40 protein-coding genes are annotated in these 44,831 nt (G+C 62.6%); 14 read left to right on the plus strand and 26 right to left on the minus strand.

Going from position 1 to position 44,831, the window contains the following annotated elements; translation table 11 throughout:
- Nucleotides 1–720: 720 nt before the first annotated feature.
- From AC6UAL_RS06630 to AC6UAL_RS06655, 6 genes are all read right to left on the minus strand, one after another.
- Nucleotides 721–1,650 (minus strand): M28 family peptidase, encoded by a 930-nt coding sequence (locus AC6UAL_RS06630; protein WP_500682589.1) that lies wholly within the window; start codon nt 1,648–1,650, stop codon nt 721–723.
- Nucleotides 1,651–1,661: 11 nt separating this feature from the next.
- Entirely contained in the window at nt 1,662–2,570 is a 909-nt protein-coding gene (locus AC6UAL_RS06635) for a ParB/RepB/Spo0J family partition protein (RefSeq protein ID WP_500682590.1), read from the minus strand.
- A gap of 27 nt (nt 2,571–2,597) precedes the next feature.
- Nucleotides 2,598–3,920, minus strand: a complete 1,323-nt coding sequence (locus AC6UAL_RS06640; protein WP_500682591.1) for a hypothetical protein — start codon at nt 3,918–3,920, stop codon at nt 2,598–2,600.
- Between the two features lie 136 nt (nt 3,921–4,056).
- Nucleotides 4,057–4,950 carry a phytoene/squalene synthase family protein gene (locus tag AC6UAL_RS06645; RefSeq protein ID WP_500682592.1) on the minus strand — a complete coding sequence of 298 codons (894 nt, stop codon included), beginning with the start codon at nt 4,948–4,950 and terminating at the stop codon, nt 4,057–4,059.
- Between the two features lie 49 nt (nt 4,951–4,999).
- Entirely contained in the window at nt 5,000–6,298 is a 1,299-nt protein-coding gene (gene lepB / locus AC6UAL_RS06650; protein ID WP_500682593.1) for a signal peptidase I, read from the minus strand.
- A 157-nt stretch (nt 6,299–6,455) separates the two neighbouring features.
- Nucleotides 6,456–7,355 carry an undecaprenyl-diphosphate phosphatase gene (locus AC6UAL_RS06655; protein ID WP_500682594.1) on the minus strand — a complete coding sequence of 300 codons (900 nt, stop codon included), beginning with the start codon at nt 7,353–7,355 and terminating at the stop codon, nt 6,456–6,458.
- 155 nt (nt 7,356–7,510) lie between these two features.
- On the opposite strand from AC6UAL_RS06655, the gene AC6UAL_RS06660 reads away from it, so the two are divergent.
- Genes AC6UAL_RS06660 through AC6UAL_RS06680 form a run of 5 tightly spaced genes read left to right on the plus strand, consistent with a single transcriptional unit; the run spans nt 7,511 to nt 12,003 of the window.
- Nucleotides 7,511–8,200 carry a pilus assembly FimT family protein gene (locus tag AC6UAL_RS06660; protein ID WP_500682595.1) on the plus strand — a complete coding sequence of 230 codons (690 nt, stop codon included), beginning with the start codon at nt 7,511–7,513 and terminating at the stop codon, nt 8,198–8,200.
- Between the two features lie 3 nt (nt 8,201–8,203).
- Nucleotides 8,204–8,950, plus strand: coding sequence for a type II secretion system protein (locus tag AC6UAL_RS06665; RefSeq protein WP_500682596.1), 747 nt, complete (start codon nt 8,204–8,206; stop codon nt 8,948–8,950).
- A 24-nt stretch (nt 8,951–8,974) separates the two neighbouring features.
- Entirely contained in the window at nt 8,975–9,970 is a 996-nt protein-coding gene (locus tag AC6UAL_RS06670) for a PilW family protein (RefSeq protein ID WP_500682597.1), read from the plus strand.
- Nucleotides 9,971–9,986: 16 nt separating this feature from the next.
- A complete protein-coding gene (locus AC6UAL_RS06675) occupies nt 9,987–10,730 on the plus strand; it encodes a lipoate--protein ligase family protein (protein ID WP_500682598.1) in 744 nt (247 codons plus the stop codon).
- A gap of 16 nt (nt 10,731–10,746) precedes the next feature.
- Complete coding sequence (locus AC6UAL_RS06680; RefSeq protein WP_500682599.1) at nt 10,747–12,003, plus strand: NUDIX domain-containing protein; 1,257 nt, start codon at nt 10,747–10,749, stop codon at nt 12,001–12,003.
- A 249-nt stretch (nt 12,004–12,252) separates the two neighbouring features.
- Here AC6UAL_RS06680 and AC6UAL_RS06685 read toward each other — a convergent pair whose 3' ends face one another.
- The 12 genes from AC6UAL_RS06685 to AC6UAL_RS06740 form a co-directional block, all read right to left on the minus strand.
- A complete protein-coding gene (locus AC6UAL_RS06685) occupies nt 12,253–15,594 on the minus strand; it encodes an efflux RND transporter permease subunit (protein WP_500682600.1) in 3,342 nt (1,113 codons plus the stop codon).
- A gap of 36 nt (nt 15,595–15,630) precedes the next feature.
- Nucleotides 15,631–17,787, minus strand: a complete 2,157-nt coding sequence (locus AC6UAL_RS06690; RefSeq protein ID WP_500682601.1) for an efflux RND transporter periplasmic adaptor subunit — start codon at nt 17,785–17,787, stop codon at nt 15,631–15,633.
- Between the two features lie 206 nt (nt 17,788–17,993).
- The gene (locus AC6UAL_RS06695; RefSeq protein ID WP_500682602.1) at nt 17,994–18,452 is read right to left on the minus strand and encodes a flavodoxin domain-containing protein; all 459 of its coding nucleotides are present in this window, start codon (nt 18,450–18,452) and stop codon (nt 17,994–17,996) included.
- A gap of 48 nt (nt 18,453–18,500) precedes the next feature.
- A complete protein-coding gene (locus AC6UAL_RS06700) occupies nt 18,501–19,487 on the minus strand; it encodes a dihydroneopterin aldolase (RefSeq protein WP_500682603.1) in 987 nt (328 codons plus the stop codon).
- A gap of 25 nt (nt 19,488–19,512) precedes the next feature.
- Entirely contained in the window at nt 19,513–20,529 is a 1,017-nt protein-coding gene (locus AC6UAL_RS06705; protein WP_500682604.1) for a hypothetical protein, read from the minus strand.
- 111 nt (nt 20,530–20,640) lie between these two features.
- Complete coding sequence (nadB, locus tag AC6UAL_RS06710; RefSeq protein WP_500682605.1) at nt 20,641–22,239, minus strand: L-aspartate oxidase; 1,599 nt, start codon at nt 22,237–22,239, stop codon at nt 20,641–20,643.
- A gap of 70 nt (nt 22,240–22,309) precedes the next feature.
- Nucleotides 22,310–23,152: an aldo/keto reductase gene (locus AC6UAL_RS06715; protein WP_500682606.1), complete on the minus strand. Its 843-nt coding sequence runs from the start codon at nt 23,150–23,152 to the stop codon at nt 22,310–22,312.
- Nucleotides 23,153–23,350: 198 nt separating this feature from the next.
- Entirely contained in the window at nt 23,351–25,294 is a 1,944-nt protein-coding gene (yidC, locus tag AC6UAL_RS06720) for a membrane protein insertase YidC (RefSeq protein WP_500682607.1), read from the minus strand.
- A gap of 30 nt (nt 25,295–25,324) precedes the next feature.
- The gene (gene yidD / locus AC6UAL_RS06725; protein ID WP_500682608.1) at nt 25,325–25,570 is read right to left on the minus strand and encodes a membrane protein insertion efficiency factor YidD; all 246 of its coding nucleotides are present in this window, start codon (nt 25,568–25,570) and stop codon (nt 25,325–25,327) included.
- On the minus strand, nt 25,564–25,929 hold the full coding sequence (gene rnpA / locus AC6UAL_RS06730; protein ID WP_500682609.1) for a ribonuclease P protein component: 366 nt from the start codon (nt 25,927–25,929) through the stop codon (nt 25,564–25,566). Before rnpA ends, yidD begins: the two co-directional genes overlap by 7 nt.
- Nucleotides 25,930–26,007: 78 nt before the next feature.
- A complete protein-coding gene (gene rpmH, locus AC6UAL_RS06735) occupies nt 26,008–26,190 on the minus strand; it encodes a 50S ribosomal protein L34 (protein ID WP_500682610.1) in 183 nt (60 codons plus the stop codon).
- Nucleotides 26,191–26,317: 127 nt separating this feature from the next.
- Entirely contained in the window at nt 26,318–27,634 is a 1,317-nt protein-coding gene (locus AC6UAL_RS06740) for a bifunctional UDP-3-O-[3-hydroxymyristoyl] N-acetylglucosamine deacetylase/3-hydroxyacyl-ACP dehydratase (RefSeq protein ID WP_500682611.1), read from the minus strand.
- A 230-nt stretch (nt 27,635–27,864) separates the two neighbouring features.
- Between AC6UAL_RS06740 and AC6UAL_RS06745 the strand changes: the two genes are divergently transcribed.
- The 3 genes from AC6UAL_RS06745 to AC6UAL_RS06755 all read left to right on the plus strand — a co-directional run bounded on the left by AC6UAL_RS06745 (nt 27,865) and on the right by AC6UAL_RS06755 (nt 30,840).
- On the plus strand, nt 27,865–29,160 hold the full coding sequence (locus tag AC6UAL_RS06745) for an ArsB/NhaD family transporter (protein WP_500682612.1): 1,296 nt from the start codon (nt 27,865–27,867) through the stop codon (nt 29,158–29,160).
- A gap of 226 nt (nt 29,161–29,386) precedes the next feature.
- Nucleotides 29,387–30,169 carry an acyl-ACP--UDP-N-acetylglucosamine O-acyltransferase gene (gene lpxA / locus AC6UAL_RS06750; protein WP_500682613.1) on the plus strand — a complete coding sequence of 261 codons (783 nt, stop codon included), beginning with the start codon at nt 29,387–29,389 and terminating at the stop codon, nt 30,167–30,169.
- Nucleotides 30,169–30,840 carry an HAD family hydrolase gene (locus tag AC6UAL_RS06755; RefSeq protein WP_500682614.1) on the plus strand — a complete coding sequence of 224 codons (672 nt, stop codon included), beginning with the start codon at nt 30,169–30,171 and terminating at the stop codon, nt 30,838–30,840. The genes lpxA and AC6UAL_RS06755 overlap by 1 nt, the downstream gene beginning before the upstream one ends.
- 51 nt (nt 30,841–30,891) lie before the next feature.
- Here the strand turns inward: AC6UAL_RS06755 and AC6UAL_RS06760 are convergent, their stop codons facing one another.
- Nucleotides 30,892–31,479: a manganese efflux pump MntP gene (locus AC6UAL_RS06760; protein ID WP_500682615.1), complete on the minus strand. Its 588-nt coding sequence runs from the start codon at nt 31,477–31,479 to the stop codon at nt 30,892–30,894.
- Between the two features lie 117 nt (nt 31,480–31,596).
- Nucleotides 31,597–32,136, minus strand: coding sequence for a ferritin family protein (locus AC6UAL_RS06765; protein ID WP_500682616.1), 540 nt, complete (start codon nt 32,134–32,136; stop codon nt 31,597–31,599).
- Nucleotides 32,137–32,378: 242 nt separating this feature from the next.
- Between AC6UAL_RS06765 and nrdR the strand changes: the two genes are divergently transcribed.
- Together nrdR and AC6UAL_RS06775 are read left to right on the plus strand one after the other, a co-directional pair.
- Complete coding sequence (gene nrdR, locus AC6UAL_RS06770; RefSeq protein ID WP_500682617.1) at nt 32,379–32,870, plus strand: transcriptional regulator NrdR; 492 nt, start codon at nt 32,379–32,381, stop codon at nt 32,868–32,870.
- Nucleotides 32,867–33,379: a hypothetical protein gene (locus AC6UAL_RS06775; RefSeq protein ID WP_500682618.1), complete on the plus strand. Its 513-nt coding sequence runs from the start codon at nt 32,867–32,869 to the stop codon at nt 33,377–33,379. The genes nrdR and AC6UAL_RS06775 overlap by 4 nt, the downstream gene beginning before the upstream one ends.
- Nucleotides 33,380–33,772: 393 nt before the next feature.
- Here the strand turns inward: AC6UAL_RS06775 and AC6UAL_RS06780 are convergent, their stop codons facing one another.
- Entirely contained in the window at nt 33,773–35,149 is a 1,377-nt protein-coding gene (locus tag AC6UAL_RS06780; RefSeq protein ID WP_500682619.1) for a tetratricopeptide repeat protein, read from the minus strand.
- A gap of 133 nt (nt 35,150–35,282) precedes the next feature.
- Between AC6UAL_RS06780 and AC6UAL_RS06785 the strand changes: the two genes are divergently transcribed.
- The 4 genes from AC6UAL_RS06785 to AC6UAL_RS06800 all read left to right on the plus strand — a co-directional run bounded on the left by AC6UAL_RS06785 (nt 35,283) and on the right by AC6UAL_RS06800 (nt 38,775).
- Entirely contained in the window at nt 35,283–35,984 is a 702-nt protein-coding gene (locus AC6UAL_RS06785) for a pseudouridine synthase (protein WP_500682620.1), read from the plus strand.
- Nucleotides 35,971–37,038, plus strand: coding sequence for an RluA family pseudouridine synthase (locus AC6UAL_RS06790; RefSeq protein WP_500682621.1), 1,068 nt, complete (start codon nt 35,971–35,973; stop codon nt 37,036–37,038). The genes AC6UAL_RS06785 and AC6UAL_RS06790 overlap by 14 nt, the downstream gene beginning before the upstream one ends.
- A gap of 40 nt (nt 37,039–37,078) precedes the next feature.
- Nucleotides 37,079–37,645 carry an orotate phosphoribosyltransferase gene (pyrE, locus tag AC6UAL_RS06795; protein ID WP_500682622.1) on the plus strand — a complete coding sequence of 189 codons (567 nt, stop codon included), beginning with the start codon at nt 37,079–37,081 and terminating at the stop codon, nt 37,643–37,645.
- 68 nt (nt 37,646–37,713) lie between these two features.
- On the plus strand, nt 37,714–38,775 hold the full coding sequence (locus AC6UAL_RS06800; protein ID WP_500682623.1) for a glycoside hydrolase family 3 N-terminal domain-containing protein: 1,062 nt from the start codon (nt 37,714–37,716) through the stop codon (nt 38,773–38,775).
- Between the two features lie 54 nt (nt 38,776–38,829).
- Here AC6UAL_RS06800 and recF read toward each other — a convergent pair whose 3' ends face one another.
- From recF to AC6UAL_RS06825, 5 genes are all read right to left on the minus strand, one after another.
- Nucleotides 38,830–39,882: a DNA replication/repair protein RecF gene (gene recF, locus AC6UAL_RS06805; protein WP_500682624.1), complete on the minus strand. Its 1,053-nt coding sequence runs from the start codon at nt 39,880–39,882 to the stop codon at nt 38,830–38,832.
- A gap of 3 nt (nt 39,883–39,885) precedes the next feature.
- Nucleotides 39,886–40,518, minus strand: a complete 633-nt coding sequence (locus AC6UAL_RS06810; protein WP_500682625.1) for a lysophospholipid acyltransferase family protein — start codon at nt 40,516–40,518, stop codon at nt 39,886–39,888.
- A 73-nt stretch (nt 40,519–40,591) separates the two neighbouring features.
- Nucleotides 40,592–42,097 carry a (d)CMP kinase gene (gene cmk / locus AC6UAL_RS06815; RefSeq protein WP_500682626.1) on the minus strand — a complete coding sequence of 502 codons (1,506 nt, stop codon included), beginning with the start codon at nt 42,095–42,097 and terminating at the stop codon, nt 40,592–40,594.
- Nucleotides 42,098–42,131: 34 nt separating this feature from the next.
- Nucleotides 42,132–42,761 carry a M23 family metallopeptidase gene (locus AC6UAL_RS06820; protein ID WP_500682627.1) on the minus strand — a complete coding sequence of 210 codons (630 nt, stop codon included), beginning with the start codon at nt 42,759–42,761 and terminating at the stop codon, nt 42,132–42,134.
- A 260-nt stretch (nt 42,762–43,021) separates the two neighbouring features.
- On the minus strand, nt 43,022–44,566 hold the full coding sequence (locus AC6UAL_RS06825) for a glycosyltransferase family protein (RefSeq protein ID WP_500682628.1): 1,545 nt from the start codon (nt 44,564–44,566) through the stop codon (nt 43,022–43,024).
- Nucleotides 44,567–44,831: the final 265 nt, after the last annotated feature.

Raw genomic sequence — 44,831 nt, forward strand, 5'->3', positions numbered from 1 at the left:
GGTCGCGCGGCGGTGGAGTCGGCGCAGGTGGGTGTGTTTGGCGTGGAGTTGGGCGCGGGTGTGTCGGTGCCGCTGGGTGAGGGCTGCGGTTCCGTGTTCGCGGATGTGAGCGCGGAGTTTTACCGCGAGTACAGTTCGGTGGATGCGTCGGTGGGTTACCGCTTGCGCTTCTGAGGGCTGTGAGTGGGTGCGGGTTCCGCTTCCCGCTTGTTTCCCGGGGGAGGGAGGGGGTGTTCCCTTTCTCCCTCGGTTTTTTTGTGGGGGGCTGCCGGGGCGTGGGGCTGCGCGCTTCGCGCGCGTGTGCGCTTCGCGCAGGTGTTTGGTGCTGGCGCACGCAGCCATCCGCCCGTGTGCGCGCTTGCTGCGCGCTCCCGCCGCAGCCGTTCGCTGCGCTCACGGCTCCCCGAGGGTAGGGGCTGCGCGCCCCTCCCTCGGACTCCCACCCGCGGCAAGCTGAGCTTGCAGGCTGTCTTTTTTGTGCTCTCGCATGCAGCCGCACGCCGTGTGCGCGCTTGCTGCGCGCTCCTGCCGCAGCCGTTCGCTTCGCTCACGGCCCCCGAGGGAGTGGCTGCGCGCCCCTCCCTCGGACTCCTACCCGCGGCAAGCTGAGCTTGCAGGCTGTCTTTTGTGCGCGCTTCGCGCAGGTTTTTTTGTGCTGGCGCACGGAGCCACCCGCCTGGCTGTGCCGACGCACGCAGCCGCACGCCGTGGCGCGCTGCTTCAGGGGATGAGTTGGCGGATGAGTTGCAGAACGATGAGTCCGGTTTCGTGCAGGGAGTCCGGGCAGATGCGCTCGAGGTTGTCTCGTTCGGTGTGCCACCAGCCGCCTTGCTGGAAGCGGGCGATGAGGTTGAGGGTGGCGACTCCCGCGTCTGCATAGGGACGGTGGTCGTCGAGGTAGCTGGTCGGTGCGATGCTCCAGCGGCGGTTGTCGAGGTTGAGGGTGCGTACGGCTAGTTCGTATTGCATGAGCATGCTTTCAGGGGTGTCGCCCAGGGGGACGCCGATTTCTTTGTCGCGCCCGCCGACCATGTCGAGGTTGATTTGCCAGCGGGGAAGGTTGTTTGCCCGGCGCGCGACGTCGTGTTTGGAGCCATAGAGGCCGTCGCTGTCGCTCATGCGGGGGGCGATGGATTCTTCGCCGTCAAAGAAGAGGAGTTCGATTTGGCCGCAGCGCCCGGGTTGTTGCTGCGGGAGGCAGCGGGCGATTTCAAGGAGGGCGGCGGCGGCGCTGGCTCCGTCGTCGGCTCCGATGAAGTTGGGGATGCCGCGTTTGGTGTCGATGTGGCAGCTGAGCAGTAGGGGACGGGTGCGGTTTGGTTCGTTGCCGTGTGTGGCGCGCAGGTTGGTGAATGGGAGTCCGTTCGGGCCGCTGAAGTGGTGTCGCTCGGTTTGCCAGCCTGCTTTTTGCAGTTGCTGTTCAAGGTAGCTGAGTTGCTGTTCGTAGGCGGGGCTGCCGCTGGTTCTCGGGCCGAGGGCGCAGAGGGCGCGGCAGTGTTCGTAGGCGCGCTGCCCGGAGTAGTCGCTTTCGCTCAGGCTGCTCGGGATGGGGGCAGGGGGCCGGCTTTTGTCGTTGCAGTGGCTCAGAAGGGTGAGCGCAAGCAGGGGGACGAGGTGCCGGGTGAGGTGCCGGGTGAGGTGGCGGTGCATGGTGTGCCGGGTCAGCTGAGGTGGGCGGAGCTGATGCCGCAGAGTTGCAGGATGCGTTCGAGTTCGTCTTTGCCGCTGTAGGGGATTTCGATGATGCCGTTGCTTTTGCCTTTGAGGGCGATGTTGACGCGGGTGCCGAATTCGCGCGAGAGTTCGTTGCAGATTTGACGGTAGGCTTCGGGAAGCTGGGTGTCTTTGGGCTGCGGGGCGGGTTCGGGGTTGAGGATTTTGCGTACGAGTTGCTCGGTTTGCCTTACGGTGAGGCTGTGGCTGACGACGCGTTGGGCGGCGCTGATTTGCCGGGCGGGGTCTTTGAGTTGGAGTAGGACTTTGGCGTGCCCGACGGTGATTTTGCTTTCTTCAAGGAGTTCTCTGACGTCTTCTTCGAGTTCGAGCAGTCGCACCATGTTGGCGATGAGGGCTCGCGATTTGCCGACGTGGCGCGCGATGGTTTCCTGCTTCATGTTGAAGCGGGTGAGTAGGACGCGGTATTGCTCGGCTTCTTCGAGGGGGCTGAGGTCTTCTCGCTGGAGGTTTTCGATGAGGGTGAGTTCCGCAACTTCTTGGTCGCTGGCTTGGTGGATGACGACGGAGACGTCTTCGATGCCGAGGCTTTTGATGGCTCGGAGGCGTCGTTCGCCGGCGATGAGTTCGTATTTGCCGTTGACGATGCGGACGATGAGGGGTTGGATGAGTCCGCGTTCGCGTATGGAGTCTGCAAGTTCGCGAATTTGTTCGTCGCTGAATTTGCGGCGGGGTTGAAAGGGGGAGGCTTGGATGTCGTTGGCTTTTGCCTGGATGATGCGCTCGCCGCTTTCTTCAGCCGGGGCTCCGCTTGTTTCGGGGCTTGGCTGGGCTTTGTGCTCGGGTTTGCGTGAGATGAGGGCGCTGAGGCCTTTTCCTAAGACGGGTTTGGGCATGGCGGTAGAGGGTGGCCGGCAGGGGCTTTACTTGCGCTTTTTTCCGGGGGTTTCTTTGCTCAGGTTGATGCTGAAGGTTTTGGCCGGGTTGTCTTGCCAGGCGACGCAGCTCATGGTGCCGCTGAGTTTGCCGTTGTCGTCGAGTTTGAGTTCCATGTAGCCGTCTTTGGCGTCATAGACTTCTGCGGTGGGCTGGTTCGGGTCGTAGAAGCCGTCGTAGATGGTGATGCGGACGGTGTAGCGGTTTTCTTCGTCGCGGCTGTAGGCGCAGCGGCCTTCGATGTGGACGTTGCTGCCGGGGATTTTCGGGTCGCTGATTTCGCCGAAGAATTGCAGGGCGTCGTCATGGGTGCTGACTTCGCTGATATGCAGGCTGAGTTGGCCGAAGCGTTTGTCGCGCGTCCATTCGCCGGTGTAGACGGTGTCGGCGGCGAGGGCTTTTTGGCAGGCTTGACGGAGTTCGTCGGCTCGGGCTTGGTTTTCCGCGGCTTGGGCGGCGGCCCGGCGGGCTTCTTCTTCAACGGCTGCTTCGCGTTGGACGAGGCTGGCTCGGGCGGCGGTTTCTCGCTCGGTGATGAGGGCGGCGATGTCGCGGTTGAAGGTGTCGGCTTTGGCTCGGATTTCGGCTTTGCGGGCTTCGATGAATTCGGGGGTGAGGATGTTGGGGTTTTCGGGGAGTTTGCTTTGGGGGATGGTGTTGCTGAAGTCGAGTTCGCGGGTGAGGTCGGCGCCGTCAAAGGCGAATTCGCTCAGTTGCCACTCTCCGCCGTTTTGTTCGGCGCGGAATCGGATGGGGATGACGAGTTTGCTGCCGCTTTCGTGCCTCAGGGTGTAGACGGAGGGCATGGCGAGCTCGGTCATGCTGCTGAGTTGTTGTTGCAGGTTTTCAGGGAGGGGTTTGGCTTGCCGATCTTCGTCTTTGATGTATTCGGCCGGGGCTCCGATTTGCATGAGGTAGTGCGATTCGGGGCGCATGGCGCGGTTGGCCGATTCGTTGATGAGTTGCCGCTCGCTGTTGAGTTCTTCGGGGGCGAAGTCTTTGCTGTAGCGGTTTTCTTTGATGGTGTAGGTGAGTTTGCAGTATCGGTAGCCGCGGGCGTCGGGGGGGCCGGGTTCGATGCTGATCAGTTCCGCGACGCTGTCGAGGTTGAGGATGGGGGCTGCCCAGGCGGCGATGGTTTCGCTGCTGAGTTCTGCCGGGGGGGCGGGGGCGGGGGCCGAGCTGCCGGCGGCGGTGTTACTTTTGCCGGGGGCGGTGTCGGGCTTTTCGCTCCGGTCGTCGCCGCAGGAGTTGAGAAGGAGGGTGGATGCGCTGATAATCAGGGCGCTGCGGATGATGAGGCTGTTCATGGCGTGGTGTGTGTGGCGGCTGCTGTTTCGCGCGTGTTAACGCAGGACATTCTGCCTTGTTATCGCGCAGATGTCAAGGGTTGTTGCCTGCCGCCGGGGGGCGTTGGAGGTGTCGGCAGGGTTTCGCCGGGCTTTGTCAGTTGTCTTTGCGGTTGTTGAAGAAGCTCCATTCGCTGATGCTGGGGAAGCTTGGCAGTTCAACGGTGCCCAGTCGCGCGCGCAGGAGGAGCCAGAGTTTGCGGAAGTTGTTGACGCTGTATCGCCGCTCGAAGACTCTGTATTCGTCGTCGCGCATTTTTTCGAGGATGTTGTGGTAGATGAGGCTCATGGCTTGCGCCGGGATGAGGGCGTTGCGGTCGTCGACGTTGAGGTTTTGGTAGAGGTCTTCGGCTTCGGCAAAGTATTTTTCGGCGAGGGCGGCTTCGTAGGCGAGCAGGGTGCGCATGCGGTAGTTGCAGTTTTGCTGCCGGATGTCGTCGGTGGTGACGCCGAAGAGTTGCATGTCTGCTGCCGGCAGGTAGATGCGCCGGTGTTTCCGCCAGTCTTCGGCGATGTCTCTCAGGATGTTGACGAGTTGCAGGGCGTAGCCCAGGGCGATGGCGTAGTCGTTGGCTTGGCTGCTGGCGCCCATGACGGTGGCGCTGGTGATGCCGACGCAGGAGGCGACGCGGTAGGCGTAGGCGAGGAGGTCTTCGCGGGTCGCGGGTTGTACGGGGTTGATGTCGCAGCGGCAGCCTTCGATGAGTTCGAGCATGGGGGCGGTGTCGAGCCGAAGTTGGGTGACGAGGTCGACGATTTCGCTTTCGATGCCTTCTGAGGCTTGGGCTTTGCCGGTGATGAGGTCGCGCCAGCGGTCGAGGGCGGCGTGTCTGATGTCGGGGGTCATGCCGGGTTCGTCGACGATGTCGTCGATGAGTCGGCAAAAGGCGTAGAATTGCGCCATGCGTATCCGCTTCTCCACCGGCAGGTTCATGAGGGTGAAGGCGAGGTTTGATTTGGCGTTGCGCGTGATGGTTTCTGACTCGGCCATGTTGCGTTCCGGTGTTGCCGGGGTGGGGTGGGCTGTTGGGGCGGCGGGCTTAGTCGATGTTGCCCCAGTGGGTGCTGAAGGGCCAGAGGGTGAAGGCGGCCGGTCCGATGATGTTGTATTGTCTGACGGGGCCCCAGTAGCGCGAGTCGAGGGAGTTGACGGTGTTGTCACCGAGGGCGGCGTATTCGCGGAGGTTGGGGTCTTGGGTGTTTTGGAGGGTTTTGCTGTCTCCCCGGCCGAGGTAGGGGATGCGCCCGTTGTTGTCGGCGGGGTTGTAGCCGACGTTGTTGTAGGGCGGTTGGCAGGCGGCGACGCGGCTGATGCCGGCTTCGGTGGCGGGTTGGCCGTTGATGAGCAGCTGCGGTGTGTCGATGCTGAGGGTGTCGCCGGGCAGGCCGCAGAGGCGTTTGATGTAGTGGGTGCCGGCGCTTTGCTCGGTCATGCTGCTCACGCCGCGGGTGTTGATGCCGCGGGTGTCAAAGACGAAGGTTTCGCCGCGCTCGGGGCGGCGGAAGTGGTAGGCCATGCGGTTGACGACGACCATGTCTCCGGCGTCGATGCGCGCTTGCATGATGGTTTCGCCGGGTTGGTACGGGACGGAGATGGTGCAGTGTTTGAGGTCGATGAGGCAGCCTTTGGCTTCCAATTCGCGTTGTTTGGCCGGGTCGAGGTGGGTGATGAAGGGGTCGACGATGTATTTGCCTTTCTGTCTCAGGTATTCGTAGACGGCTCCTTCGGCACAGGGGACGGCCAGTTCGCTGCCGTCGTCAAAGGTGATGACGGTTTCGGTGAAGAGGATCCATTTGCTTTGCTGGCGGATGTTTTTGATGGCTTTTTTGTTCTCGGCGACGGCGTTGATGTAGGAGCTGCCCAGGGTGACGGCATCCCATGCGCGCCGCGCGATGCCGGGGCTGTCGTCTGTGGGGTGGATGATGATGCCGTTGAGGGTGGGCTGCATGGAGCCTGTCGGAATGCGGAAGGGCTGTGCAAAGTAGGTACGGATGCCCAAGAAGATGGCTAGGATGACGAAGAGGGATTCGATGGCTTCGGCAAAGGGGTTGCGTTTGAAGCCTTTTTGTTCGCTGCAGGGGCCTTCGAGGATGAGGGCGGAGAGGCGCTCGGTTTCGGCTTTGTCCCACAGGGTGAGGGCTTCTGCGAGGTCTTTGCGGTAGGTTTCGTTTTCTCGGAGTTTGTCGGCTTCGATGTGGGGACGGTAGTAGTTGATGTAGCGACGCAGGGCGCTGAGGGCTTCGCTGCCGCGCCGACGCCATTTGGGCATGAACCAAGCGAGGAGGTTGTCGGCGACGGGGTTGACGAGGTAGCGCAGGAGCTGGCGGCGAAGGGTCATGTTACGACGTTTATTTTACTCTTTTGTCGCGTTTTGAAAAGCTTTATCTCGGAGAGGGGCGGCCGATGCGTGATCGGGTCGGTGTTGCGGTGCTGACCGAGGAGGGGGAAAGCCGATGTTTCTGAACTGACGGTGACGGGGGAAGCGGCGTTTCGGGTCAGGCCGGATCGGCGGGGGCGATGGCTGCCTGTGCCGGTTGGTCGGGGGCGGGGTCTTCGTCTTCCGCGTCGAAGGAGAGGCCCTTGCAGATGAGGATGAGCATGACGGCGGCGGCGGCCAGACGGTACCAGCCGAAGAAGGCGAGGCCGTGGCGGTTGAGGTAGCCGACCATCCAGCGCACGGAGATGACGGCGCTGATCCAAGCGACGACGGTGCCGATGATGATGGGCTGCCAGCCGAGTTGCTCGATCATGTCCTGTCCGTGTTTGACGGCGTCGTAGCAGGTGGCGGCTCCGAGGGTGATGAGGCCGAGCAGGAAGCTGAATTCAACGGCGGCGGCCATGCTCAGGCCGACGCTGAGCCCGCCCAGCATGGTCATGAGGCTGCGGCTGGTGCCGGGGCACATGGCGATGCACTGCATGAAGCCGATGCCCAAGGCGCCTCCGGGGCTGAGTTGTTCGAGGGGTTTGCCGCCGAAGTAGGCTTCTCGCCCGAGTTTCGCGCGGTGGCGGCTGTAGAGCAGGATGACGAGGCCGCCCAGGGCCCATGTGATCATGACGGTTTTCTCGTTGAAGAGGTACTGTTTGATGTAGTCGTCGAAGAGGAGGCCGAGGACGGCGGCGGGCAGGAAGCCCAAGATGAGGTTGATGAGCAGGCGGCGTCCGTCGGCGGATTTGCCGCTCAGCCCGGCGAACATCTCGCCGACGCGCTTGCGGTAGAGGCCCAACACGGCCAGAATGGCACCGCCTTGGATGCAGACTTCGAAGGCTTTGAGTGTGTCGCTTTCGCCGAGTTGCAGCAGGTAGCGGGTGACGATGAGGTGCCCGGTTGAGCTGACAGGAAGGAATTCGGTCAAACCCTCTACGATACCCATGATGATCGATTCAAACCATGTCATGACGCACCCTTACTAACGTAAAACATGCAAAAGGTCAACCTAAAAAGAAAAAAAACGGGTTCGCGCGGGGCTGCGCTTCAAAAAAAGGTTGAAGCGCGAGGGTAAACGTGGTATTTATAATGTCGCGTTGCATCCGTATAACGCACCGAGTGTCTATGAAAACGTGTCGCGCTAATTTGCTCAGGGGGTTCACGCTCATCGAGCTCCTTGTGGTCATCCTCATCATGGGGATCATGATGACGCTGGCGAGCTCCATTCTGCGAGATCCCGGCAAGGGGCGCAGTATGACGTCGGCGGTGGATCAGTTGGAGTCTATGGTGCACGAGGCGCAGGCGCTGGCGAAGGGCAATGATACGTATTCGCGTCTGGCTATCGTGAATGACCCGCGCGACGAGGGACGCCACCTGCGCTATATGGTTATTATGATTTTCCGCAAGGATGACAGCACGGAGGTCGATTCGAAGGGTGAGTGGATCAGCCTTTCGGCGGGCGAGTTGCTGCCTGCCGGGGTGTATTTCAGCCCGACTCTGAGTCGACCCTTTGACGGCGTGGGCGATGAGACGATGCTCGGTGAGTCGCTGATGCGTATTTCCAAGCGGGGGCAGTCTCCGGTGATCTACGCGGAGTTTGACGAGAAGGGGCGTTTCGTGCACCCGCAGGCTCAGCCGGGGGAGAAGACGAAGCGCCAGCGCTTGGTGCTGATTCAGGGACGCCGCGGCAGCGGTCGCAACAGTGTTGACGGTATTGTGCGCGAGAGCGACGGTCTCGAGGGCGGTATCGTGTTGGATCCCAGCGGCAATACGGTGCGCCTGCGCACTCAGGAGCAGATTGAGCAGAGAAATTGAGTCATGTATTACGGTCGCAGACTTTCCCCCGCGAGGGGCTTTACGTTGGTCGAGACGCTGCTGGCGATCTCGTTGGTGGGTATTCTCATCGCGCTTTTCCTGACGGTTTTCGTGCCGGCCCGCAAGATGGTGCAGGATGCTCTCGGCCGCCAGAATGTCGAGAGTGTTTCGAGTGTGCTGCGGGCGGAGATGAGCACGCTCAAGCCCCACGAGGCGGCCAGACCGGGTGCCAAGCGTTCGTCCAAGGGAAGTTACGTGAGCGCTTTCGACAAGGCTTTCGACTGGTTGCAGGCCAGCAAGAAGCCTGAGACGGCCGTTGTCATTTTCTCGTATCGCGCGGATACGTCGAAGAAGGCTCAGGACGGTATTTATCCGGCTTTGCAAGGCGGGCGCAATTTGCCCGGTAACAGTTCGACGCTGATTTCGGTGGCTTGCCCGATGGATGACACGCGCTACAGTAAGTTTATTCCGGATGCGGTCGGCCCGGTGTATGTCGTGCGCATGACGCAGCTGGTATACGACGGCAAGGGCGGGTTTTCTCCTGCCGATCGCCCGGGGATGATTAAGGGCGGTTCCAATGCGGAGGGCTATATCACCAAGGAGAGCTCGCGCGACTTGTCCGGCGCTGCGGTGTTTTTCCGGGCGGATTTCTTCCTGATGCAGCCGAAGAATCCGGCTCGCTACAAGGGGCGCAGCTGGGCGCAGCTCGGTACGCCGAGTTTCTCGACGAATATGTCTTTCCGCCTGTGAGATTTGAAATCCATTTGAATGATCATGAAGAACGTTTTTAGGTCTGGGCTGCGCAGGGGCTTTACGCTCATTGAGTTGATGGTGGCGCTGGCTGTGACGTCACTGCTGGTGTTCGGCATTATGCAGATGACGATTCAGGGGCTGGACCTCTGGGGCAAGGTGCGCGAGGATGTGAGTACGTCGTCGAGTGCTCGTTTTGCCTTGGAGGCGGTGGCTCATGATCTGGAGTCGTTTCAGATGCGCGCCGGCGACAACGAGTACCAGTGGCTCTACGCCAATGTTGACAAAAAGCCGATCAAGGGGCCTCGCGGGATGAAGATTCCGCGCTCGGTGCAGTGCATCTTCTTTGCCTGCGCTCCCGATCGCAACCCCTCGGTCAGCAGCAGCGAACGCCTGCGCCGCAATTACCGCAACGCGCGTTCTCAGAATGAGGAGACTCGCGGCGATGTGAGTGCCGTCGGCTACCGCCTGCTGTATCGCGATCACTTCCTGGACATCTCCGGCGATGAAGATCCGAATGCCTCCGACGGCGCGTTCCCGCTGTTCTCTCTGTACCGTCAGGTGGTTCCGCCCAACGATACTTTCGACAAGTTGCTGGGGCTGAAGAATCTCAAGTCGGGCTACGATGCTTTCGGCAAGAATGACAAGGATTTCTTCCTCTGCGAGAACGTGCTGGAGATGAATGTGCTCTTCACGATTCAGTACGCCAAGGGCAAGGCGGATGTTCGCTCGGGCTCGGCGGATTACGATTACGTGACGGTTCCCGTGATTACGACGAAAGGTGAGGGGGCCGGTCAAGAGGTGGGTGTTTACGGCAATTGCGTGAAGGTGGGCGGCAAGGTGTACGAGAATGCGCGCATCGTGTCGGCGAATATCTCGATTACGGTGCTGACGGAGGAGGGTGTGCAGCTGGCTGAGCAGATTCGTCTGGGCCGTCGCCGTGCCCCGAATCCGGCGGAGTTCATCTCGAAGTACACGCGCTCGTTCAGCCGCATGGTGTCGGTACCTCAGCCGCTTTGATGCACACTCCCGTCCTATGGCCGATGCTCCGCGCTCTTCGCTGATTCCCTGCGCTTCGCTGCCAAGGCTCCGATTTTGGCGCGATCCGCTGCCCCGCGACGGCTACGCCAACATGGCGGCGGACGAGTTGCTTTCTCAGCGGCCGGAGGCGTGGCTGCGCTTTTATGATTGGGCGCGTCCGGCGGTGAGTTTCGGCTATTTTGATACGGTGCAGGTGGCGGCCAAGTTGTTTCCCGGGGAGGGGATTGAGTACATTCGCCGCTGGACTGGCGGCGGTATTGTCGACCACCGCCACGGGTACACGTACACGCTGACGCTGCCGGCTCCGGCCGACGGCCGCATGTATGCGCCCAGCCGCGAGCTGTATCGCTGGATTCACGGGGCGCTGGCGCAGGCGCTGCGCGCGAGCGGCGTGCCCTGTGAGTTGCTGGCGAGTGATGCGCCGGACGGCGGGCGCTCGTGCTGGGCCAGCCCGGTTGAGAGCGATATTACGGATGCTGCCGGGCACAAGCTGGCCGGGGCGGGGCAGCGGCGGCACCGCGGTGCCGTGCTGCATCAGGGGCTGGTGCAAGGCTGTGTGCCGTCGACGGGCTGGGAGGCGCGGCTGGCGGCGGCTCTGGCCGAGGAGGTGCAGCCTGTCTACGGCGAAGAGCCTTGGCCGGGTTTTGGCGCTCAGCTCGATGAGCTCTGCCGCAGCAAGTATCTGACTCAGGAGTGGGCGGATGAGTCTCACGGCCGTCGGCGACAGACTCCGAGGTGAGGGGGAATGGAGGGCTATGGCGCAGCAAGCAAAGTCGGGCGAGGCGGCGGCGGAGCGCTGGCGGCGGAACGTGGCGGCGCTTGTGGTCGATGAGGCGGGGCGCGTTTTGCTCGGGGTGACGGGGGAGCGCAGCCGCCATTATCATTTCCCGCAGGGCGGGGTTGAACGTCGCGAGTGCATGCTGGAGGCGGTGCTGCGCGAGTTGCGCGAGGAGACCGGCGTCGATGCCGACAAGTTGCGCCCCGTGGCTCGCTTCGGCGGGTTGCGCTATCGCTACCGCGACAAGAACCGAAAGAGTGCCCGCTGGAGGGGGCAGGAGCAGACTTATTTCCTGCTGCGCTACGAGGGGCTTTTGTCGGCTCAGCAGCCGCCGTCGCACAAGGAGTTCGTGAGCTTGCTGCCGCTGCCTTGGCCGCTGTTGCAGGCCGAGGCTTTCGTGTCGTTCAAGCGCAAGGTGGTCGCTCGGGTGCTGGAGCATTTTTTTCCGGAGTCGGTCTTGGAGTCGTCGGTCTCGGAGTCGTCGGCGGTCTCGGAGTCGTCGGCGGGCAAGGGAGCTTCGATGGCGGAGCTCGAGGCTTATTGGTCGGCGTGCTGTCGCACGCGGCGCTATCTGAGTGTGGCCGGAGAGCTGCCGGATTTCGGCGCACGCGATGATCTCTCGCTTTTCGGCGGCGGCAAGGAGGAGGCCGAGGATCAGTTTGCGGATGCGCAGCTGGAGTTGCAGGATGTTCAGGCTCGGGCTGCGGAGCGCGGTGAAGCGCTGGTTGTGCTGCCGCTGAGTTTGCCGGGTGCGGGGCGGCGGGGGATGCTGCGCCGACTGGGGCGCTGCCTTGATCCGCTGCGTCTGGCGACAGCGGAAGCTCGTCCTGCGCCGGGTGAGGCTTCGCTGACGGCTCGTTTTCGGGCTCTTGCTCCGGCGCCGGGGCAGGTGCTCATGCTGCTCAACAGTCCGTATGACGAGCTGCTGCAAGAGCTGACGGCTCTCGGCTGCCCGGATGCCGTGAGCCTTCCCGACCACCTGCGTGCCGCCTTGCATGAGCTGGAGGACGCCGAGGCCGCCTTGCGCGCACGCGGGCTGCGTCTGCTGCGCGTCTATCTGAATGCCGATGCGCAGGAGGATGAGGAAGCCGAGCTTGCGTCACGGGCGAGGGCGGAGGCTTGGGCGGCGCGTCTCATGAGGGCGGAGGATTGGCTTATCCTGCCGTCTGCCCGCAAGTGGTATCGCAATTTGGTCTGCGTGCGTGCCGTGCTGGAGGCCTTCGGTTCTGTTTGAGGGCGGGGGCGTGGCTTAACCTGCCGTCTGCCCGCAAGGGGTGGCGCCATCTGCTTGGCGCGTGTGCCGATGCTGCGGCGCCGGGCTCCCTTGGAGAAGGCGGGCATGCGAACCGCGCGGGGCGCGTGCCGACTCTCGGTGCCGACTCCGGGTGCCGACAAAAAGGCTGAGCCTCTCGCGAGAGGCTCAGCCTTTTTGTTGACGGGGCAGGGGAGCTCCGCCGGAGCTCGCCGCTGCCTCGGGCGGAAATCAGGCTTGCTGATCGGCGCTGTTTTGCTGTGCCGCCTGCTCCTTCTCCTCCTTGCGGAGCTTCCTGCCGGTGAAGAACGAGACGGTGGCATCGCGCATGCGAGCGAAGATCGCGTAGAGCGCGGGCACGGTGAAAATGCCGAAGCAGGTAGCGAGCAACATGCCGCTGAAGGTCGTGATGCCGATTTCCTGACGGCTGGCGGCACCCGAGCCCGTGGCGACGACCATCGGGAAAACGCCGATGATGAACGAGATGGCCGTCATCATCACGGCGCGGAAGCGCATGTTGGCGCCTCGGATGGCGGCTTCGCGGATCGGCACGCCCTGCTCATGTTCCTCCTTGCTGAACTCCACCATGAGAATGGCGTTCTTCGAGGCGAGACCGATGAGCATCAGGATGCCCAGCTGCACGTAAATCGAGAGCGTCAGCCCGCAGAGTTGGGCGCCCATGAGCGCACCGAGCGTTGCAACACTCACGGAGAAAATCACCGGAACCGGCGTCGTCCAGCTCTCGTACTGAGCCACGAGGAAGAGGTAGGCAAACATCAGCGCCAGACCGATGAGCAGGCCGATCTTGCCCTCGTTGGCGCGCTCTTGGTACGAGAGGGCCTTCCAGCTGACCATCCACTGGCGGTCGCGGCCGGCGGCACGTTCCTCATTGTTGATGTCGGCGACGATTTCTTCGATGAGATCCATGACTTGACCCGAGCCGACGCCCTGAGCGGCCGTGACGTCAATGTCGGCGCTCATGTACTGCTGGAAGCGGCCGTAGTTGGACGGACCCATGCGGTAGGAGAGCGTGCAGAGGGCGGAGAGCGGCACCATGTCGCCCGTGTCGCTGCGCACCATCTGGTTGAGGATGTCGTCGGCCGTGCGGCGGTCCGGCGTGGCGCCCTGAATCATGACCTTGAAGTTGAAGCCGTTGAGCGTGAAGTCGTTGATGTACGAAGAGGCCATGATGCTCTGCAGGGTCGTGAAGATGGTTCTCACGGGCACCTTGAGGGCCTGAGCCTTATCGCGGTTGATGTCGAGGTGCACCTGCGGGATGTCGGCGTCGAACTCACAGCGCGTGTTGGCGACGAGGTCGGTGCGGGCGCGCAGGCGAGCCTGAACCTCTTTGACCATGTTGCCGAGATCCTGCGGCGTGGCGTCGCCGCTGACTTGGAGCACCATAGAGATACCGCCGGTGATGCCGAGACCCTGAATGGCCGGCGGCGTCATGGCGATGACGGTGGCCTGCGGGATGTCGGCGCAGGCGGCGTTGACTTTCTGGGCGATGGCGGAGCTGCTCAGGTCAGGGCTCTGGCGCTCGTCCCAGTGGTCGAGCTGAATGATGAGCATGCCGCTGTTTTCACCCGAGCCGCTGGCGAAGCTGTAGCCGCTTTGCGCCGTGACGTCGCGGATGCCTTCAATGTGCGAGAGACGCTCTTCGATCTGGCGCAGCACCTTGTCGGTGCGCTGCTTGGCGGTGGCGGTGCCTTCCATGCTGACCATGACGAAGAGGTTGCCCTTGTCTTCGGTCGGGATGAAGGAGCTGTTGAGCTGTTCGGGGGCGAGCAGGTCAAAGTATTTCAGGCCGCTTTCCTGCTTCGAAGCCCCGCCACGTCCCTTGGCGGCTGCGGCGGGCGTTCCCGCGTCTTCGCCGCGCCAGAGCTTGTTCCAGGCGGCCGGGGCGCCGTCGTAGTAGAAGTAGTTGGCGGCAAAGACGAAGGCCATGACGAGAACGGTCAGCCATGCGTTGCGCACCAGCAGACGGGCGCCTTTGATGTAGATGGCGCGAGCCTTGTTCAAACACCAGTTAAAGGGCACGAAGAGCACGCTCAAGCGGCTCGGTTTGGCATTGGCCGGGCGCAGAATGAGCGCGCAGAGAGCCGGTGAGAGGGTCAGGGCATTGATGGTCGAGATGCAGAGCGCCACGCACATGGTGACGGAGAACTGCGTGTAGATCACGCCGACCATGCCGCCGTAGAAGGCGATGGGCACGTAGACGGCCAGCGTCACGAGCGTGGTGGCGATGACGGCGCCCGTGATCTGCTTCATGCTCTTGATGGTGGCCTCTTTCGGGCTGAGTTTCTCCTCCTGAATGAGGCGCATGACGTTCTCCACCACCACGATGGCGTCGTCGACCAGCGAGCCGATGACGAGAATCAGACCGAACATGGTCAGCACGTTGATGGTGTAGCCCAGCGGGTACATGATCATGAAGGCGCCCAGCAGCGAGACCGGAATGGCGATGGACGGAATGAGCGTGGCGCGCCAGTCCTGCAGGAAGATGTAGGTGACGAGTACCACGAGGACGAGGGCGACGACGAGTGTCTCGACGATTTCTTCCATCGTGGCCTCGATGGCCTGCGTGGGGTCATAGCCCATGCTCCACTCCATGCCGTCGGGGAGGGTGGGCTCAATCTGCCGCATGAGGTTTTGCAGGGCGCTGACGGTGTCGATGGCGTTGGCGTCGTTCGTTCGGAAGACGATCATGCCGACGGCGTCCTGCCCGTTGAGGCGGTTGTAGCCGGAGTTTTTCTCGGCGCCGAGCTCGACGGTGGCGATGTCTTTGATCTTGGTGATGTGGCCGTCATCGCCGTATTTGACGATGATGTTTTCGAACTCCTCAACGGTCTTGAGTCGCCCGGTGGCGGTGACTTTGAAGGTGGCGTAGGATTGCTCGTCCTGCGAGCCGACGGAGCCGGCTGCCGCTTGGATGTTTTGGGCCTCGATGGCCTGTCTGACGTCATCGGGTGTGATGTTGAGGGCACTCATGCGCGTGGCGTTCATCCAGATGCGCATGGCGTAGTTGCGGCTGGGGATGATGTCGGCGCTGGAGATGCCGTCCAAGTCGCAGACGCGGTCTTTGATGTTCATGCGAACCCAGTTGGAGAGTTCGAGCACGGACATCTTGTTCTCGTCGCAGCGGAAGTTGACGAAGCAGAGCATGTCGCCCGAGCGCTTGCGGACATTGTAGCCCGTCTGTTTGATTTCGCTGGGCAGCTTCGATTCGATCTGCTTGATGGCGTTGGAGACGTTCTGCTGGGCGGTGTCGTCGTTGGTGCCGGTGGCAAAGATGAGCGTGAGCGAGTAGCGGCCGTCGTTGCTGCAGCTCGAGTAATAGTAGAGCAAATCATCCATGCCGACGATTTGTTCTTCGACGGGGGCTGCGACGACCTGCGCCAGTTCTTCGGCGCTGGCACCGGTGTAGTTCATGCTCACCGAGATGGTCGGCGGCGAGACTTCCGGGTACTCGGCCACCGGCATTTTGGACATGCAGATGAGGCCGGCGAGCATCATCAGGATGGAGATGACGAACGCGAACTTAGGTCGGTGAATGAAAAACTCTGAGAACATAGTCGAAGCGGAGGGAAAGAGGGGAGCGAATGGGGGTTACTGCTGTTGTTGTTCCGGCTGCTGGGCAACGACGGGACTGCCGTCTTCAAGATCGGCGAGGTTGGTGGTGATGACGCGATCGTCGGCATCGAGCCCGGCGTAGACGGGAATGCGGCCGCTGGCGGTCGAGCTGCCGCAGAGGATGCGCGTCAGCACGGCGCGCCCGTCGCGGTACAGGAAGACGTAGCGGCCGCGCGTGTCGGTCAGAATGGCCTCGGGCGGTACCGAGCAGACTTTGCACTCGGGCTTGCGGGACACGCGGATGGTGACGACGGCGCCGGGCAGGAGCTGCTGTTCGGCGTTGGGGAAGGTGGCCCAGAAGTTTTGCGTGTCGGTGTCGGATTTGATGCTGTTGTCCGAGAAGCTGACTTCGCCTTTTTCGGCGCTGAGTTTGCCGTTGGCCGTCACGAGGCTGATATCGGCCATCTTGAGCAGCTGGCTGTCGGAGCCGAAGTGCGAGAGTACTTCATTTTCACTCAGCGAGAAGCGCACGTAGATCGGGCTGGTCTGGTAGAGGGTGGTCAGCGGGGTTTTCTTGTCCGTGATGTAGTTGCCCTGCGCGATGCTGACGCGGCCGATGCGCGAGTCGAGCGGGGCTCGCATGGTGCAGCGGCTCAGGTCATCTTCGGCGACGACGAGGGCGGCTTCGGCACTGGATTTTTGGGCGATGAGTTGGTCGAGGGTGGCTTTGGCGCTGTCCCGCTCGTCAGCGCTTGAGGCTCCGCCTTTGACGAGTTGTTCCTGTCGCTCGTATTTGCGGCGGGCGTCTTCAATGCGGATGTCAAGCTGTTCGATGCGTGCTTTTTCGGCGTTGACGGCGGCTTCGTATCGCACGGTGTCGATGCGGAAGATGACGTCGCCTTTCTTCACGACGTCACCGTCGTTGACGCTTTGCTCGATGAGCAGGCCCTGCACGAGGGGGCGGATATCGACCTTGCGGATGGCTTCGACCTGCGAGCCTTCGCAGGTGAGCACCGTCGTGTCCGACTCCATGATGACGTCGGCGATTCGCACGGCGGTGGGCGCATCTTCCTGCGGCATGGTGTTGCCCTTGACGGTCTTGGTCTCCGCATTGCTGGTGAAGACCGGGCGCACGACGGAGCCGACGCGCGTTTTGTGCGAGCCGTCGCTGATGACGACCTCGCCTTCTTCAAGCCCGCTGTAGATGGATTGCATGCGCCCTTGGACGTTGCCGGCGATGACCTCGCGGCGCTGCACGCGGTTGTCTTGGTCCAGCACGTAGACGAAGGCGCCGTTAGCGTCGTATTGCACGGAGGTGAGCGGCACCATGGTGACGATGGCGGTGTCGGTCAGCGTGATGGTGAGCGCGCCGATGCCCTGCGGGGTGAGGACGTCGTCTTTGTTCTCAAACTCTGCCCAGAGGTTGTAGGAGTCGGTGTTGGCGGCCAGCGCCGTGTCCACGATGCGGATGACGCCGTCTTTCGGGTAGGTGCGCCCCGTGGCCGTGGTGAGCTGAGGGCGTGCGACGTCGGCGATGCGCTTCGGGCCGTGGAAGATGCCGTTGACGTCGCTCTGACTCAGGGGGAATTTGACGTAGATCGGGTCCATCTGCTGGATGGTCGCGAGCACTTCGCCGGTGGTGATGTAGTTGCCTTCGGTGAAGCTGACGCGGCCGATGCGGCCGGTGATTTCGGCGCGGATGGTGCAGTCGGCGAGGTCTTTGCGGGCTTTGACGAGGTTGGCTTCGGCTTCGGCCTTGCTGGCCGTCAGCTCGGCGAGCAGGGCGCGGGCGGTCTCCGTCTCTTCGCGCGAGGTGGCGTGGCTCTCTTGCAGGCTTTGAAGGCGGCGGCAGCGAGCGCTGGCGTGCATGATGCGGGCGCTGAGTTCATCGAGGCTGGCTTCTGCCTGTTGGACGGCGGCTTTGTAGCGAATCGGGTCGATTTCAAAGAGGATGTCTCCTTTGTTCACGACGGCGCCCTCCTTGAAGCGGGGCTCCATGAGGAAGCCTTCGACGGCGGAGGAGACGCGCACGGTGCGGATGGCTTCGGTGCGTCCGATGCTGCGGCGCGTGACTTTGTCTTTGCCCGTGGTGACTCGATCGACCTGAACGTAGGGGGCCGCTCCCATGGGGGCTTGTGCGAGGGCGCTGCTGCTTGCCAGCAACGCAATGACCATCAGAACTCCTTTATTCATGCGTGCGTGTGGTGAGAGGGGGAGAGATTTACCGGCTCATTGTACTCTGCTCGGCGGGTGAAATCAAGCGGGCTGTGCGTCAGCACGCCCGGCTCGTCGCTCGGCGAGAAGGGCGGGCAGGCAACGGTGCCGCTCACCCATTTAGAACTCCATTCCCCGCGGGAGTCAACAGCAAAGGGGAATGTATGACACAGCTTTTGACGAAATCAGCCTTCGAGCGCTGCTTTTCGGGCGAGGAGCAGCGGGTAGAGGCGCTCGATCCACGGCTCTACGTCCTCTTCGCCCCGGTCATCGCTGGTGGTGAGGGGCAGAAGGCGCTGTGCACCCGCCGCCGCCAGAAAGTCATCGAAGTCTCGCCCGGCTTGGCAGAAGTGTTCGAAGCTGGCCATGCCGATGGCAAAGACGGCATAGTGCAGTTTGTCGAAGCGCCGCTCGGTCTTGCTGGGTCGGTAGTGAAGTTCGGCGGCGTTGCTCGGCGGGTCTCCCTCTCCCCAAGTGCTGGTGATGATGAGCAGCGTCGGCATGGCCGAGAGAAGGTCGAGGGTGATGTCCTCCATGCCGGCGCAGCCCGCGCTGATGCCCAGCTCGTTGAGTCGGCTGCTGCAGCGCTCGGCCAGTTGCTGCGCGTTGCCGGTTTCGCTGCCGTAGATGATGTAGACGTCCATGATGGGGAGGCTCTCGACCTTGTGCGGGTGGGAAAACGGGGGGGAGTTTCAGCGTGCCGGGTAGCTTGCCCGCACGGAGCTGGAAGCCGCATCGGGCAGGATGAACTTATGCAGCTCGACGCAGGCGCGGCGGGCTCCGAAATCCTCGACGATGCTGCGGGCGAAGCGATGGGCGAGCGTTTCAAGCAGGCGAACGGGCTGCTGCTGAGCCAGCGCGACGAGGTGCCGGGAGAGCGCTTCGTAGTCGATGGTGTGCTCGATGTCATCCTCCATATCGGCCGGAGGCAGGGGCGGAATGAAGGCGATGTCGGCGCGGATGCGCTGGGGCTCGGCTCTCTCCTCATCGGGAACGCCGATGCAGCAGCTGAACTCCAGCCCGTTGATGCGTATTTCGTCGGGGGCGGGAGCCGCCATGGCCCGCAGCATCAGCCCCTTGAGCGCCGCGAGGTCGGGCACGATGAAGTCGGGCTTGGAGGCGCTGAGCTGCTGCGCGTTGTTGTAGCCGGTGAGCACGCCGATGCCGGTGATGCCGACGCGGTGCGCGGCGTCGATGTCGTGCTGCATGTCACCGATGAAGGCCGTGTCTTCGGGGCGCAGGCCGTGCTGCTTCATGAGCAGGGGAATGTGCTCCTCCTTGTTGTGGATGCCGGAGTGGATGTGCTCGAAGTAGGGGAAGAGCCCCAGCGCCCTGACCTGAGAGTCAAAAGCCTTCGGATCCATGCTCGTGAGAATGAAGCAGCGTATGCCCGAGGCGGCGCAGTAGCGGATGAAGTCTCGCGCGTGCGGCAGCAGCGTGACGCCGGTCGCCGAGGCATCGAAGGCTTTGCGGTAGAGGTTTTCGAGGTCTTCGAGCCGAGCTTCGGGGGTCTTCCAAGCGTAGTAGCCCGGGTAGGGAAGCTGGAATTCGTTGCGGAAGGCCTCTGTCGTCAGCGGCTCGCGTCCGTACTGAGCCAGCACGTAGTTGGTCGCTTCAATGGTGAGGGCAAGGTCGTCGCAGAGGGTGCCCGACCAGTCGAAGATGAGATTGCGGAACATGGCTTGTCAGCGAGGCAACGGTGGCTCAGGAGGCTTGGCGGCGCGCCGGGGCTTTGCGCACCGGGCGCTGCGGCCGCGTGCTGATGCGGTTTTTTATCTGGTATTTCCGCACGGCATGTTTGAGCGAGGGGTTGACGAAGGGGTTGTCTTTGCCGTAGCGTGCCCACGGACCGCCGGGTACGAGCGAGAAGTCGACGAAGCGCCAGTGCACTTTGGCCATGCCGCCCTTGATGCCGAGGTAGTCGCGCACGGCGGGCGAGAGGTCGATGCCGGCCGCGTTGTTGGCGTGGTTTTTCGGACGCGCGTTCTTGAAGACGTATTCCCAGTCATCGGTGCGGAAGGGGCCGCAATCCTCCCACTGAGCAAAGCAGTATTTGCCGTTGTAGTAGATCTGCACCCAGGTGCCGCGGCAGACGGACTCGTACTTGCCGCCTTTGTCGCGCCGATACCAAGGGATGACGCGGGCCGCCTCGGGCTTGGGGCCGCCGCGGTCGACGTCATTGTAGGGCAGGGCAACGTAGAAGGGGTTGAGCTGAGGGGTGAAGCCCAGCGGCGCAAAGGTCACGGGGTCTCGGTTGGCGGGGTTGGGGTCGTCGTAGCCGCCGTAATTGTCATCCCACATGCTGTCCCAGCTGCTGGCCGTGTTGGGCGTGGGGTTGTTTTTCGTGGCCAGTTCGCCGATGAAGAAGTAGGTGGCCGTGATGTCGTAGTGCCAAGGCATGGTGCCGAGGCGCACGTCTTGCGGCAGCGTCTTGGGGTCGGGGAAGTTGGTGCGGTGGCTTTGATCGAGCGTGGGCTTGATGGGGCCGGCTTTGATGGCTTCCCGCCTGAGTTCTTCGCGCGTCATGTGCCGCACGGGCTTTTTGCTTTGCTTGGGCTTGCTGGCGGCATCATCGCCGGTGGCCCGGTCGAGTTGCCGACCGGTGGTGAAGCTCGGTGAGCTGCTGCGGCCGGAGCCGCGGATCTCGGCGCTTTCAGCCGGGCTCAGGATGAAGACGGCGGCTGCGGCCGGGAGCAGGAGGAGCGAGGAGAGGAGTTTCATGGCGACCGATGTGCGGTGGAGTCGGGGTGAAGAAAGTGCGGGAAGAGGCGAGGGCGGAAGGAAAGGCGGGCGGCGAGGCCGGGGCTCGACCGCCCCGGCCTCGGTGAGAGTTTACCAGTTGTGAATGACGCTCGGACGCGCAACGGGCAGTTTCTCGGGAGCATCGAGCGTGTAGTGCAGACCGCGCGATTCTTGGCGACGGATGGCGCAGTCGACGATGAGGGATGCCGTGAGCGCGAGGTTGCGCAGGTCGATGATCTCCGGCGTCACGCGGTAGCCCCAGTAGTACTCGTTGATTTCTCGGTTGATGTTGCGGAGACGCGTGGCTGCGCGCTGGAGGCGGTGGTTGGTGCGCACGATGCTCACGTAGTCGGTCATGGTGCGGCGCACCTCGTCCCAGCAGTGGTAGAGAATGGCCAGATCGTCGCGCTCGGCCTTATTGCCGTGCACCCATTCGGGGATGGGGTACTCCTCCATCTTGTGCGCCAGCGGCAGGCGCGTGAGCATGGAGGCGATGGCGCGTTTGGTGATGACGACGCATTCCAGCAGCGAGTTGCTCGCCAGGCGGTTGGCTCCGTGCAGGCCGGTGCAGGCCGATTCTCCGGCGCAGAAAAGCCCGCGCAGCGTGGTCTGGCCGTTCGTATCGGTCTGTACGCCGCCGCACTGATAGTGCGCGGACGGAACAATGGGAATCATGTCGACCTCGGCATCGACGCCGTAGCTCTTGCAGGTCTCGTAGATGTAGGGGAAGCGCTCGGCCATGAAGCCCTTGGGCTTGTGCGTCATGTCCAGATACATGCAGGGATGGCCGGTGCGCAGAATCTCGCTGTTGATGGCGCGAGCGACGATGTCGCGCGGCGCAAGACTCTTGCGCGCGTCGTACTTCTGCATGAACTCCTGCCCGTCGGGGCCGCGCAGCACACCGCCTTCGCCGCGCACGGCCTCGGAGATGAGGAAGGTGAGCCCCTCGCGATCATTGCTCTTCGGGTTGTAGAAGGTGGTGGGGTGGAACTGCACGAACTCCATGTTCGAGATATTCGCCCCGGCGCGCCAAGCCATCGCCACGCCGTCGCCCGTCGCCGTCGGCGGGTTGGTCGTGTACATGTAGACGCGGCCGGTGCCGCCCGTGGCCAGCATGACGCGGTCGCAGCGGAAAATGTCCACCTCTCCCGTGGCGGGGTTGAGCACGTAGGCGCCCAGCACGCGATCCTCCGTCACACAGCCCAGTTTGGCCGTCGTGATGAGGTCGATGGCGATGCGGTGGTCGAGAATCTCGATATTGGGGTGCTTCTGCGCGCAGGCCAGAAGCTTCGAGCTGATTTCAAGCCCCGTGGTGTCTTTGGCGTGCAGAATGCGGCGCTTGCCGTGCCCGCCTTCGCGCCCGAGCTCGAACTCGCCGTCTTTCTCCTGGTCGAAGTCAACGCCCCAAGCCAGCAGTTCGCGGATGGCCTCGGGAGCTTCCGTGACGATGGTGCGAACGGCGGCTTCATCACAGAGCCCGGCGCCGGCATCGAGAGTGTCGGCAATGTGTTCTTCAAAGCTGTCGTTCGAGCTCATGACGGCAGCTATGCCGCCCTGAGCCTTAGCAGAACTCGACACAAGAGGATCGCTCTTGCAGAGAACGATCACCTTACCATGCTCGGCGGCGCGCAGGGCAAAGCTGAGTCCCGCGACGCCGCTGCCGATGACGAGAAAGTCAGATGTAATCATCTTGCGAAATCTTGCGGGGAGATTTTAGCACGGATCCACCCGTTCGTCACGCAGAATCTCGGGGCCCGGCTCAGAAATCGATCGCGTCGGGGTGCAGCCCCGAGGCGCCGCAACCGTCCATAGCCTCAAGCTCTTGCATGTCCTGCGCCGACAGCTCGAAGTCGGGGAGCTCGAGGTTGCTGCGCATGCGCTCCGGCGAGGCGGATTTCGGCAGCGGCAGGATGCCCTGTTGCAGGGCCCAACGCAGGCAGATTTGAGCCGGGGTGCAGCCGTGGCGCTCGGCGAGGCGGCGAAGGATATCATGCTCGAGGATGCGGCCGCAGCCCAGCGGCGACCAGGCTTCGACGAGAATGCCGCGCTCGCGGCAGTAGGTGACGCACGCGCGCTGCGTGAAGCCGGGGTGAAACTCGATTTGGTTGACGGCCGGCACCACTTGCGCCGTGCTCAGCAGGGCGTCGAGGTGGTGGGGCAGAAAGTTGCTCACGCCGATGGCGCGCACGCGGCCGCTGCTCAGCAGCTCCTCCATGGCTCGCCACGTCTCGGCATTGATGTGCTGCCAGTCGCTGAAGCGGTGTGCGGAGGCGGGCCAGTGGATGAGGTAGAGGTCGAGGTAGCTCAGCGCCAGATCGCTCATGCTGCGCTCGAAGGCTCGCAGCGTGTTGTCGTAGCCGCGCTCGGTATTCCAGACCTTGCTCGTGACGAAGAGCTCGCTGCGGGCGACGCCGCTGTGCGCGATGGCCTCGCCGACGCTTTTTTCATTGCCGTAGCAGGCGGCCGTGTCGATGTGGCGGTAGCCGATGCTGATGGCGTCCGCAACGGCCTGCACCGCTGCCGGGCCGTTTTCAATTTGCCAGGTGCCGTAGCCGATGGAGGGGATGGAGACGCCGTTGTTGAGGATGAAGTGTGTGTTCATGGGCAAAGGAGCGAATCTTGTCAAAGCGGCTCAAGACGCGTGACGGCCGCACCGTTTCCTTAGCATAATCGCCGCGCCGCTTCAAGCCTTTTTCGCCGCCGTGCGATCCGGACAAGAAAAACCCGCCGACCGGACGGTCGGCGGGCGGAGAATTTCGGAGCGGCTTGGGCGCACTTGCCTCAAGCGGCGCTCCTGCCTTTATTTGCGGGTGACGTTGCGCATGTTCTTCTCCCGCTGCTGTTGCTCGGCCAGAGCCTGCTGTTGCGCCTCCATCATGCGCTCAAAGAAGCTCTTTTTGCCGCCTTTCTTCTTCTTGGGATCCACCTTGGTGAGCTCGGGCATGGGCAGGCGGCGGATGTACCAAGTCTGCCCGATGGAGATGATGTTCTGCGTCGTCCAGTAGAGAGCGAGTGCGCTCGGGAAGGTGTAGCAGAAGAGGAAGAAGACCAGGGGCATGAACTTCATGATTTTCTGCTGCGTCGGGTCACCGGCCGCCGGCGACATGTGCATCTGAAGAATCATCGTCAAGGCCATGATGATGGGCAGCACGTTGATCGGCAGATCATAAAAGCCCAGAGGCAGGTAGCAGACCGTGTCCATCTGCGACAGGTCCGTCACCCAGCCGAGGAAGGGCGCCCCGCGGAACTCGGCTGCCGTCTGCAGCACGTAGTAGAAGGAGAGGAAGATGGGCAGCTGGAGCAGCATGGGCAGGCAGCCGCCGAAGGGCGAGATGCCGTACTCGCGGTAGAGCTTCATCATCTCCATGCTCACGCGCTGCTGGTCGTTGGGGTACATCTCCTTGAGCTCCTTCATCTTGGGCTGCAGCAGGCTCATGCGCTTCATGCTCATGTAGCTCTTGCGGTAGAGCGGCCAGATGAGCAGGCGTACCACGAAGGTCATGGCGACGATGGCCCAGCCCCAGTTGCCGAACCAACCGTGGAAGGTGTTGATGAGCCAGCTCATGGGGTTGCTGATGATGTAGAAAATGCCGTAGTCCATGATGTAGTCAATCTTGTGGACGTAGCCGGTCATATCCTTGAGCATCGAGTTGAGCCTCGGCCCCGTGAAGATGTCGTAGTTGAAGCGGAAGGCGTGGTACACCTGCCCGTCGGAGGCCGGCAGGCTGAACTCGGGCATGCCGAGACCCAGCATGAGCCCCTCTTCCGTTTCGCCCGTAATGGGAAGGCGCACCTTCGTGGGGGCGATGTAGAGGGCGTCGGTGCGATCCTGCGTCGAGGGGCAGATAATGCTGGCGTAGTACTGGCTCATCACGCCTGCCCATTCGAGATTGTTGTAGTCGGTCTTGTAGCGGCGCAGTTCGTCTTTGCTGAACCAGTGAGAGAAGGTACCGCCGCCCTCTTTCTCAAAGTCGTCGTCGGCGAGGTAGATGAAGTAGGTGTAGTTGCGCATCTCGCTGGTCGAGATGCGGTTGGTCGTGCCGGCGAAGATGCCCCAGTTGCCGTACGCGAGATTCTCGCGACCGGTGTTCTGCACGGTGATGTCCAAATGCAGCATGTAGGCGCAGCCTTCGACGATTTCATCGCCTTCGTCGACGGGAATGAGCGAGTAGGTCTTGGTGACGATCAGAGCGCCGAGCCGCGCCTCGAGCACGACCTTCTTGTCGGTCTGCTCCTTGAGGCTGTAGACGGCATTGTCCCACACGGGCTCGCGGTTGTTGCTCAGGTTGAACATCAGCGTGCCGACGCCGTACTTCGAGCTGCCGTTGATGAGCACGTCCTCGCGGAGCTCCTCCTTCGTGCTGTTGACGGCCTTGCCGACCATCTGCGTGCTCTCCAGGCTGCCGCCGATGTCTCGGAAGCGGAAGCGGGCGACTTCTTGGCCCTTCGAATCGTGAGAGACGAGTTCCGCAATGACCTTGGGCAGTGAAACAGCTGCCGGAGCGGGCGTCGACTGCGGAGTCCCCGCGGCCGGGGCGGCGCCGGAGGAGGCGGCAGAGGCGGCAGAGGCGGCGGGTGCAGCCGCATCGCCGGACGCCGTCTGCTGAGGTGCCGCTTGCGCGGGAGCCTGAGTAACGGGCGCCGCAGCCGCCTTTCTCTCCTGCTCCCGCGAGGCGGTGTACCACCAGTTGGCCACCAGACCGAGAATGCAGGCCGTAATCACGATCCATGCTTTTTTATCCATATGCGTCTGAAAGATGAGTGAGGTGAAAGCTTATTTGTTCTTTTTGGGCGGCACGGGATCATAACCGCATCCGCCCCAAGGGTTGCAGCGCAAGATGCGCCAAATGCCCATGAGCGAGCCTTTAAAGGCTCCGTGAATCTCGACGGCCTGAATGAAGTAGGTCGAACAGCTGGGCGTGAAGCGACAGCCGGAATGCGGCCCCGCCAGAATGTGGAGAGGCTTGCTGATGAAACGCTTGTAAAACAGCACCGGGAGGATGACAAGCTTCTTCAGCATGATTTTTGTCTGTGGAGATGGCGCCGGAGCAGCTTGAGAAATTCCGCCTCGAGCCGGGCGTAATCGGCAAAGACCGCGCGATGCCGCAGAACGAGCACGACGTTGAAGCCCCGGGAAATGGGCTCGCCGTGCTCTCTGAGTATCTCGCGCACGCGGCGCCTCAGCAGGTTGCGCACCACGGCGTGGCCGAGGCGCTTGGTGGTGATGATGCCGAAGCTCGACGGCTGCGTCGCGGCTCCGGCATCAGGCTTGCGGGCCAGATTGAGAACAAGAAAACGCCCCGCTTCCGATGAGCCTTCGGCGCGCACCATGGCGAACTCGGAGGCTCGCTTCATGGTATGGCGCCGCGTCAGCTGCATCTGTTACAGGGCGTTGATTTTTCGGCTCGGACGGGCGGCGGAACATCCGACGGCGCCCGGCTCAAGCCAGTTGCGACCTCAACCGTGCTGAACGGTGTGGCGCTTGTAGTGAATTTCGGCACCCTTGGGCAGCAGGCGCTTGCGACCCTTGGCGCGACGGCGGGCGAGGATGGCGCGGCCGCTCTTGGAGGCCATGCGGGCGCGGAAACCGAACTGGCGCTTGCGGCAGCGCTTGGAAGGCTGGTATGTTCTCTTGCTCATAGTGTGTTATTTTTGTTGAAGTCTTTGCGATGTAACGGGCCGCTGCGCGCGGTCGGGGCGGCTATGATACCTGAAAATCGGCGTATGTCAAGCACCGATCATGAAAAAATCACCAAAAGGTCTCATCTCAGGCATCCTGAACCATGAATTTGAGCTCGGCCTCGCAGGTGACTTCCCCGTTGACGAGGCAGCGACCGTTGGCGACGCCGATGGCACCGCGCATCTTGACGAGCTCGGTCTCGATGATGAGGACGTCGCCCGGCACGACGGGCTTGCGCCACTTGACCTTGTCGCAGCTCATGAAGTAGCCGATCTTGCCCATGTTCTCGGGGATGCGGAGCATGAGGATGGAGGCCACCTGAGCCATGGCTTCGAGCTGGAGAACGCCCGGCATGACGGGATGGCCGGGGAAGTGACCTTGGAAGAAGAGCTCGTTCATCGAGAGATTCTTCTGGCCGATGCACTTGGTGTCGCCCTCGAAGCCGAGGATGCGGTCGACCATCAGGAAGGGGTAGCGGTGAGGCAGCAGCTTGAGCACCTCTGAGGTGTCGAGAACGGCGTCGCCGGCCGGCAGTTGCATCGGTTTGGGGCGCATGGCCAGCATGCTCTCAAAGCTCTTCTGCATCTTGGCGGCCATCGTGGTGTTGATGCCGTGCCCGGGCATGACGGCAATCACGTGGCCGAGAATGCGCCGCCCGTTGAGGATCAGGTCGCCGATGAGATCCATGGTCTTGTGGCGGGCGCACTCGTTGTGGTAGCGCAGGCCGCCCGAGCAGATGTACTGCTCGCCCTTGATGACGATGGCGTTATCGAGCGTGCCGCCCTGGATGAGCCCCTTGTCGAGCAGCGGCTGAATGTCCTCGTAGAAGCAGAAGGTGCGGGCGCGGGACAGCTCGTTTTCATAGGTCTCGGGCGTGATTTCCGAGTGGAAGTACTGCGTGACGCGGCCGTCGGGGCCGGACACGGTGACGGAGACGCGGAACTTGCGATCGGGCATGATGACGATCATGGATCCGTTCTTGTTCTCCACCATGAGCGGCTCGCGAATCTCCCAGACTTGGCAGGGAGCATCCTGCTCTTCCAAGCCGGCTTTTTTGATGAGTTCGACGTAGGGTGCGGCCGAGCCGTCGCCGATGGGCGGTTCGTTGGCATCCATCTCGATGATGGCGTTGTCCACCCCCATGCCGGTGAGAGCCGAGAGGATGTGCTCGACCGTGTGAACGTTCACCGAGCCTTCGGCCAGTGTCGTGGCTCGTTCAACCGTCTGCACGTTGGCGGCCGATGCGTCGATGAAGGGCTTGTCGGGCAAATCAATGCGTCGAAACTTCAGCCCCGTGTTGACCTCTGCCGGCTTGATCGTCAGCTTGACGGGTTGACCTGTGTGGAGAGACGTGCCCTGAATGGAGGCACTCGTACGGAGGGTTTTTTGCATCTGAATAGCCATCGCGCGATCATTCTACACGCCCCTCGCCTCTTTGTGAAGTCCAAAGTGCGGCGATGCGTGTGAATTTCTTGCATCTTTCAACTTGTGACTTTTGTGCACGGAAATCTGAATTGCCTTGTCAAAAAACAGGGCGAGGTCTATAATCCCGCGCACTTCTCCGGCAGGCGGGGCAGGGATGCGCTTTCGTTGCCTGCGAGCCGCGAGGATGTGCAACGATTTCACAAAAGGCTATGTCATACGCTATCTGTGCGGCTCTGGTGATTTTCCTCACGGCTTACGCCCTGATTATTTCCGAACGCGTGCACCGCACGGTCGTGGCTCTTTTCGGTGCCATGCTCATGGTGCTCTGCGGCGTCATCACTCAGGACGAGGCCGTCGCTCACATTGACTTCAATACGCTGGCGCTGCTCATCGGCATGATGATTCAGGTGCTGATTCTCAAAGAGACGGGCGTGTTCCGCTTCCTCTCCATCTGGGCGGCTCAGAAGGTGAAGGGCAATCCTGTGTCGCTGCTGGTGGCGCTCTCGACGCTGGTCTTGTCCTGCTCCGCTCTTCTCGACAACGTGACGACGGTGCTGCTGACGGTGCCGATCACCTTCTCGCTGACGCGGCAGCTGGGCATTTCGGCAAAGCCTTTCGTGATCGCGCAGATTTTTGCCTCGAACATCGGCGGTACCTGCACGATGATCGGCGATCCTCCCAACATCATGATTGCCAGTGCGGTGGAAGAGCTCGACTTCATGGCCTTCATCCGCAACCTCACCTTGCCGTGCATCATCTCCTACGCCCTGACGCTGGGGATTCTGGTGTTGCTCTTCCGCCGCGACCTGCGCGGCAATGAGCAGAACCGCCGCCGCATTCTCGCCATGAGCACGAAGGGGCTCATCCGCAGCCCGCGCATGCTGCGCAAGTGCCTCTTTACGCTCTTGCTCACGATTGCGCTGTTCTGCATGCACGGGCAGATTCCGGGCTGGACGCTTGAATCGGGCACGATTGCCGTGACGGGTGCGTCGCTGCTGATGCTCCTGACGATGCCCTCGCGCACGCAGGTGCTCGAGAAGGTGTTCTCGCACGTCGAGTGGACGACGATCTTCTTCTTTATCGGTCTTTTCGTGCTGGTGGGCGGCCTCGAAGTCAACGGGGTCATCAAGTGGTTGGCGGCGCAGGCGATGGTGCTGACGGGCGGCGATCCGACGGCGACGACGGCGACGGTGCTCGGCCTCAGCGCGGTGATGTCGGCCTTTGTGGATAACATCCCCTTCGTCGCCACGATGATCCCGCTCATCAAGGATATGGGTGCGATGGGCTGCACGGATCTTGAGCCTCTTTGGTGGGCGCTCTCCTTCGGCGCCTGCCTCGGCGGCAACGGTACGGTCATCGGTGCGAGCGCGAATGTGGTTGCTCTGGCGCTGGCGCGCAAGGAGGGCTTGGTCGTGAGTTTCTTCGGCTACATGAAGCTGGCCTTCCCGCTGATGCTGCTCTCGGTGCTCATTGCGTGGGTCTACCTCTGGCTGGCTTTCCTGTGAGAGCGCTTCCGACGGCGCGAGAGGCCGTCGACAAGGGCGGCCGCCGGGCACGCCGTTGAGCTCATCGTCGAGCTTGCCGTTGAGCTCGCCGATATGTTTGCCGACAAGTTTGCCGACAAGTTTGCCGCGGGGGCGCCGGTGAGCCCGCCGGGGCGGCGCTGCATTAATCTTTGGCGGAGTGGACTTTCTTCTTGAATAATCACGGCCGGCTGCGTAATATAGCTGCATGGCAGAAATCCACCCCACCGCTATCGTTGATCCGACCGCCGAACTGGCAGATGATGTGAAAATCGGTCCGTACTGTGTCGTCGGGCCGCATGTGACGCTGGGCCCCGGTTGCGTGCTGCACAGCCACGTGGTGTTGGGCGGTCCGTCGGTGTTCGGCAAGGGCAATGAGTTTTTCCCCTTTTCGGTGATTGGGTTGAAGTCTCAGGATCTCAAGTACAAGGGTGAGCCGACCTACCTCGAGGTGGGCGACTACAATGTGTTTCGCGAGAATGCCAACATCAACCGCTCCACCTCTCCCGAGACCAAGACGGTGATCGGCAGCTACAATCACTTCCTGATCAATTCCCACTGCGGCCACGAATGCGTGGTGGGCAATCACGTGATTCTCTCGGGCTACGCCGGGGTTGCCGGCCACTGCCAGATCGGCGACTGGGCGATTATTTCGGGTTTCGCAGCGCTCCACCAGTTTGTGCGCGTGGGGGCTCATGCGATGGTCGGCGGCTGTGCCCGCGTGCCGCAGGATATTGCGCCTTACGTGATTGCCGAGGGCTTCCCGGCGGCGATTCGCGCGGTCAATACGATCGGGCTGACGCGGCGCGGTTTCGCTGAGGCGGATATCCGCGCTCTCAAGTTCGCCTATCGCAAGATTTTCCTCGACAAGAACTGCGATAAGGAGGCGGCCATGGATCTCGTGCTGGCCGATGAGGTCTACGGCAGCAATGAGCACGTGCTCCATCTCATCAACTTCCTGCGCAGCTCCGAGCGCGGTTTCGCTCACTGATGCAACGCTTTGTCGTATTTGATCTCGACGGCACGCTGGTGGATTCTTTGCCGGGAATTGCCGAGGGCGTCAACCGTGCGCTGGCCTCGCTCGGGCTTCCCGTGCACGAGCCCGAGGCCGTCCGCGGGATGATAGGCCGCGGTGCCGCCAACCTCTGTGCGGCGGCCATAGGCTATGCCGACGCGTCGCTCGCTCCGCCCGATGAGCTCAAGGCCGTGCATGCCGCCTTCGGCCGCGAGTACGCGCATTGCTGGCAGGGAAGCCGCACGACGCCCTATCCCGGCATCAACTCGCTGCTGCACGCTCTCGCTGCGGCGGGGGCGCGCATGGCCGTCCTCTCCAACAAGCCGCATGAGGTGACGCTGCCGATGGTGCAAACGCTCTTTCCCGAGCTTCCCTTCGACCCCATTCTCGGCTTCTCGGGGCGCTACCCGCGCAAGCCCGATCCGACCGCGCTCCGCGCCATTGCCGAGCAGTGGGGCGTCGATGTCCGCGAGCTGGTGATGGTGGGGGATTCTCGCTACGACGCGCTCACGGCGCAGCAGGCTCCCTGCGGTCTGCTGCTCTTCGATTGGGGCTACGGCGGCGGAGACGTCAGTGCGTGGGCCGATTGCGTCGTGTCCTCCGCCGAGGATGCGTTGCACCGCCTGCTGGGCAGTGATGAGGGGTGAGCCGGGGCGCTGAACAGAGCTGCCCGTGTACCTCGGAGCTGAGCGTGTGCCTCAGAGGAGGTCGCGCACGAAGTTTTGCAGGCCCAGCCCGATGAGCAGCAGGCCGGCTCCTGTCTCAAGCCCTCGGCGCGGAAAGCGCTGCAAGAGCTTCGCCCCGTTGAAACCGCCGAGCGAACAGGCAAAGGTGATGAGGCCGATCAGACTCACGGCGAGCATCACCTGAGACCAGTTCAGATGGCTGCCGCAGAGGCTGCCGATGGCCATGCAGACGCCCACGGCCAGGGCGTCGATACTGGTGGCAACGCCGACGATGAGCAGGGCCGGTACGCTGAGCGGCTCAGCTCCCGGGCCGTCGTCCTCGCTGCTCGACCAAGCGTTCCGAATCTGCGTGATGCCCAGCACGCAGAACACCAGCAGAACGAGCCAGTGGTCCCAAGCCGCAACACAGTCCTTCACGCGCAGCCCCCCGGTGTAGCCGAGCAGAGGCATGGCGGCCTGAAAGAAGCCCACGCTGCAGGCGAGTTTCAGGCTGCTGCTGTAACGCCTTTTTCGGAGAACAAGGCCGTATGAAAAAGAGAAGAGCATCGCGTCCACCGCGAGGGCAAAGCCGACGACGATGACTTCGAAAAGATTGAGCATAAACGAGTCGCGATAAAATGAGCGGCCGGAATACGAAGGCGCTGCAACCGAAGCTCCCGCCGGGAGAGCTTCGGTTGCAGGCAGGCGGGCGAATTCAGCATTCGCCGCAGATAAAGCTTACTTCGAGAAGTAGCGCTTGAGGAGGCCGTCAAAGCCCTTGCCGTGGCGAGCCTCATCCTTGCACATTTCGTGCACCGTGTCGTGGATGGCGTCGTAGCCCAGCTCCTTGGCGCGCTTGGCGATGGCGAGCTTGCCGGCGCAGGCGCCGAACTCGGCCTCGGCACGCATGGCCACGTTCTTGGCGGTGTCGGCCGTCAGCACCTCGCCGAGCAGCTCGGCGAACTTAGCGGCGTGCTCCGCTTCCTCGAAGGCGTAGCGCTTGAAAGCCTCGGCAACCTCCGGGTAGCCGTCGCGCTCGGCCTGACGGCTCATGGCGAGGTACATGCCCACCTCGCAGCACTCACCCGTGAAGTTGGCGCGCAGACCCTCGACGACTTCAGCGTCGAGCCCCTGAGCCACACCCACGCGGTGCTCATCGGCGTAATTCTTTTCCGTATCCTTAAGCTCTTCGAAGGTCGTGGCACCGCAGACCGGGCAGACTTCCGGCATGGTGTCGCTCTCGATGACTTCACCGCAGATCGTGCAGACGTATTTCATGGTCTTCTTTTTTGCTGTTTCGTGTTGCTTGTGCCGGTTTCGTATGCCCCGTGCACGTCGGAACTATAGCAGTTCGGCCCGCCCTTGTCAAGGTTTAATCTGGAATAATTCAAAAATAAATGCTTACTCTTTCTTAACTATCAGCTTTTCCTTGCGACGGCGCGGTGTTGTTATCGCAACAGCAGCAAGATCTGCGGGTAAAAGCGGCTTGACGATACAAGATCTTGTGGTAACATCAGGGCATGAGATGCATTCAATGCGGCTGGCTCGAGGATCGGGTCATCGACTCGCGGGTGTCGAAAGACGGCACCTGCATTCGCCGTCGCCGCGAATGCCTGCGCTGCAACTACCGCTACACGACCTACGAGCATCTGGAGCGCACGGAGCTGCGCGTGGTGAAGCGCGACAATATGTACGAAGCGCTGGATCGCGAGAAGATTTTGCGCGGCATGGTCAAGGCGAGCGAAAAGCGCCCGGTGAGCATGGCCGTGCTGGATCAGGCGGCCGATGAGATCATTGCCGAGTTGCACCGCGATCATCAGCGCGAGGTGCCGTCGTTTATCATCGGGAGAAAGGTGATCGAGAAGCTGCAGCAGATCGATCCCGTTGCGTACATTCGCTACGTCTCCGTGTATCGCCAGTTTCAGAGTGTCGATGAGTTCATCGATCTGGTTCGCAACATGGAGCGCAAGAGCCTCACCGACCCCCTGCAACGCAAACTATCACTGGAATGATCGCCACGCGAAATTTTCGCCCGCTGCTGCAGACGGGCTACTGCGTCGTATCCGACTACGACGAGAGCTGGATCGAGTCCGTGCTTCAGGAGGCGGCGGACGCCGCAGGCGTGCGCCTGCCTTTTCGCGCCGAGATTGCCCGAGCCGTTCTGCTGTATCTGGAGCAGAATTGCCCGCTGCCCTCGGTGCCGCTCGACTTCCTCTTTTCGCGCATGCGGCGCATGCTCGATGACGTGGGGCTGAGCCGCGTGGCTCTGCACCTGCGCACGCAAACGCCGCCGGTCAACATCGACCTCGGCTCGCTGGCGCACGAAAGACCTCTGCCGCTCTTCTTTTACACCGAGCTGCAGCACCGCATGGAGGCGCTGCGCCGCATCGGCGTGCGCGACTACCGCTTCACGGGGAAGCGCGAGAGCAGCCTGTTGCTGGGCAATCGCCGGAGAAGCTGCCCCGCGCAGCAGCGCGAACTCGCCGAGCTCGACGGCTTCCTGAGCCGCGTCGAGCACTGAGCGCTCCCCCCGCCCGAACCCGGCTGCCGACGGCCGCCGTCGGCAGGGGCTTCGGCCGTCCTCCCGCGCCTCGGAGCGCAGCCCGCTGCGGAGACCTCCCGCTTGGTGGCCGAACTTTGTTGCAGAGGCGTCCGGCTGACGCCCCCTGTTGCATTTTGCCGTACCCTGTCGCTCTCTGCTGCACCCTGCTGCTCTCTGCTGCACCCCTGTTGCCCCTCTGCTGCACCCCTGTTGCCCCTCTGCTGCACCCCTGTTGCCCCTCTGCTGCACCCGAAGGGCGGCAGGCCGCTTACGACCGCGCCAAACGGCAACCCCCGAGCTCGCGTCGCCGCGAACCCGGGGGTGTTCAAAGAGGCTCGGGAGGGCAGGGGAAGCCCGCCTGCCGACGCCGATTTATTTGGCGTAGGCCGACTCCACGCGCTGCGCCACATCGCGGTAGCCGTAGTCGACCTCGTAGATGCTCTGGTAGCACTTGAGAGCCGCCTCCTTGTTGCCGCAGGCTTCGTTGAGGTTGCCGATGAGGTAGAGAATCTCCTTCTTGGTGTCGTCCATCGTCAGCAGCTCCTTGTTCGCCTCTTCGAGCTGGCGGATGGCCATGTCGTTCATGTTCTTGGACGCATAGCACTTGCCGAGCATCATCATTGCCTTGATGCGCAGATTCGGGTTCGTGCGGGCACGCTGGAGCGCCGGGATCGCCTCCGAGAAGTTGCCCGCGTTGAAGAGAGCCTCGCCGTACTTGAACTGCAGCTGGGCGTCCGTCGGGTTGGCCTCCACACGAGCCTTGGCATCGGCCACGATGGCGTCGTTGACCTCCTGCCGACGGGCGGCGAGGTAAGCCTTGGCCTCCTCGTCGTTCGGGTTGGCCGCCACGACTTGCTCGTAGTATTCAATCTCCGCCTGCATCGCGCGCTCGTGCATCTCGATGGCCTTGTCATTGATGGCCACGTCGGCACCGCCGCTGAGCTGGTAGGCGTAGGCGTAGAAGGAGTAGGCATTGGCAAAGTCCTCGAGCTGCTCGTAGACGCCCGCGATATCCTTCACCACCTGAAGGTTATTCTGATCCGCCGCATACTGAGCCGAAAGCTGAGTGAGACGATCTTGGAGCTCCGTGGCCGTCAGACCGACCTTGTCCTGACTCTCGAGATCCGTCGTGGCGTTCTGATTCTTCATCTTGGTGCGGAAGTCGCCGGAGCCCTCCCAGTTGCCTTGCTTCATCGAGGCTCGGGCGGAGCAGTCCTTCTCGGCGCGAATGGCCTCGGCGTCGGTCGGATCAATCTTGATGATGCGGCGGTAGGTATCCGCCGCCTGCGAGAACTGCTCGTACTTGATGTAGTGCTTGGCCAGCATCTGCAGGTGCTTCTTGGGAGAGTTGGTCCCCTGGCAGATCGTCTCCAGGGCGAATGCGGCAATGTCCGGCAGGTTCAGATCAATGGCGGCGGCATAGAGAGACTCATTGGCCGAAATGGAGTAGGGATCGCGCTCCAGATCATCCTCCACGCTGCTCAGCGTCGCTTCCGGATCCTTGCGCGAGGACGAAATACCCCTCATGCCCGAGAAGATCGACGAGCGGCGACCGGCATCCGGAACGCTCTTGATCTCGCAGGCGCGCAGAATCTTGCGCCCCTCCAGAAAGCCCGGAGCACGCTTGACGAGGGTCTTGAGGATGCTGACGGCATACTTGTAGTTCTTGGTGCCGACGGCCTGTCTGGCCTTCAGCCACAGGGCCTGTTGCTCGGCGTTCAATTCTCGGTCGGTAATAATGGTGATCATATGTGAAAGGAGCTGATGGAGAGTATGCGTGGCGGCTGACGGCCTCCACGATCATGCTTTCCTTTCTTTTAACATAATGCGGCGCGGATTTCAATCTTGTTTTTCAGGAAAATCATGCCAAAATACCTCTGACATGAGAGCAGACGCAGTTTTGAGCCGCTACGGCTATTGTTCGCGGCGCGAGGCGCCCCTCTGGATTCGCGCGGGGCGGCTTGTCCGCCGCGGCGGTGAAGTGCTGCGGCGCCCGGCCGAGCAGGTGGATCCGTCGGAGCTGCTGGTGGATGGTGAACCGGTGCCCTTCGTCAACGGTCTCTACGTCGCCTTTCACAAGCCGACGGGCTGCTCTTGCAGCCACCGCGAGCGGGGAAGGCTGGTTTATGACCTGTTGCCGCCGCAGTGGCTGCGCCGCAGCGAGGGTATCAGTACGGTGGGGAGGCTCGACAAGGAGACGAGCGGCCTGCTGCTCATCACCGATGACGGGCGCTTCGTCCACGCGCTGACCAGCCCCAAGCGCCACGTGCCGAAGGTCTACGCCTACGAGTGTGCGGAGCCTGTGCCGGCTTCGGCCGTCGAGCTTTTTGCGTCGGGCTCGCTGCTGCTAGAGGGAGAGACGGCGCCCTGCCTGCCGGCGCAGCTGGTGCGCGAGACGCCGACGAGCGGGCGCCTGACCCTGCACGAGGGTCGCTACCACCAAGTGCGGCGGATGTTGGCCGCCGTCGGTGCCCCGGTGACGAAGCTGCACCGCATCTCCATTGGTCCCTTGAGTCTCGAGGACTTGGGCTTGGCTCCCGGCGAGTGGGCGCCCGTTGATCCGAAGCTTTTTGACGTTGATTGATCATGGGAGCGGAACGCTGTTCGGCCGGGGCGCGGGCGGTTGGAACGCGCTGCTCGGGGTGGGGCTTGACTCAGAAAGCGGGAGCGGATTTGACGCCGAGCTCGGGAGTGAGTTTGACGCCGAGCGCGGGAGCGGATTTGACTCCGAGCGCGGGAAGGAGGCCGACGTCGAGCGCGGGAAGGAGGCCGATGCCATGAGAGAGGGAGAACGGGGCGGCGGTACGCCGGGACGCGACGGGGACTTCGAGATGCCCATTGCCGTGCGCGCCGAGTTTTCGGTGCTCTACGAGGACGACGAGATTCTCGCGGTCGACAAGGCGGCTCCCCTGCTCATGCACCCGACGGGGACGAAACGCGAACCGACGCTGCTGCACGGCCTGCAGCAACTGCTGGCCTTTGAACTGGCCTGCGGCGGGCAGGTTTCGCTCATCAACCGCCTCGACCGCGAGACCAGCGGCATCGTGCTGGTGGCCAAAAGCGCCGCCGCTGCCGGCGAGCTCGGCAAGGCGATGCAGCAGCGCCTCTTCCGCAAGGTCTATCTGGCTGTGGTGCAGGGCAGCCCGATCTGGGAGTCGGCCTACTGCGCCGAGCCCCTGCGCCGCATGGAAGAGGTGGCCGAGACGCGCCTGCACGTGCGCCAGTGCTGTGATGCCGGCGGCAAGCCCTGCGCCACTGCCTTGCGCGTGCTCAGGCGCGTGCCGGCGAGGGCGGGGCTGCCGCCCATGGCTCTGGTGGAATGCCGCCCGCGCACCGGCCGCCTGCACCAGATCCGCGTCCATCTCGCGCATCTCGGGCATCCGCTGGTGGGGGACAAAATCTACGGAGGCGACGAGAGCTGCTACCTCGACTTCATCGCACGGGGGTGGACGCCCGAGCTCGCGGCTCGCCTCATCCTGCCGCGCCACGCGCTGCACGCCTGCGAACTGAGCTTCCCGCACCGAGGCCGTCTGCTGACGGTGAGAAGCCCTCTGCCCGGTGATCTGGCGGAGCTGCTGGACGGCGGCGGGAGCGGCGGCAGGAACGGCGGCGCCTGCGTTGCCGCCTCGTCTCTTTAGGATTGATTTCCGCCGGAGCAGGGGGTAGAATGCCTGCGTTATGAGCAATGCCAAAGACGAACTCTTGCAGATTCTTCTCGCCAAATCCATCAAGACCGGCCACTTCATTCTGGCCAGCGGCAAGGAGAGCGATCTCTACTGTGACTGCCGCGTGACGACGCTGGATGCGCGCGGCGCCAATCTGATCGGTGAACTGGGCTGGAAGCTCGTGCAGGAGGAGATCCTGCCGAAGTTCCCCGACGTGCAGGCCATCGGCGGCATGACGATGGGGGCGGATCCCATCTCGCTGGCCATCGGCATGTACTCGGCCTCTTCGCCGAGCCCCCTCAAGGTTTTTACGGTTCGCAAGGAGGCCAAGGACCACGGGCGCGGCAAGCGCATCGAGGGCAACTTTGCCCCCGGGCAGCAGATCATCGTCGTCGACGACGTCATCACGACGGGCGGGTCGACCATCAAGGCCATCGACGCCATCGAGGCGGAGGGCGGCAAGGTGGTGGCCGCTCTGGTGTTGGTGGATCGTGAGGAGGGCGGTCGCGAGGCTATCGAGGCTCGCGGCGTGCCGGTTTTCCCGCTCTTCACCCGCAAGAGCATCTTCGGCGATCGTTAAACCGTATTCCCGTCACGCGCAGCCTCCGCCGCCGGGGCGCGGGGTGCTGCGCATGACTTCTTGTCGCCATGCTTCCCGTCATCGTCGGCATAGAGGGTCCCGAGCTGAGCCGCGAAGAGCGTGAACTCTTTGCGCGTCTGCAGCCCGCCGGCTACATCCTCTTTTCCCGCAACATCATCGACTACGAGCTCACGCGCGAGCTGACGGATGAGCTGCGCCGCCTCACCTCGGGCGCCTACGAGCCCATCATTGCCGTTGATCAGGAAGGCGGCCGCGTGATACGCACGGCCGCCGTCGGCGTGAAGCTTCCTTCGGCCGCGGCGCTGGCCGCCACGGGCAGCGAACACCGCATTCGCCAAGCGGCCTACCTCGCCGCACGCGGCCTCCGAGCACTGGGTATCAACACCGATTTGGCGCCCGTACTCGACATCGCGTCGCCCCATGCCAACGCCTTGCCGGGGCGCTGTTGGGGGAGCGATTCGCAGCAGGTGATCAGCCGCGCCGGCGTGTGGAACCGCTCACTGGCCCGCTGCGGCATCCTCACCTGCGGCAAGCATTTCCCCGGCATGGGAGAGGCGAGCTGCGACCCGCATGAAACGCTGCCCGTGCTGCACGGCACGCGCGACTCCTTCCTGCGCGAAGCGGCGCTGCCCTTCACGGCGCTCATGCCCGAGCTGCCCTCCCTCATGATTGCTCACCTGCTGATTCCCGAGATGGATGCCGACCTGCCCTCCTCGCTCTCGCCGGAGCTCATTCGCGGCTTCCTGCGCGACCAGCTCGGCTACGAGGGACTCGTTTTGACCGACGACCTCTGCATGGGAGCCATTGCGGAGAGCTACCGCCCCGAAGAATCCGCCCCGCTGGCTTTGCAGGCCGGGGCGGATCTGCCGCTCGTCTGCCACGGCGCCGTCGACAAGCTTGAGGCCGTCGCGCGGGCCCTGCGCGAGCTGCCGCAGCCCCTGCTGGCCGATGCCGAGGCTCGCATCGAGCACTTCCGCCTCATGATCAGCACCCTTCCCGGGCTGAGCTTCCTTGAGTGGAACGATTACCTGAGCGCCCTCGCCGAGTTTGAAGCCCTCGTGCCCGAGCCCGCGGCGTCCGCGCCCGACTCGGCCGTGCAGCGCTACTGAGCACCGAGCTTCGCCCGCGCCTCGCTCGGCGATGAGAAGCCGCACCCGGCCGGTTCAGTTGCCGAGCTGCGCTCCCCGAATCGGCATCACCGGCAGAGGCGGCTCGTCCGCACCGAGCCAGTTGAGATGCGTCGTCGTGATGAACACCTGAGCGCCGGCGGGCAGACGCTCCAGAAGGGAACGTCGGCGACCGGGATCCAACTCGCCGAACACGTCATCAATCAGCAGCACCGCCGCTTGCCCCGTTTCCGCCTCCAACAGCGACGCCTCAGCCAGCCGCATCGCCGTCGCCAGCGTGCGCTGCTGCCCCTCCGACGCAAAGAGAGCGGCCTCCACCCCGCCGATCATCAGGCAAAAATCATCGCGATGCGGCCCCAGCGTCGTGAACCCCAGCCGCTCATCCTCGTCGAAACAGCGTGCGAGCGCGGCATCCAGCGGCAGCTCCGTCGACGGCCGATAGTGCAGCTCCACCAGCTCGCGCCCCTGTGAAATACCGCTGTGGTGGTCGCTGATATGGGGTTGAATCAGCTCCAGCAAGCGCCGACGGAGTTCCGTGATGATGCTCCCGTGGCGGCAGAGCAGCTCGTCGAAACTGCGGAGCGCCGCGCGGTTGCGGCGCGGATGCCGCAGCAGAGCGTTGCGCGAGCGCAGAGCCTTGCGGTAGGCCGGCAGAGCCTCTCGGTAGGCCGGGTGCCACTGCGCCCCGAGAAAGTCGAGGTAGGCTCGCCTCTCCTCCGCCGCACCCCGCACCAGTGCAATATCGCCGTTGCCCAGCCAAGTCACGGGGGGCGCCTCGCGGAGATAATCGGCGTAGTCGCGGCATTCAAGCCCCTGCCAACTGAGCTCCAAATGCCGATCCCGCCAGCGCACGCGCCGCTTCCCCTCCGTCGTATCCAGCGAAATGCCGAAGGAGGAACACCCGTGCTGCGCCAGTCGGTCGAGGCGGGTCGTGCGCGGCGAATGCAGCGTCAGCGCAAAGCAGATCGCCTCGAGCAGACTCGTCTTGCCCTGTGCATTGTCTCCCAGCAGCAGCGCCCCCTCGGCCGGAAGCTCCCAGTACAGCGATGGGTAGCAGCGAAATTGACTCAGCCTCAGGGTGTTGAGCATGAATCAGCCCCGGGTCGGAAGCGCCGCAATCGCCGCCATCACCTTGCGGCCGATGGCGCGCTGCTCGTCGCGCGTGCGCGCCTTGAGCTCCTGCGGCGTAAACTCGATAGGATCGCCCACCGACACCGTAATGGGGCGCAGGCGGAGCCTCTTGCTGTGAATCGGCAGACAGTCGTACGCACCCTCGATGCGGAGCGGCTGCACCGGAACCGAGGCCAGACGGCTGATAATCAGACCGATGCCGGGCATGGCCTCATGAATCTTGCCGTCGGGAGAGCGAGCGCCCTCGGGGAAAATGACAATAGCCTCCCCGTTGCGCACCACGCGCAGCACCTTCATGATGCTCGCCGGATCGGGGCGTTGCTGGTCGATGGGCAGCGCGTGGCACTTCGGCAGCAACCAGTGCATGAAGCCGTTGGTGAAAAGCGTCTTGCGCGCCAGGAAATTCACGGAGCGATCAAAAATTTGCCCGATGACGGGCGGATCGAGAAAACTCTGGTGATTGCAGACATAGACGCAGGGCCCGTCTTCAATGAGCTTCTCGCGGTTGATGATTTTCAGGTCGAAGAGGCCTCGCACCACGCCGCGAACAATGTGGTAGGAGACAAAGTAGATGGGGTTCATATCCGTGGACATCGGGACGCAGAAAGTAAATGTTCGGAGTAAAGGAAAAGAGAAAGTCGGCGCGGCCGCTCCGCGCCTCGAGCCCTCAGTGCGCGGCCAGACGGGAAAGCACGTCGCCGGCAATCAGATCGACCACCTGCTCAATGCTCATGTCTGAGGTATCGACAAGCTTCGCATCGGCCGCCTGCACCAGCGGCGCGCAGGCTCGGTGACTATCCTTGCGGTCGCGCTCGGCAATCGAATCCGTCAGCCCCTGAGCGGCGCGACGGGCGGCGCGCACCTCTTCCGAGGCCGTCACGAAATACTTGAAAGGCGTGTGGGGGAACACCACCGTGCCGATATCGCGCCCCTCCATCACCACGGCCTCTCGGCTGTTGTACTCGCGCTGCTTCTCCACGAGAAAGGCGCGCACCGCCGGCACCGAAGCCACGGTCGACACGTTGTTGTTGGTCTCGGGCGCCGTCAGCTCGTCAACCAGCTCGCGCCCCTCGCCGAGCACGCAGGAGCAAGCCCCCTTTTTGCCGAAAGCCAGCGGCAGCTCGGGCAGCGCCGCCGCCACCGCCGCGGCATCCGCCGGATTAATTCCCCGCTGCAGCAAATACCACGTCACGGCACGATACATCGCACCGGTGTTGATGAAAGTGAAACCGAGGCGTTCAGCCACCAGGCGAGCCACGGTTGACTTGCCCGACGCTGCCGGCCCGTCAATGGCAATGGCAGGAGGATTCATATGTCGGTATTCTAGCGCAGGGGTGGGCGGATTGTCCAGCCTAAACCGCTCCGATCGCCAAAAGAGAGCCTGAGCGGCTCGCGCGAGATCGGGCGGCATCATCGCGCCGTCAATCGGCGCTGCGCTCCGCAGAGCCTGCCGAATCGCCGACGACGACGCAGGGTGGGTCAGCGTCACGAAGCGCACCCGCACGCCCGGCCTCGCAACGGCGGATTCGCCGTTGCGGCGGCAGACGATGAAGCTCAGCCGCTCGACGAGCAGCTCATAGCGCGCCCAGCGATGCAGCTGATTCCATTGATCCATCCCCATCAGCCAGCTGAGCTCATCGTGCGGATGAAGTTGCAGCCAGCGCTCCGTGAGGCGCCACGTCCAACTCGGCGGCGGCAGTTCGAGATCGAGCGTCGATAGCTCCATCCCCCGCTGCCCGCAGAGCGCACGGCGCAGCAGCAGCAAGCGGGACCCCGTCGAAAAAAGCGGCGGATTCTCCTGCTTGAACGGAGAGAGAGCCGCCGGCAAAAAAACAACGCGATCCGCCCCGCCGCCGGACAAAGCCGCCCGCGCCATAGCCAGATGGCCGCCGTGCACCGGATCAAAACTGCCCCCGAAAAGGCAGACGCGCCGCCCGTCCTCCGAACCGCTCCCGGCACCCGCAGCAGAACTGCTTCCGGCACCCGAAGTTGAACCACCCTCGGCGACCGCTCTTGAGCCGCTCCCGGCACCCGCAGCAGAACCGCCTCCGGCGCCCGAAGTTGAACCACCCTCGGCGACCGCTCTTGAACAGCCTCGGTCACTCGGCGTCGAGCTGCCCCCGGCGCCCGAAGACAAGCCCCCGACCCGCGCTGAACCCTCGTCCTCGCACATGACCCGCAGCAGGCGAACCCAAGGCCCGGCAAACTCAAAGACCCTCCGTGTCCTTGTAGGGCAGGAAGCAGCCGATGGGCATCTTGATGTACTTCTTCTCGGGCGTGAGGCGGCGCAGATTTTTGATAAAGCGCGACAAATCACCGTAATTGGCCGCCGTCTTGGGAATACCCTGATGCCCGCAGTTGACCAGCACATTGAAATGAAGCTCGGCATGCAAGTGCGCGGGGAACATCCCGCGGTTCGTGCCGATGGTGCCGATCTGATCGCCGCGCCGCACCAGCTGCCCCAGCTGCACGTCAATGCGGTCGAGATGCGCATAGAGCGTCTGGCAGCAGAGCACCTTGCCCGACTTCGGGTCGCGGAAAGCGTGGCGCACAATCACCACATTGCCCCATCGTCCCTTGGCATCGGCCGCATAAGTCACCAAGCCGTGCCCGATCGTGTAGACCGGATCGCCGAGATCCGAATTGCCGCCGCCCACGCCGTTCCAGTCCTCGCCGAGATGGCGGGGCGTGCGCAGACGCAGACCGCGCGCCTTGTAATAACCCTCGCCGTCGGGCTTGCCGACCGGAAAATCGAAACCGTCGGCGAGCGGAACGTATGCCCACTTGCCGTCCGGCGTCTTGCGAGCCATGATGGCGGCCTCAGCCGCACTGCTCATGATCGTCAGAAACAGGACCGAAAGAAAAATTGCTGCCAATCTGCCGCGCGTGAACATGCCGCTAAACTACCATTTTTTTTTCAGTAATTCAAGCCTGAAACGCGGCATGATGTCGCGCACCTGCCGCACGTTGCCTCGGCGGCATGATACGCCTCCCTTCCTTGATGCCAAGGGGAGGCCGTGCGCCCATCTCTCGAGAAACCTCTCTGCGCTTCCGCTCGGAAGGAGGAGGCGAGGAAACGAGCACCGCTTCTCCGGCCTCACTCTTTGCGTCTGTAGAGAGAGTACGAGCCTCCCTTGTTCACCTCAACCGTCTCCACGCACTCATAGCGTTGATTCAAGACCTCCTTCATCGCGGGATTCCCCTGGTCAACAATGTAGAGCGGGGGCGATGATTTCAACCACTGAGTTGTTTCGTCACCGATTTCCGGCATGCTGCACGAGTAGAAGGATTGCAACGTAAAGTAGCGATAACACGGAGTAACATTCATGTTGATGTACACGTCGGGCGCCAAGTCCATCCCCCATACCTTGTCTCGATCCGCCGCAGGAATCGCTTCGCCCAGCTTTTGGCAGGCTTGGTAATGGAGTTCAATGCCTGTTTGGGTGAGCTGTGCGAGATTTCGGGAGACACACGCCTTGCAGACACTGAGCATATTCATGCTGAACGGGGTCAAAAGCAGCAGAGAGCACAGGGAAGTGCGATAATACACCGACTTCCGCTTTGAGTCCGGAGCGGAATCCTGCTGTTCAAAGTATCGCATCATCCGGGATAAAAACAGCACAAACAAAGGCTCAATGATGTACACGTAGTGATTGTAGCCATTGCCGACAAAGAGAATCAGATAACTCAGCAATCCCGCAACCGAGACGGGAAAAGCCACTTGCCCCCTCGTTCGCCTGCCCGCATAGTCACGCAACACCAAGGCAACGACAAGCAATGCCGGCAGTCCCTTGGCTGCCATCAAGACATACTCCTGCCACGTCTTGGACGAGACCCCTTCGGCTGCAAAACTAAAATTATGCAGAAAACAGCCTTGGAGAAAAATCTCCATGGCGCCGTGATGCATAAAGTATGCACAGAACGGAATCAGAGCCAGAATCAACCCGCCGACCATTGATGCCGCGGCTTTGAAAACAGACAGCCAACATTTGCCCCTCAGGAGCAGCAGAACGGCTCCCAAACTCAGTCCGAACAGAGCCGCGGAATTGTTCATGCGGATCATGGTAACCGCTCCGCCGGCCAGGCCGATCGAAAACCACACCCACGCCGGAACTGCCGCGACCTTGCTCTGCTTTACCAACGCGCGCATCAGCCAGTAGAAGGGCCAAATCATGAAAACTTGGCTGTACAACTCATTCGTACCTCCTCCATCCATGGTGGCCAACTGAAACAGCAGGACGAAAAACAGAATAAACCAACTCTGCCTGAACGAAACAAACAAACGGGCCAGACGGAAGGAAGCTGCCAGAACCAGTGCCACAGACACTGATTCCAAGAGACAAAGGCCCATTTTCCCTCCGGAGATGAAGAAGCCTATGGCGTAGATAAAGAAGAGCAGTGGCCCCTTGTGATCATACAAATCCCTATAGGGCACATAACCCTCGGTGATGCCCCGGCCGATGACACTCCATACGGCGGTGTCCGATGTGATATACGGGTGGAGAGGCGTGCCCGTCTGAGAAAAAAACACGATCAGCAGGGCTGCCGGAATCAGGCACAGGCCGAACAGTGCCCAAAAGGAAACATCTGCCGCTTTTGCCCATTTTTCCACTCTCAGTAAAAGTGATCTAGCAGAAATCATACAGCACGCGATGTTGAGAACCTCGGGAAGATATCGGAAGTTTTTACCTCTGTCAAGTCAAAAGCTTTTCCCTACGACCCGCGCGTTTGTCTTCGGAGATGTGTCAGAGGTGCCGCATGAGTCTCTGCGGGCGATGCATGATGTCTCGCGTTTGCGTGCCGATCATCCGAAGCAGAGCCGAATTCTCCCCACACCTGTCCCAAAGTTTGAGCAGGGGGGAAAAGGGATGCAGTAATCATGCGGGGTGTCGGGCAAGGAGAGGGCA

The sequence above is a fragment of the Candidatus Parakkermansia intestinigallinarum genome (genome assembly GCF_944389695.1).
GTDB classification, from domain to species: domain Bacteria; phylum Verrucomicrobiota; class Verrucomicrobiia; order Verrucomicrobiales; family Akkermansiaceae; genus Akkermansia; species Akkermansia intestinigallinarum.

Excerpts from the sequence above, each read along its gene's own strand:
- AC6UAL_RS06660 (WP_500682595.1), top strand. The coding sequence starts at position 7,511 with ATGAAAACGTGTCGCGCTAATTTGCTCAGGGGGTTCACGCTCATCGAG.
- AC6UAL_RS06690 (WP_500682601.1), bottom strand. The coding sequence starts at position 17,787 with ATGAATAAAGGAGTTCTGATGGTCATTGCGTTGCTGGCAAGCAGCAGC.
- AC6UAL_RS06785 (WP_500682620.1), top strand. The coding sequence starts at position 35,283 with ATGAGAGCAGACGCAGTTTTGAGCCGCTACGGCTATTGTTCGCGGCGC.
- AC6UAL_RS06670 (WP_500682597.1), top strand. The coding sequence starts at position 8,975 with ATGAAGAACGTTTTTAGGTCTGGGCTGCGCAGGGGCTTTACGCTCATT.
- AC6UAL_RS06775 (WP_500682618.1), top strand. The coding sequence starts at position 32,867 with ATGATCGCCACGCGAAATTTTCGCCCGCTGCTGCAGACGGGCTACTGC.
- AC6UAL_RS06675 (WP_500682598.1), top strand. The coding sequence starts at position 9,987 with ATGGCCGATGCTCCGCGCTCTTCGCTGATTCCCTGCGCTTCGCTGCCA.
- yidC (WP_500682607.1), bottom strand. The coding sequence starts at position 25,294 with ATGGATAAAAAAGCATGGATCGTGATTACGGCCTGCATTCTCGGTCTG.
- nadB (WP_500682605.1), bottom strand. The coding sequence starts at position 22,239 with ATGATTACATCTGACTTTCTCGTCATCGGCAGCGGCGTCGCGGGACTC.
- AC6UAL_RS06740 (WP_500682611.1), bottom strand. The coding sequence starts at position 27,634 with ATGGCTATTCAGATGCAAAAAACCCTCCGTACGAGTGCCTCCATTCAG.
- AC6UAL_RS06715 (WP_500682606.1), bottom strand. The coding sequence starts at position 23,152 with ATGAACACACACTTCATCCTCAACAACGGCGTCTCCATCCCCTCCATC.
- AC6UAL_RS06635 (WP_500682590.1), bottom strand. The coding sequence starts at position 2,570 with ATGCCCAAACCCGTCTTAGGAAAAGGCCTCAGCGCCCTCATCTCACGC.
- AC6UAL_RS06680 (WP_500682599.1), top strand. The coding sequence starts at position 10,747 with ATGGCGCAGCAAGCAAAGTCGGGCGAGGCGGCGGCGGAGCGCTGGCGG.
- AC6UAL_RS06655 (WP_500682594.1), bottom strand. The coding sequence starts at position 7,355 with ATGACATGGTTTGAATCGATCATCATGGGTATCGTAGAGGGTTTGACC.
- AC6UAL_RS06700 (WP_500682603.1), bottom strand. The coding sequence starts at position 19,487 with ATGTTCCGCAATCTCATCTTCGACTGGTCGGGCACCCTCTGCGACGAC.
- yidD (WP_500682608.1), bottom strand. The coding sequence starts at position 25,570 with ATGCTGAAGAAGCTTGTCATCCTCCCGGTGCTGTTTTACAAGCGTTTC.
- AC6UAL_RS06705 (WP_500682604.1), bottom strand. The coding sequence starts at position 20,529 with ATGAAACTCCTCTCCTCGCTCCTCCTGCTCCCGGCCGCAGCCGCCGTC.
- AC6UAL_RS06665 (WP_500682596.1), top strand. The coding sequence starts at position 8,204 with ATGTATTACGGTCGCAGACTTTCCCCCGCGAGGGGCTTTACGTTGGTC.
- AC6UAL_RS06825 (WP_500682628.1), bottom strand. The coding sequence starts at position 44,566 with ATGATTTCTGCTAGATCACTTTTACTGAGAGTGGAAAAATGGGCAAAA.
- AC6UAL_RS06760 (WP_500682615.1), bottom strand. The coding sequence starts at position 31,479 with ATGCTCAATCTTTTCGAAGTCATCGTCGTCGGCTTTGCCCTCGCGGTG.
- lepB (WP_500682593.1), bottom strand. The coding sequence starts at position 6,298 with ATGACCCTTCGCCGCCAGCTCCTGCGCTACCTCGTCAACCCCGTCGCC.
- pyrE (WP_500682622.1), top strand. The coding sequence starts at position 37,079 with ATGAGCAATGCCAAAGACGAACTCTTGCAGATTCTTCTCGCCAAATCC.
- AC6UAL_RS06755 (WP_500682614.1), top strand. The coding sequence starts at position 30,169 with ATGCAACGCTTTGTCGTATTTGATCTCGACGGCACGCTGGTGGATTCT.
- recF (WP_500682624.1), bottom strand. The coding sequence starts at position 39,882 with ATGCTCAACACCCTGAGGCTGAGTCAATTTCGCTGCTACCCATCGCTG.
- AC6UAL_RS06810 (WP_500682625.1), bottom strand. The coding sequence starts at position 40,518 with ATGTCCACGGATATGAACCCCATCTACTTTGTCTCCTACCACATTGTT.
- AC6UAL_RS06630 (WP_500682589.1), bottom strand. The coding sequence starts at position 1,650 with ATGCACCGCCACCTCACCCGGCACCTCACCCGGCACCTCGTCCCCCTG.
- AC6UAL_RS06640 (WP_500682591.1), bottom strand. The coding sequence starts at position 3,920 with ATGAACAGCCTCATCATCCGCAGCGCCCTGATTATCAGCGCATCCACC.
- AC6UAL_RS06745 (WP_500682612.1), top strand. The coding sequence starts at position 27,865 with ATGTCATACGCTATCTGTGCGGCTCTGGTGATTTTCCTCACGGCTTAC.
- AC6UAL_RS06695 (WP_500682602.1), bottom strand. The coding sequence starts at position 18,452 with ATGGACGTCTACATCATCTACGGCAGCGAAACCGGCAACGCGCAGCAA.
- rpmH (WP_500682610.1), bottom strand. The coding sequence starts at position 26,190 with ATGAGCAAGAGAACATACCAGCCTTCCAAGCGCTGCCGCAAGCGCCAG.
- AC6UAL_RS06645 (WP_500682592.1), bottom strand. The coding sequence starts at position 4,950 with ATGGCCGAGTCAGAAACCATCACGCGCAACGCCAAATCAAACCTCGCC.
- nrdR (WP_500682617.1), top strand. The coding sequence starts at position 32,379 with ATGAGATGCATTCAATGCGGCTGGCTCGAGGATCGGGTCATCGACTCG.
- AC6UAL_RS06780 (WP_500682619.1), bottom strand. The coding sequence starts at position 35,149 with ATGATCACCATTATTACCGACCGAGAATTGAACGCCGAGCAACAGGCC.
- AC6UAL_RS06800 (WP_500682623.1), top strand. The coding sequence starts at position 37,714 with ATGCTTCCCGTCATCGTCGGCATAGAGGGTCCCGAGCTGAGCCGCGAA.
- lpxA (WP_500682613.1), top strand. The coding sequence starts at position 29,387 with ATGGCAGAAATCCACCCCACCGCTATCGTTGATCCGACCGCCGAACTG.
- AC6UAL_RS06820 (WP_500682627.1), bottom strand. The coding sequence starts at position 42,761 with ATGAGCAGTGCGGCTGAGGCCGCCATCATGGCTCGCAAGACGCCGGAC.
- AC6UAL_RS06765 (WP_500682616.1), bottom strand. The coding sequence starts at position 32,136 with ATGAAATACGTCTGCACGATCTGCGGTGAAGTCATCGAGAGCGACACC.
- cmk (WP_500682626.1), bottom strand. The coding sequence starts at position 42,097 with ATGTGCGAGGACGAGGGTTCAGCGCGGGTCGGGGGCTTGTCTTCGGGC.
- rnpA (WP_500682609.1), bottom strand. The coding sequence starts at position 25,929 with ATGCAGCTGACGCGGCGCCATACCATGAAGCGAGCCTCCGAGTTCGCC.
- AC6UAL_RS06685 (WP_500682600.1), bottom strand. The coding sequence starts at position 15,594 with ATGTTCTCAGAGTTTTTCATTCACCGACCTAAGTTCGCGTTCGTCATC.